The 56,765-nt window shown below is 60.6% G+C and carries 54 protein-coding genes, 1 CRISPR repeat array and 1 riboswitch (2 of these 56 running past the window's edge); of the genes, 28 read left to right on the top strand and 26 right to left on the bottom strand.

Features of this window, described 5'->3' with window-relative positions; translation table 11 throughout:
• From B0H98_RS11305 to B0H98_RS11295, 3 genes are all read right to left on the bottom strand, one after another.
• On the bottom strand, positions 1-587 hold the 5' portion of the coding sequence (locus tag B0H98_RS11305) for a GlxA family transcriptional regulator (protein ID WP_106375167.1). 388 nt of this gene lie to the left of the window's left edge; only the first 587 of its 975 coding nucleotides appear in the window; it begins with the start codon at positions 585-587; its stop codon lies off the left edge, out of view.
• Positions 588-673: 86 nt separating this feature from the next.
• Complete coding sequence (locus B0H98_RS11300) at positions 674-1,357, bottom strand: GntR family transcriptional regulator (RefSeq protein ID WP_208623608.1); 684 nt, start codon at positions 1,355-1,357, stop codon at positions 674-676.
• 188 nt (positions 1,358-1,545) lie between these two features.
• A complete protein-coding gene (locus B0H98_RS11295; RefSeq protein WP_106375166.1) occupies positions 1,546-2,154 on the bottom strand; it encodes a cyclodeaminase/cyclohydrolase family protein in 609 nt (202 codons plus the stop codon).
• A gap of 322 nt (positions 2,155-2,476) precedes the next feature.
• Between B0H98_RS11295 and B0H98_RS11290 the strand changes: the two genes are divergently transcribed.
• The 7 genes from B0H98_RS11290 (at position 2,477) to B0H98_RS11260 (ending at position 7,846) form a co-directional block, all read left to right on the top strand.
• Positions 2,477-2,929: a DUF2170 family protein gene (locus B0H98_RS11290; RefSeq protein WP_106375165.1), complete on the top strand. Its 453-nt coding sequence runs from the start codon at positions 2,477-2,479 to the stop codon at positions 2,927-2,929.
• Positions 2,930-2,951: 22 nt separating this feature from the next.
• A complete protein-coding gene (locus B0H98_RS11285) occupies positions 2,952-3,647 on the top strand; it encodes a PspA/IM30 family protein (RefSeq protein ID WP_106375164.1) in 696 nt (231 codons plus the stop codon).
• Positions 3,648-3,696: 49 nt separating this feature from the next.
• Positions 3,697-4,776, top strand: coding sequence for an ion channel (locus tag B0H98_RS11280; RefSeq protein WP_106375163.1), 1,080 nt, complete (start codon positions 3,697-3,699; stop codon positions 4,774-4,776).
• A complete protein-coding gene (locus tag B0H98_RS11275) occupies positions 4,776-5,495 on the top strand; it encodes a DUF2491 family protein (protein WP_106375162.1) in 720 nt (239 codons plus the stop codon). Before B0H98_RS11280 ends, B0H98_RS11275 begins: the two co-directional genes overlap by 1 nt.
• A 129-nt stretch (positions 5,496-5,624) precedes the next feature.
• Positions 5,625-6,035, top strand: a complete 411-nt coding sequence (locus B0H98_RS11270; protein ID WP_106375161.1) for a DUF350 domain-containing protein — start codon at positions 5,625-5,627, stop codon at positions 6,033-6,035.
• Between the two features lie 11 nt (positions 6,036-6,046).
• Positions 6,047-6,661 carry a DUF1190 domain-containing protein gene (locus B0H98_RS11265; RefSeq protein ID WP_106375160.1) on the top strand — a complete coding sequence of 205 codons (615 nt, stop codon included), beginning with the start codon at positions 6,047-6,049 and terminating at the stop codon, positions 6,659-6,661.
• 18 nt (positions 6,662-6,679) lie between these two features.
• Positions 6,680-7,846 carry a glutathionylspermidine synthase family protein gene (locus B0H98_RS11260; RefSeq protein ID WP_106375159.1) on the top strand — a complete coding sequence of 389 codons (1,167 nt, stop codon included), beginning with the start codon at positions 6,680-6,682 and terminating at the stop codon, positions 7,844-7,846.
• 16 nt (positions 7,847-7,862) lie between these two features.
• Here the strand turns inward: B0H98_RS11260 and B0H98_RS11255 are convergent, their stop codons facing one another.
• Positions 7,863-8,798 (bottom strand): hypothetical protein, encoded by a 936-nt coding sequence (locus B0H98_RS11255; RefSeq protein ID WP_106375158.1) that lies wholly within the window; start codon positions 8,796-8,798, stop codon positions 7,863-7,865.
• A 362-nt stretch (positions 8,799-9,160) separates the two neighbouring features.
• On the opposite strand from B0H98_RS11255, the gene B0H98_RS11250 reads away from it, so the two are divergent.
• From B0H98_RS11250 to B0H98_RS11215, 8 genes are read left to right on the top strand one after another with little or no spacing between them, the layout of a single operon-like run.
• On the top strand, positions 9,161-11,188 hold the full coding sequence (locus tag B0H98_RS11250; protein ID WP_106375157.1) for a methyl-accepting chemotaxis protein: 2,028 nt from the start codon (positions 9,161-9,163) through the stop codon (positions 11,186-11,188).
• 10 nt (positions 11,189-11,198) lie between these two features.
• On the top strand, positions 11,199-12,260 hold the full coding sequence (gene cheB, locus B0H98_RS11245; RefSeq protein WP_106375156.1) for a chemotaxis-specific protein-glutamate methyltransferase CheB: 1,062 nt from the start codon (positions 11,199-11,201) through the stop codon (positions 12,258-12,260).
• Positions 12,257-13,627 carry a CheR family methyltransferase gene (locus tag B0H98_RS11240; protein ID WP_106375155.1) on the top strand — a complete coding sequence of 457 codons (1,371 nt, stop codon included), beginning with the start codon at positions 12,257-12,259 and terminating at the stop codon, positions 13,625-13,627. Before cheB ends, B0H98_RS11240 begins: the two co-directional genes overlap by 4 nt.
• Entirely contained in the window at positions 13,627-15,735 is a 2,109-nt protein-coding gene (locus B0H98_RS11235) for a hybrid sensor histidine kinase/response regulator (RefSeq protein WP_106375154.1), read from the top strand. Before B0H98_RS11240 ends, B0H98_RS11235 begins: the two co-directional genes overlap by 1 nt.
• Positions 15,736-15,759: 24 nt before the next feature.
• On the top strand, positions 15,760-16,116 hold the full coding sequence (locus tag B0H98_RS11230) for a response regulator (RefSeq protein ID WP_106375153.1): 357 nt from the start codon (positions 15,760-15,762) through the stop codon (positions 16,114-16,116).
• A gap of 52 nt (positions 16,117-16,168) precedes the next feature.
• A complete protein-coding gene (locus B0H98_RS11225) occupies positions 16,169-17,851 on the top strand; it encodes a diguanylate cyclase (RefSeq protein WP_106375152.1) in 1,683 nt (560 codons plus the stop codon).
• Positions 17,838-18,368, top strand: coding sequence for a chemotaxis protein CheW (locus B0H98_RS11220; protein WP_106375151.1), 531 nt, complete (start codon positions 17,838-17,840; stop codon positions 18,366-18,368). Before B0H98_RS11225 ends, B0H98_RS11220 begins: the two co-directional genes overlap by 14 nt.
• Before the next feature lie 2 nt (positions 18,369-18,370).
• The gene (locus B0H98_RS11215; RefSeq protein ID WP_106375150.1) at positions 18,371-18,757 is read left to right on the top strand and encodes a hypothetical protein; all 387 of its coding nucleotides are present in this window, start codon (positions 18,371-18,373) and stop codon (positions 18,755-18,757) included.
• On the opposite strand, the gene B0H98_RS11210 is transcribed toward B0H98_RS11215, so the two are convergent.
• The 11 genes from B0H98_RS11210 to B0H98_RS11160 form a co-directional block, all read right to left on the bottom strand.
• Entirely contained in the window at positions 18,754-19,959 is a 1,206-nt protein-coding gene (locus tag B0H98_RS11210; protein ID WP_106375149.1) for a molybdopterin molybdotransferase MoeA, read from the bottom strand. The genes B0H98_RS11215 and B0H98_RS11210 overlap by 4 nt on opposite strands.
• Positions 19,952-20,470, bottom strand: a complete 519-nt coding sequence (gene moaB / locus B0H98_RS11205) for a molybdenum cofactor biosynthesis protein B (protein ID WP_106375148.1) — start codon at positions 20,468-20,470, stop codon at positions 19,952-19,954. The genes B0H98_RS11210 and moaB overlap by 8 nt, the downstream gene beginning before the upstream one ends.
• A gap of 4 nt (positions 20,471-20,474) precedes the next feature.
• Positions 20,475-20,801, bottom strand: a complete 327-nt coding sequence (locus tag B0H98_RS11200; RefSeq protein ID WP_106375147.1) for a DUF1244 domain-containing protein — start codon at positions 20,799-20,801, stop codon at positions 20,475-20,477.
• 88 nt (positions 20,802-20,889) lie between these two features.
• Positions 20,890-21,990 carry a formate dehydrogenase subunit gamma gene (locus B0H98_RS11195; RefSeq protein ID WP_106375146.1) on the bottom strand — a complete coding sequence of 367 codons (1,101 nt, stop codon included), beginning with the start codon at positions 21,988-21,990 and terminating at the stop codon, positions 20,890-20,892.
• An 11-nt stretch (positions 21,991-22,001) separates the two neighbouring features.
• Complete coding sequence (gene fdh3B / locus B0H98_RS11190) at positions 22,002-22,616, bottom strand: formate dehydrogenase FDH3 subunit beta (protein WP_106375145.1); 615 nt, start codon at positions 22,614-22,616, stop codon at positions 22,002-22,004.
• Between the two features lie 64 nt (positions 22,617-22,680).
• Positions 22,681-25,533, bottom strand: coding sequence for a molybdopterin-dependent oxidoreductase (locus tag B0H98_RS11185; RefSeq protein ID WP_106375144.1), 2,853 nt, complete (start codon positions 25,531-25,533; stop codon positions 22,681-22,683).
• Between the two features lie 24 nt (positions 25,534-25,557).
• Positions 25,558-25,761 carry a twin-arginine translocation signal domain-containing protein gene (locus B0H98_RS11180; RefSeq protein ID WP_106375143.1) on the bottom strand — a complete coding sequence of 68 codons (204 nt, stop codon included), beginning with the start codon at positions 25,759-25,761 and terminating at the stop codon, positions 25,558-25,560.
• Positions 25,762-25,831: 70 nt separating this feature from the next.
• A complete protein-coding gene (locus tag B0H98_RS11175) occupies positions 25,832-26,446 on the bottom strand; it encodes a TorD/DmsD family molecular chaperone (RefSeq protein ID WP_106375142.1) in 615 nt (204 codons plus the stop codon).
• 5 nt (positions 26,447-26,451) lie between these two features.
• Entirely contained in the window at positions 26,452-28,185 is a 1,734-nt protein-coding gene (locus tag B0H98_RS11170; protein ID WP_106375141.1) for a 4Fe-4S binding protein, read from the bottom strand.
• A gap of 290 nt (positions 28,186-28,475) precedes the next feature.
• Positions 28,476-29,066 carry a DUF3306 domain-containing protein gene (locus B0H98_RS11165; protein WP_244183105.1) on the bottom strand — a complete coding sequence of 197 codons (591 nt, stop codon included), beginning with the start codon at positions 29,064-29,066 and terminating at the stop codon, positions 28,476-28,478.
• Positions 29,063-29,503 (bottom strand): DUF3305 domain-containing protein, encoded by a 441-nt coding sequence (locus tag B0H98_RS11160; RefSeq protein ID WP_106375140.1) that lies wholly within the window; start codon positions 29,501-29,503, stop codon positions 29,063-29,065. Before B0H98_RS11160 ends, B0H98_RS11165 begins: the two co-directional genes overlap by 4 nt.
• Before the next feature lie 128 nt (positions 29,504-29,631).
• Here B0H98_RS11160 and B0H98_RS11155 point away from each other — a divergent pair, with 128 nt between their 5' ends.
• From B0H98_RS11155 to B0H98_RS11135, 5 genes are read left to right on the top strand one after another with little or no spacing between them, the layout of a single operon-like run.
• Positions 29,632-30,489: a formate dehydrogenase accessory sulfurtransferase FdhD gene (locus tag B0H98_RS11155; RefSeq protein WP_106375139.1), complete on the top strand. Its 858-nt coding sequence runs from the start codon at positions 29,632-29,634 to the stop codon at positions 30,487-30,489.
• On the top strand, positions 30,486-31,091 hold the full coding sequence (gene mobA / locus B0H98_RS11150; protein ID WP_106375138.1) for a molybdenum cofactor guanylyltransferase MobA: 606 nt from the start codon (positions 30,486-30,488) through the stop codon (positions 31,089-31,091). Before B0H98_RS11155 ends, mobA begins: the two co-directional genes overlap by 4 nt.
• A complete protein-coding gene (moeA, locus tag B0H98_RS11145; protein ID WP_106375137.1) occupies positions 31,088-32,335 on the top strand; it encodes a molybdopterin molybdotransferase MoeA in 1,248 nt (415 codons plus the stop codon). The genes mobA and moeA overlap by 4 nt, the downstream gene beginning before the upstream one ends.
• Complete coding sequence (gene moaA / locus B0H98_RS11140; RefSeq protein WP_106375136.1) at positions 32,332-33,324, top strand: GTP 3',8-cyclase MoaA; 993 nt, start codon at positions 32,332-32,334, stop codon at positions 33,322-33,324. Before moeA ends, moaA begins: the two co-directional genes overlap by 4 nt.
• 2 nt (positions 33,325-33,326) lie before the next feature.
• Positions 33,327-34,358, top strand: a complete 1,032-nt coding sequence (locus B0H98_RS11135) for a CobW family GTP-binding protein (protein ID WP_106375135.1) — start codon at positions 33,327-33,329, stop codon at positions 34,356-34,358.
• Here the strand turns inward: B0H98_RS11135 and B0H98_RS11130 are convergent, their stop codons facing one another.
• On the bottom strand, positions 34,359-37,463 hold the full coding sequence (locus B0H98_RS11130; RefSeq protein ID WP_106375134.1) for a bifunctional diguanylate cyclase/phosphodiesterase: 3,105 nt from the start codon (positions 37,461-37,463) through the stop codon (positions 34,359-34,361).
• 572 nt (positions 37,464-38,035) lie between these two features.
• Between B0H98_RS11130 and B0H98_RS11125 the strand changes: the two genes are divergently transcribed.
• Positions 38,036-38,926, top strand: a complete 891-nt coding sequence (locus tag B0H98_RS11125) for an ABC transporter substrate-binding protein (protein ID WP_244183101.1) — start codon at positions 38,036-38,038, stop codon at positions 38,924-38,926.
• Positions 38,927-38,986: 60 nt separating this feature from the next.
• On the opposite strand, the gene B0H98_RS11120 is transcribed toward B0H98_RS11125, so the two are convergent.
• Positions 38,987-40,675, bottom strand: coding sequence for a methyl-accepting chemotaxis protein (locus tag B0H98_RS11120; protein ID WP_106375133.1), 1,689 nt, complete (start codon positions 40,673-40,675; stop codon positions 38,987-38,989).
• Between the two features lie 412 nt (positions 40,676-41,087).
• Here B0H98_RS11120 and codB point away from each other — a divergent pair, with 412 nt between their 5' ends.
• The 4 genes from codB to B0H98_RS11100 all read left to right on the top strand — a co-directional run bounded on the left by codB (position 41,088) and on the right by B0H98_RS11100 (position 44,961).
• Positions 41,088-42,353 (top strand): cytosine permease, encoded by a 1,266-nt coding sequence (gene codB, locus B0H98_RS11115; protein WP_106375132.1) that lies wholly within the window; start codon positions 41,088-41,090, stop codon positions 42,351-42,353.
• Positions 42,354-42,378: 25 nt separating this feature from the next.
• A complete protein-coding gene (gene codA, locus B0H98_RS11110; protein ID WP_106375131.1) occupies positions 42,379-43,626 on the top strand; it encodes a cytosine deaminase in 1,248 nt (415 codons plus the stop codon).
• Positions 43,627-43,676: 50 nt separating this feature from the next.
• Entirely contained in the window at positions 43,677-44,150 is a 474-nt protein-coding gene (locus B0H98_RS11105; RefSeq protein ID WP_106375130.1) for a YbaK/EbsC family protein, read from the top strand.
• Positions 44,151-44,209: 59 nt separating this feature from the next.
• Positions 44,210-44,361, top strand: a riboswitch (FMN riboswitch).
• A 102-nt stretch (positions 44,362-44,463) separates the two neighbouring features.
• Positions 44,464-44,961 (top strand): 6,7-dimethyl-8-ribityllumazine synthase, encoded by a 498-nt coding sequence (locus tag B0H98_RS11100; protein WP_106375129.1) that lies wholly within the window; start codon positions 44,464-44,466, stop codon positions 44,959-44,961.
• A gap of 86 nt (positions 44,962-45,047) precedes the next feature.
• On the opposite strand, the gene B0H98_RS11095 is transcribed toward B0H98_RS11100, so the two are convergent.
• Together B0H98_RS11095 and B0H98_RS11090 are read right to left on the bottom strand one after the other, a co-directional pair.
• Positions 45,048-45,497 carry a rhodanese-like domain-containing protein gene (locus B0H98_RS11095; protein ID WP_106375128.1) on the bottom strand — a complete coding sequence of 150 codons (450 nt, stop codon included), beginning with the start codon at positions 45,495-45,497 and terminating at the stop codon, positions 45,048-45,050.
• A gap of 10 nt (positions 45,498-45,507) precedes the next feature.
• Positions 45,508-45,954 carry a GNAT family N-acetyltransferase gene (locus B0H98_RS11090; RefSeq protein WP_106375127.1) on the bottom strand — a complete coding sequence of 149 codons (447 nt, stop codon included), beginning with the start codon at positions 45,952-45,954 and terminating at the stop codon, positions 45,508-45,510.
• 93 nt (positions 45,955-46,047) lie between these two features.
• Here B0H98_RS11090 and pdxR point away from each other — a divergent pair, with 93 nt between their 5' ends.
• From pdxR to B0H98_RS11075, 3 genes are all read left to right on the top strand, one after another.
• Positions 46,048-47,523 carry a MocR-like pyridoxine biosynthesis transcription factor PdxR gene (gene pdxR, locus B0H98_RS11085; protein WP_106375126.1) on the top strand — a complete coding sequence of 492 codons (1,476 nt, stop codon included), beginning with the start codon at positions 46,048-46,050 and terminating at the stop codon, positions 47,521-47,523.
• Positions 47,524-47,713: 190 nt separating this feature from the next.
• Entirely contained in the window at positions 47,714-48,445 is a 732-nt protein-coding gene (gene pcsA / locus B0H98_RS11080; RefSeq protein ID WP_422822149.1) for a phosphatidylcholine synthase, read from the top strand.
• Between the two features lie 30 nt (positions 48,446-48,475).
• Entirely contained in the window at positions 48,476-49,168 is a 693-nt protein-coding gene (locus tag B0H98_RS11075; RefSeq protein ID WP_106375124.1) for a uracil-DNA glycosylase family protein, read from the top strand.
• A gap of 76 nt (positions 49,169-49,244) precedes the next feature.
• On the opposite strand, the gene B0H98_RS11070 is transcribed toward B0H98_RS11075, so the two are convergent.
• From B0H98_RS11070 to casB, 7 genes are all read right to left on the bottom strand, one after another.
• A complete protein-coding gene (locus B0H98_RS11070) occupies positions 49,245-49,781 on the bottom strand; it encodes a DUF1176 domain-containing protein (protein WP_167392674.1) in 537 nt (178 codons plus the stop codon).
• A gap of 252 nt (positions 49,782-50,033) precedes the next feature.
• Positions 50,034-52,685: a CRISPR direct-repeat array (repeat unit 29 nt; unit sequence CGGTTCATCCCCGCGCCTGCGGGGAACGG).
• A 110-nt stretch (positions 52,686-52,795) separates the two neighbouring features.
• The gene (gene cas2e / locus B0H98_RS11065; RefSeq protein ID WP_106375122.1) at positions 52,796-53,092 is read right to left on the bottom strand and encodes a type I-E CRISPR-associated endoribonuclease Cas2e; all 297 of its coding nucleotides are present in this window, start codon (positions 53,090-53,092) and stop codon (positions 52,796-52,798) included.
• A 1-nt stretch (position 53,093) separates the two neighbouring features.
• Positions 53,094-54,014: a type I-E CRISPR-associated endonuclease Cas1e gene (gene cas1e, locus B0H98_RS11060; RefSeq protein ID WP_106375121.1), complete on the bottom strand. Its 921-nt coding sequence runs from the start codon at positions 54,012-54,014 to the stop codon at positions 53,094-53,096.
• A 10-nt stretch (positions 54,015-54,024) separates the two neighbouring features.
• On the bottom strand, positions 54,025-54,627 hold the full coding sequence (cas6e, locus tag B0H98_RS11055) for a type I-E CRISPR-associated protein Cas6/Cse3/CasE (protein ID WP_106375120.1): 603 nt from the start codon (positions 54,625-54,627) through the stop codon (positions 54,025-54,027).
• Positions 54,602-55,276 carry a type I-E CRISPR-associated protein Cas5/CasD gene (gene cas5e / locus B0H98_RS11050; RefSeq protein ID WP_106375119.1) on the bottom strand — a complete coding sequence of 225 codons (675 nt, stop codon included), beginning with the start codon at positions 55,274-55,276 and terminating at the stop codon, positions 54,602-54,604. The genes cas6e and cas5e overlap by 26 nt, the downstream gene beginning before the upstream one ends.
• Positions 55,277-55,278: 2 nt before the next feature.
• Positions 55,279-56,421, bottom strand: coding sequence for a type I-E CRISPR-associated protein Cas7/Cse4/CasC (cas7e, locus tag B0H98_RS11045; protein WP_106375118.1), 1,143 nt, complete (start codon positions 56,419-56,421; stop codon positions 55,279-55,281).
• Between the two features lie 2 nt (positions 56,422-56,423).
• Positions 56,424-56,765 carry the final stretch of a type I-E CRISPR-associated protein Cse2/CasB gene (gene casB / locus B0H98_RS11040; RefSeq protein ID WP_106375117.1) on the bottom strand. The gene runs 729 nt beyond the window's last position, so the window shows 342 of its 1,071 coding nt (coding positions 730-1,071); the start codon falls outside the window, past its right edge; it ends in the stop codon at positions 56,424-56,426.

The following is a 56,765-nucleotide window of genomic DNA, read 5'->3' as shown; positions in this document are numbered from 1 at the left end:
TGCAGGAACATCACCAGCTCCCGCGCCACGCGCCCGGCCAACGCCGCGCCGTGATCCGCCTCGACCAGCGAGAGCGCCAGATCGATCCCCGCCGTGACGCCGGCGCTGGTGTAACGCCCGCCGCTTTCCAGGTAAAGGGCGTCGGGCTCGACGCTGAGCGCCGGATACTCCTCGGCAAGCTGGTGTGCGTGGCGCCAGTGGGTGGTGACGCGTTGACCGTCCAGCAGCCCGGCGGCGGCGAGCAGAAACGCCCCGGAGCAGATCGACCCTACCCGGCGCACCCTGGGCGCCAGCTGACGCAGCAGATTCAACAGCTCAGCGTCATTTCGGGCCTGAATGACCCCGCTGCCACCGGCCACCAGCAACGTATCCAGCGCCGGCAGGTCGGGCAATTCGTGGTAGGCGTGCTGGGCATGAACCGCCAGCCCGCCATTGGTCATCACCCTACCCGGGGCATCGGCGACCAGCGTCAGGCGGTAAAGCGGTACGGGGCTCAATGCATTGGCGCTGGCAAATACCTGCCATGGGCCGCTGACATCCAGCAGTTGGCAATTCGGGTAGGCCAACAGGACAATATGGCGCGTCACGCATTCTCTCCTGATCGTTATTGTGGAGAGTTTCCGCCGAGCGCTCCGCGTCGGCAAGGACCATTACCCCACCGATAAGGACATGACTAGCCTGCCTGACCCACCGGGGCCTCCATGCGGCGCACGCTGGAAACGAAATCGCTGAAACGCTCGCCCTGGATCAGCACGTGGTCGCACAGCGCCTGCTGGGCCAGGGCAGCATCGCCCTTGGCAATGGCATCGACAATGACCCGATGCTCGTTGAGCGAGTTGTGCATCCGCTGGCGCACCTGAAGTTGCAGCCGCCGGTAGGGCTTCAAGCGCTGCTTCAACTGGCGCGCTTCGCTGGCCAGAAAGGTATTGTGGCTGGCGGCGTAGATACAGTCGTGGAAGGTTTCGTTCTCGTAGTAGTACTCGTCGGTATCACCCGCCAGTGCCGCCGCTTCGCAGCGCTCGTGAGCGGCACGTAATGCCGAAAGCTCCGGCTCGCTGATGCGCCGGGCCGCCAGCCGCCCGCACATGCCCTCAAGTTCGGCCATGACCTCGAACATCTCGATCAACTGGTCGATACCCACCTTGGCAACAAAGGTGCCTTTCTTTGGCGAAACGGTGACCAGGCCGCTGGCCACCAGCTGCTGGAACGCTTCACGTACCGGCGTGCGCGAGACGTTGAACGCACGCCCCAGCTCTTCCGGGTCCAGCCGCTCCCCCGGCAGCCGGCGGCCATTGATGATGTCGTCTTCCAGGGAGTCACGAAGTTGCTGCGCGTTGGAGCGTTTTATACTTGCCATACTTTCCCCTGTTAATCACCCATGAAATATATATCGCCTACTTTGATATACATACCTGACGTTGAGCAATACGCCTTTACTGCAGGGCAAAAAAAAGAAAGCATGAAAAGTAACAGATAGATAAAGAATTGATGCCCTTATAGCCTCACTATCCCAGGTTTGAAAAGCAGCCAGCCCGTTAAACCGGCTCATATGCGAGTGAGCAACACCACCGCCTGCTCCTTGAGCGCATCGTAAGCCTCTTGAACGCGGCGCTTTTCCGCTTCGCTACCCAGCAAGTCTGTATTGGCTTCAACGTTGAGCAGTACGCTGCGCAGCGCGGCAGCAAGCAGCTCGCCGCCGGCCTGAGTGTCACTGGCAAACTGCTTCTCGCTGTGCTCACCCGCCCGCTCGCCCAGGCTCAAGGCCTTCTGGCAGAGCCGTGCCGTGGCGAGCGGTACGTCAACCGCCGTAGCGGCGGCTTGCTGAATTGCGCGGTGCCGGGATGCTTTTTTATGCTCGGTGTCTTGGGGCATCTGAAAGGCCGACATTAGCTCTTCAAATGCGGCGATATCCTTGTCGGCCAGGGGGCTGAGCTGCTCGTTCAAACGCTCGCCTTCGTCGATCAGGACGCGCCTGACCTCGCTTGTCTCATGCTGCTGGCTCAGATGCAGCCCCTTGAGAATCAATGCCACCCCCAGGGAAGCCGTCACGCTGGCCGCCGCCCCGCACCCCGGCATGGGGCGATGAGCAAGTGCGTCGCGAAAATGACTCAGCGTCTGCTCCCAGACGGGGGTGCAATCTTTAGCTTCCTGCATGTGTGTTACTCCGTGGATACGCGCGGTTAAATCGAACTCATACCCGTCTGCCGGGTCTTACTATCAGGCGCATCACGCGCCGTATACTCTCTTTTGAAAGCACTATCGCCAGTATGGCTCACTCGCAGCCACCACGCGTCATCACGACGCCCTTCGACGTAACGTGGTAGCGTAACGGGTACAGCGCTATGCCTGGGCATTGATCGCCACCCTGATTTTAAGTAAGCCATTGATTAAGATAGCAATGCCTTGTATTTCGCTAGAAGGTTACTTAGCGTTGGGCTAAAATAAACTTCATTTGCATAAGGAGCTTGCTGCTTTGATGAGTTCACACGACACGGGCGCACTGTCCGCCGCCGAGCTTTATCGTCTGGTCACCGAGGCCACCGCACAGCCAGAGGCCAGCGAGCTTGCGTGGCCCGATGCCCATTTAAGCCTGGATGAAGCCAACCAGACCTTGATCTGGGAGCTTCACGACTATGGCAACCTGACCCTGACGCTGTCCCGCAGCGATAATGAGTGGATCGCCATGACCGCGATTGCCGCGGTGGACAGCGTCAGCAATCAAACCGAACTCAACGAGGTACTGCTGCGTCAGGGCCTCGCGCTACCGCTGGCCTCCATCGGCATTGTCACCATCGACGGGCGTGATTTTTACGTCGCCTACGGCCAGCTGTTCGGCGACTCAAAACTGGCGTCCATCTGCGCTGAACTGCACGCAACGGCAAGTGCTGCCATGGAAGTCGCCGGTCTGATTCAGGAACACTTTTCTTAATCCGCTTTTCAGGAGCATTTCTATGTTAAGTAAAATCATGACGGCCTTACGCGGTAAAGCCAATGAAACCGGCCAGGCGGTCGTTGATTCCCAGGCGCTGCGCATTCTGGACCAGGAAATTCGGGATTCTGAAAACCACCTCAAGCAGTCCAAGACCGAACTGGCACGCCTGATGGGTCAGCGTCAGTTGAACAGCAACAAGGCGGATACTCTGGAAGGCAAGATCAGCGAACTCGAGCAGAGCGCTGAAGCGGCGCTGGACAAGGGCGAAGAAGCGCTTGCCGTGGAAGTCGCTGAACGCATGGTCACCATGCAGGGCGAACTTGAAGCCGAGCGCAACATCGTCAGCGAGTACGATACCAGCATCGAGAACCTGCGCGGCGCCATCCGCAATACTGAAAACCAGCTGCGCCAGCTCAAGCAGCAGGTGAGCGTGGTCAAGGCGACCGAATCCGCCCAGAAGGCGCAGTCCGCCGTTGCAGCGCGTCACTCCGGCCAGAACAGCGCCATGGGCAGCGCCATGGAGTCGCTCGAGCGTATCCGTGAACGTCAGCAGCTCAACTCAGCCCAGATGCAGGCCGCTGAGCAGATGGCTGCCGAAGAGAGCGGTTCATCTCTGGATGCGCGCCTGAAAGCCGCGGGTATCGGCGCTAATGAGCGTAAGGCCGAGGACGTACTGGCCCGTTTGAAAGCCAAGAAGAATACGCCGCAAGCGTAACTAAAATAGCGCCCGCCCAGGCGGCGGGCCTGTTCTCAAGGAGCGAGCAGTGCCTATTTTTGTGCGCCTTTTAAAGGCGCTTCAAGCCTCCACCATCAGCGTCAGCTGGACCTTTCTATTCTTGGTGGTCATTGGGCATTCGGCCCTCTCCTGGGGTTTCATGTCCTATGCCGGTGAAGAGGTGGCAAGCTCTCTCAGGCTGTGGCTGTACTTTTATGTGACCACGACCACCACTGTGGGCTATGGAGATTTCAGTCCTCAAACGCCCCTTGGCCAGTGGGCAGCCACGCTCTGGGTCATTCCCGGCGGCATCATCTTGTTTGCTGCGTTCATCGGCAAGGCCACGGCCAATATCAGCTCAACATGGAGAACGCTGGTGCAGGGTAATGCGAACTACGCAGGCCTTACCGGCCACACGCTAGTGATTGGTTGGCACGGTGAACCCACCGCCAACATCATTCGTATCCTTCAGGCAGACCCCAACCTGCCGGACGATATCGTGCTGTGCGTGGCGGCGGATATCGATAACCCGCTGCCGGGCAGTATCAAGTTCGTCAAGGGTGACAGCTTTTCAGATGCCGAGCTGTTGAACCGGGCGGGCATCAAGGGCGCCAGCCGTATCATCATCTACGACAAGGTAGATGAGCGCGTGGCGACCATCGCGCTGTCGGTATACGACCAGAAATCACCGGATTGTCACATGGTCGCGCACTGCGACAACCCCTCGACCGCCAGCATGTTGCGTCGTACGCTGCCGGGCATCGAATGCACCCAAGGGCTATCCATTGAAATGCTGGTGCGCTCGGCAACCGATGCGGGTATCAGTCGGGTGGTCAACGAGCTGCTGGCCATCGGCCAGGGCGCTACCCAGTTTCAAGCCTGTCTGCCCGCCACGCTGCCCGCTGACCAGAGCGTGCGCTATGGCGACCTGATGGCCAGGGCCAAGGCGGATAACAACGTGACCCTGCTGGGCGTCTGGCGTCCGGCAAGCGATGAGCGTCAGCTGCTGAACCCGCCTGCGGACTTTGCCGTGACTGCAGGCGACACCCTCTACTACATGGGCGATCAGCGCCTGAGCGATGGCGAGCTTGTCGCCCTGTTCCAGTCTGCTCTTGGGAGAGTTACCTGATGTTCAAGACGTTGAAAAATCTGTTGGGTGCTTCAGATGAAGCTGCGCCAGCCGAGAGTAAAGCAACCTTCAGCGCAGGCCTGCCGCTGGGCATGACGCCTGACGATTTCGAAGGGCTGCGCCTGGATGGCCGCGTGAAGATCGAGCTTGCCGAGCTGAGCGCCTTTCCCGACACCCTGTTCGGCTGGTCCAGCGAGCCCTACCATCATGTGGCGGCGGTCGGCCATGTGGACCTTGGTCAGGGATCGCACCTGGTACGCTTCTATCTGGATAACGACACCTGGCTGCAGGCCAATGTCGAAAACCAGCGCGTGATCGAATACAAGCTGTTTGATTTCTATCGCGTAACGCACCTGTCGGATGGCGAGTTTGATGCGCTGGTCAATGCAGAGGATAAAAAAGCCGGTCAGCTGGGTGCGCAGACTATTACCGTGGAAGCCACCGACACCACGGGACGTGAGTGCCAGTACCAGCGCGTATGGGGCGATGAGGCAAGCCTCTGGTCCCCCCCCGTACTGCTCGAAGAGCAGGTGATGACAACAGAAAGCGTCATGACGCGTAGTGTTACCCATCACGCCATGCTCTACGAGCGCCAGATAGAAGGCGCCGAACGGATGGAGTATGTATTGCTGAATGCCGAAAATGACGGCGAAGGTGGCTTCATGCTGGTGCAGAATCTGGGCGTGGATGTCACCTCTGTGGACATTGATGCCATTTAAACGGCATTAGCCATCTACACTGTCTATCAGACGTTTTACCCAGCGTTTCAGGCACGGCTTTACTTACCGTCGCCAGGCCGCCTTTCAACCAACGACAACGTTTATTCTCAACGAAGGAAGACCCTACACATGCAGTATCTACAAGGCCTCCCCCACTTTCTGGGCTACCTGATCGGCGCGCTCGTGCTCCTCATTGCGTTCATGTATTGCTATAGCCGAATTACGCCCCACCATGAGTGGACGCTGATTCGTGAAGGTAACGCTGCAGCCGCTACCGCCTATGCGGGCTCGATTCTAGGCTTCACCCTGCCGCTTTACAGCGCCATGGCGAACTCCGTGAGTTTTATCGATTTCATCCTGTGGGGCATCATCGCGTTTGGCGTGCAGCTGGCCACCTTCTTCGGATTGAAAATGGTGCTGAAGAACCAGGGGGAAAGCCTTTCACTGCATATTACCGAAGGCCATATGGCGTACGGTATTCTGGTCGGTAGCATATCGATTGCGGTAGGCCTGATTAACGCAGCCTCCATGACGTGGTAAGGAGTGTACCCATGGCAAATAACGATCAGACACCGCACCTTCCCCGTCGCAAGCGCAGCGCCCGCCTGTCATTGGCGATGATGGGTGCCAGCGCATTCGGCTTGACCGCCTGCGGCCAGCCGGAACAGACCACCGATGTAAGCTTCGATAGCCCGCGCAGCTACCAAAGCGTGGACGAGTGCGTGGCAGCCGATGTATACACCCAGAGCGCCTGTGAAGAAGCCTACGAGGCATCGATCAAGGAAGTCCCACGCTTCAATACACTTGAAGCCTGCGAAGCTGAACATGGCGAAGGCGCCTGCGTGGCGCCCAGCGAAGAGCAGGCTCAGGCGGCTACCGGCAGCAGTAGCGGCAGCTGGTTCATGCCTGCCATGATGGGCTATATGGTGGGTAACATGATGTCGCGCTCGAGCAGCGGCGCCGCTAGCCGTGGCGTCTACCAGGAGCCGGTATATCGTAACCGCCAGAATCAGGGCAACTGGAATACGGCCACCAACCAGGCCAGCCAGCGCGTCAGTCAGCGCCAGCAGACCATGCGTTCCTCGGCGATGCAGAACCGTCAGGCGGCCACCCAGCGAAGCGGTTTCGGCTCGCGCTCCTCTGCCCGTGGGGGCTGGGGCTCGTGATCAGCACTGGATATCTGAATGCTTAGAATCGATGTGGCCGAACGCCCCCACTGGAAAACCCTGGCTCATGAGCTGGGGTTTCATTTTCATACCATCGACGGCGAGCCCTACTGGAAAGAGAGCGCCTACTACCAGTTCACCCTTGAACAGGTAGAGCGGGATATCGAAGCGCCTACTGAAGAGCTGCATGAAATGTGCATGGAGCTTGTCGACCGAGTCTGCCACTCCAACGCGCTGATGCAGCGCCTGGCGCTGCCGGAGTTCATGTGGGACACCATCCACGACTCCTGGGTGTCCGGTCAGCCGCACCTTTACGGGCGCATGGATTTTGCCTACTCAGGGCAAGGTCCCGCCAAGCTGCTCGAACTCAACTACGACACCCCTACCTCGCTTTACGAGGCGGGCTTCTTTCAGTGGGTATGGCTCGAGCAGGCGATTGCCCAGGGCATCATCCCGCGCCACGCGGATCAATATAACTCCATTCAGGAGCGGCTGATCAACGCCATGGCGCATATCGGCGACCGGCTTGGAGATCGTACGCTGCACTTTTCCTGCATCAAGGACAATGTCGAGGAGCGCGCCACCGTTCACTACCTGCAGGATGTTGCGGTGCAGGCAGGCCTCACGGCGCCATTCGTGTTCATGGAGGATATCGGCTACCAGGACGGCCGCGACACCTTTGTCGACCTGGATCATCAGCCCATTCAGGCGCTGTTCAAGCTCTACCCCTGGGAAGAGCTTGCCGACGACGCCTTTGGTGAGAAAATTCCGCAGTTGGCGACCCACTGGTTCGAGCCACCCTGGAAAGCCATCCTTTCCAACAAGGGGATCCTTCCGCTGCTCTGGGAGCACTTCAAGGGCCATCCCAATCTGCTGCCGGCCTACTTCGAAGAGAAAAATCCCGCGCTGCTGTCCCCAGGCTGGGTGCGCAAGCCGTTCTTTTCACGCGAGGGCAGTAATATCGAGCTTTTGACCCCTGATGGCCAGCGCGAGGCGGTAGACGGCCCCTATACCGACAGCCCGTGGATTCGCCAGGCTTATCAGCCAATGCCCCGGTTCGGCGAGCACCATGCGCTGATCGGCAGTTGGGTAGTGGGTGATCGTGCCTGCGGTATTGGCGTGCGCGAAGACGTGGGGCGAATCACCAAGGACTCTTCCTGCTTCGTGCCCCACGCCATCGTCTAATGCGCGGCCTAACGTATCAGGCCGCGTTGGCGCCTTGGTCAGGTACAAACTGCCCTGGCCGTTCAAACAGCGCCTGCATGGCGCCGGCAAACGGCGCTTTGGGTGGCGGATCAAGCTCGAAGTGGCGCCCGCCCACCCAGTGAAGCGGCGCAGCCAGCGGTACCTCTCTAGGCACTCCGTTGGCGGGCAGTTGAAGCAGTACATCGTCGCTTTCGGTGGGGTGCCAGTGCATCAACAGTTCAAACGGCGCTTCATGAGATGTGCGTGCTGCCAGCATGCCGGTGCTTGGCGTGCCATAAAGCTCGACCACCTGTGCAACACCATTGGTCAGCAGCGTCTGGCAGGTCTGGGCATCCAGCGGCTCGGTACTCACGGCGGTGATATTGGCGGGAAGCGCAGGCAAGCGCTCGGCCAGCTGGCGCCAGCGGTCGCTGCTGGTCACCACCATATCGCCTGCATTCAACTCCCAGAGCGCGTTGGCGTGGTCAAACAGTGAACGCGTCTTGAAGCCAGCTTCCTGAGGCAGCAGCGCCCCCAGCATGAAGCCGGACACGGTTTGCAGCGGCAGCCAACTGACCAGGGTACGGTTGGCCATCGAGGGCGTGTCCAGCAGCGCCTTGAGCGTGTTCACCTCTTGCATCAAGGTGCCCGCCTCGTGTACCTGCGGGCGCTGAAGCTGATGACTGAAAGCTCCGGTGGAGACAGTATCGAACAGATTGAGACGACTGATCGAGGCGTTTTCACTCAGCGCATTGGCCCACTCATCCAGCGTAATGGAGGCATCGGTAAGCAGCGTACCGTCCGGCAGGTCAAAGACATGCTGAACGGCATTGATCAGTCCGCTACGCTCGGGCGTGCCCGCCGACGGCAGCATATCCGTATGGGCAGGGCAGTGGCGCGAGGCGATATCGCGCAGTACGCTTAACAATGCATTCGAGGTGAGGGGCAGCATGCTATTTCCTTAGCAAGAACATCATTTCCATTGGCGCTGAGATTACGTCCATGTACCACTTTTGTCAAAAAAATAAACGCTTGCCATAAAATCAATTTAAATTAAATTTCTATTTTATTTCATACAGTTATGGAAAATAAAAATATAAAACAAGAAGACTATTTATAATTAACTCACATTAAGTTATAAACCTGTACAAAGAAGGCACCAACCCCCTGAAAAGGTGCCAGGACAAAAACTGGACAGCACTCATAAAAATCGGTGAAATCACTTACCATAGACCGCCACCTCTCACCGCCTGGCGGTAAACTGCGGCCTTGTCTGCCTTGACGGGTACAGGTCAACCGGGAGCAACCTTGATAATGACCTCGCGCTGGAAATCCTTGCCCTTACGGTTAAGGCTTTTTATCTCTTTCGGAACGGTGCTGGCCCTGGCCATGCTGCTTGCCCTCTACCTGCAGGCACGCTCGTTCAGCCAGGCCCGTTTGAACATACTTCTCAATGAAGAGCTGCCCGCCCAGGTAGAAGGACTCGCCAGACGTATCAATCTCGACCTGAGCCCTGCCCTGGCGCTCTCTAACAGTCTGGCCAACAGCTACTTTATAGAGCAGTGGGCGCGCGACGGATTTCCCGAGGAGAGCCGCCCAGACGTGGAAGCCTACCTCGCCCGCATGATGGACCAGCTGGATACCGAGCTGCTGTTCATGGCCGCGCAGTATCAAGGTGTGGGTTACTACTTTCAGTACCGCGAGGGCGAGCTGTTACAGCGCCCACTCGAGATGCCCGGCGGCGCCGACGACTGGTATTACCAGTTCACGGATAGCGGGGCGGATTACGAGCTCAACCTCGATCACGATTCGTTTTCCACCCAGGAATCCTTTGTCTTCCTGAATTTTCGCAGTGCCGCAAATGCCGCCAACGGCCGCCCGCTGCTGGTAGCCGGTGCGGGGCTGGATCTCTCCCGCCTGGCCACCCAGATTGAAAACTTTCGCCTGGGCCAGACCGGCCGGGCGACGCTCTTGAACGCGCAGGGCGAGCCACTGCTTCGCGGCGGTGGCAACGATCTCAAGACACTAAGCAGCCAAACGCTACAGGCACTTTCTCAGGACGCCAGCACGCCACGCGTGAATGAAGCGCTGCGCGGGAACGATGTCTTTCTGGTCAGTACGCTCTGGCTGCCGGAGCTTAAGCGCTATTTGATGGTGGAAGTCGACAGGGAAGAGTACCTGAACCTGTCGCGGGAGCGGTTTGCCACTTCGACGGGGTTCGGCCTTTTAATTCTGCTGATTGGCCTGGTGCTGCTCTATCCACTCACCGGGCGACTGATTCGCCCCCTCATCCACTTTCAACATCAGCTGCAAAGTATTACTCATAGCCTGGACCTTACCCGCCGGGTGGAAACCGATGACCGCGCGGAGCTGGGTGATCTTGCCCATCAGACCAACGCGCTACTGGAGCGTCTGTCACGGGCGATTCTGGCGGTTTCCAATAACGCTCAGGCGCTGACCCGAGTCGCCGACCAGCTAGCACAGACGGCAGGGCTTTCCGGCGTTCACGGCGGCGATATCAGCCACGAAGCCAATCAGACCATGGCCGCCGCGGTAGAGGAAATGGCCTCGTCGGTGGCGGAAATCACCTCGACCATGGAAGAGCTCTCCACCTCCTCGACCCAGATTGCCGATCACTCGCAGTCGGTGGTGGACGTGGCCAACCAGACCCTCGAGCGCAGCCGTAAAGGCAGCACCGCCATGCAGCTTCTGCAAGCCAAGATGCAGGATATCCGTAGCGACAGCGAACAGAGCCTTGCGGAAATCGTCGCCCTGGGCGCCAAGTCCAAGCAGATCAACAAGGTCATGGAGCTGATCAATACCCTGGCCGCACAGACCAAGCTGATCGCCTTCAACGCTGCTCTTGAGGCCTCGAGCGCGGGTGAATCCGGCCGCCGGTTTTCCGTGGTGGCCAGCGAAATCCGCCGTCTGGCCGATAGCGTTACCGACTCAACTCAAGAGATCGAAGGCCATACCGAAGAGATCCAGAACGCCATCAATCGCCTGGTAGTGGCATCAGAAAAAGGCGCCTCCTCCATTGAGCAAGGCGTTGACGTCAGCGTCAGTACCGCCCAGGACCTGGACGCCGTGCTCAAGGCGGCAAGCCAGACCAGCAGCGCAGCGCAACAGATATCGCTTTCCACCCAGCAGCAGAAAACGGCCAGCAATCAGGTGGTGATCGCGCTGCGCGATATCGACACGGCCAGCGCACGCAACGCTCAGTCGGTACGCAGCATTACCGAGATCAGTCAGGACATGATCAACATGTCCGCCGAACTCAACTCGCTGGTTCAAGAGTTTACCCTGGCACAGCAGGACACCGAGCAGCCGCACCGCTCATGAGGAGGCCACGATGAGCGTCATCCGGGTAGTGATCGCCGACGACAGTTACGTGGTGCGTGACGTGTTGCGCACGCTGCTCACCCGGGATGGCGACATCGAGATCGTGGGCGAAGCCACTAATGGCCGTGAAGCGGTCGAGCTTGCAAGACGGCTCTCACCTCAGTTGATCACCATGGATCTCAACATGCCGGTGATGGACGGGATGAGCGCCATCGAAGAGATCATGCATACCAAAGGGGTGCCGATTCTGGTGATCAGCGACCGCTCGGATGCCCAGACGGCCTACAAGGCGCTGGAAGTGGGCGCCCTTGAGGTCATGCCCAAGCCCGCTTTTGACGATCAGGATGCCGAGCATCTGCTGGCCCGGGTGCGCCTGCTGGCCGGCGTGACGGTGATTACCCGGCTACGCCGCCGCGCGACCGCCGAGTTTCAGGCGCAGCGGCCAACGCCAAGCGCACTGCCCACAGCGCCGCCACGCGGTTTCCAGCATGTCATTGCCATCGCCTGCTCGACGGGCGGGCCGCAGGCACTGGCGCGGTTGCTGAACCGGCTGCCGGCGGCCTTTCCTGCGCCTATCGTGATTGCTCAGCACATCAGCCACGGGTTTATTGAGGGCATGGCCCAGTGGCTTGCCTCACTCTGCGCCCTGCCGGTCAGCGTTGGCCGCTCGGGTGAGCGCCTGATGCCGGGCTGTGTCTACCTGTCGCCTTCGGAAAGCGACATGTACGTCACTCTTCAGCATCGTCTTGAACTCAAGCCAAGCCCCGCGAATGCACTGTACCATCCGTGCGGCGATGTGCTGCTGAAAAGCGTGGCCGATGTGTACGGCAGCGATGCCATCGGGCTGATTCTGACCGGTATGGGGCGCGATGGGGTCAACGGTATGCGTGCCATTCACCTTGCCGGTGGCAGAACGCTTGCCCAGGACGAAGCAAGCTCGGTGATCTATGGCATGAACCAGGAGGCCGTCAACGCAGGCGTTATCCGGCACACTCTTGCGCTGGATGATCTACCCGGTCAGCTATTGCGCGACGTTCGCTGTTCTGCGGCGCTATGGCAGCCCTCTTCATGAGTACGCTTGCCCCCTTCAAGGAGCTGGTCAGAAAGCGCTGTGGGCTTCAGCTTGACGGCATGGCCGAGGCGCGCCTTAACAAGGCGCTCGATACGTTACGGGCCACGACCGGGCTTGACGATGCGGTGGCGCAGCTTGCCCGCCTGGAGCGGGATAGCGCGCTGTTCGATCACTTCATCAGCCAGCTGACCGTTAACGAAACCTACTTTTTCCGCGAACCCGACGCGCTAGACTGGCTGGTGGATACCCATCTGCCCGAACGCCTGGCGGCAAAGGGCGCGCCGCTCTCCATCTTGAGTGCCGGCTGCTCATCCGGCGAAGAGCCCTATAGCCTCGCCATGGCGCTATTTGAACGCTACGGCGAGCGCGCCACCCGGCTATTTACGCTGGCCGGCGGCGATGTGGATCAGCAGATTCTGGGCAAGGCACGCCAAGGTATCTACGGCGGCATGGCGTTTCGCGCCCTGCATCCGGCGCTGAAGCTGCGCTACTTCGAGAGCCACCGTCACCTCTACAAGATCAGCGATACGCTGCGCCGCTGGGTAACGTTTCACCCGTTTAACCTGTTACAGCCTGCAGCCAACGCGCTGCACGGTCCGTTTGACGTCATTCTCTTTCGTAACGTATCGATCTATTTTGACGAACCGACAAGGCGGCGCATCCAGCAGTATCTGCATCGGCTGTTGGCTCCCCAGGGCATCATGCTATGCGGGGTAGCGGAAACGCTGGGTAATGATCTGGGCGTGTTCACACTTGCCCAAAGCAAGGACGTGTTTTACTTCCGGCCTGACAAGCTACCGGCAGCGCCATCCCTGGCACCTGCATGGGTAGCGGATACACGTGTACCTGCACTGCCTGACGCGCCTTCGGCTCCCCCGGCCGTTACGCTCCAGGCGCCGCCTCCTGAACCGCCGGTGCCCGATGAATCGTCGTCCTCGTTTACCCAGGAGCTTCAGCGTGCCCATCGGCTGCTTGACCAAAACGCGTTTCAGCAGGCCGCCGAGCTGCTCGAAGCGCTGCTGATCAGACAGCCCTGGTCGGTGGATGTGCTGTTGCTGTCGGGGCTGGTGGCGCGCTGGCAGCAGGCGCCGGAGCAGGCTTACGGGTTCTTCAAGCGGGCGATCTATACCGCACCTGACTGCTGGCCGGCGCACTTCTACAAGGCCGAGCTTTTCCGCCAGGGTGAGCTTGCCGATGACCCGGTTCAATGCCGTCACGGCTATAGCGCGGTTATCCGTTTATTGGATGAGGCACCGACCGCCAGCGGCGGTCTGCAAACCATCACTTCGCCGCTGCCGCCGGGGGATGCGCGCTTTCTGGCAAACCGTCACCTCGACGCACTACTTGCCACGCAGGGAGCGAGCTGATGGCGCTGGATATTCGACGCTTTATACAGCGCTTCATCGAAGAAGCCACGGACCACCTGCCCCGCCTGCGCCAGGGCGTCAGTGCGCTTGAGTCGGGGCAGCGCGACCCGGAACTGATCAACGAGCTGTTTCGCTCGGCGCATACGCTCAAAGGCTCTTCACGAATGCTCAAGCTTGTGCCGATTACCGCGCTTTCCCACAGTACCGAAGAGTTGTTGAGCGCCCTGCGTGAAGGCACCCAGGTGCCTGATGATTCGATTACCAGCCTGCTCAATCAGGCCATTGACGCCCTTGCCGACCAGGTAAACCGGCTGGCCCAGGACACCTCCCCCGATGCGCTGCCCGAGGCCGATGCGGCACTATGTCAGGCGCTGGAAGCCGCGGCGCTGACCCAGCCGCCAGTAGCGGACAACCCGCCCCCACCTCAAACGTTGATCGCGCCACCTTCCGAGACCGTACCGAACGTCCCTTCAGGCGCGACGGCGGATCTGCATTTGAGCGATACCGTGCGCGTTCGCCTTGACCGCCTGGACGATGTCATTCGCCTGATGGGAGAAGTGCTTTCCGGCCATCACCATCTGCACACGCTGGCGGCTCAGGCGGCCGCCTTGAGCCATACGCTTTCGCCAGCACAGCAGGCGCCCTTCAATGCGTTCAGCCGTGAACTGAAAGATAGCGTTCTGGCTCACGACACCCTGATGAGCGATCTTCACGACCGCGCTCTGCAAATGCGCATGCTGCCTTTGAGCGTGGTGTTTGACCCGCTTTCACAAATGGCCCGCGAGCTTGGCCGCTCACTTGGCAAGCAGGTCGACTGCCGGGTACGCGGCAGCGAAATCGAGCTTGACCGGCAGATGATCGACCGACTCTCCGAGCCGCTGATTCACCTTTTGCGCAATGCTCTGGATCACGGCATCGAGGCACCTGACGAACGTCAAACCGCCGGCAAGCCGCCGCGCGGCCAGTTGACCCTGGAAGCCTGGCAGGATGGCGGCTGGGTCGTGGTGGAAATGCGCGACGACGGTGCCGGCATTTCGCTTGCGGCGGTACGCCAAAAAGCACTCGCCAAGCAGCTGATCAGCGAAGAAGCGCTCGCCGCGTTAAGTGAGCAGGAAACCCTGGAGCTGATTTTTCTGCCCGGTTTTTCCACCAAGAGCATGATTACCGACTTTTCCGGGCGCGGTGTGGGGATGGATGTCGTCAAGCGCACCATCGTGGATGAGCTAAGCGGTGACCTGCAGCTGAGCAGCGAACCCGGCAAGGGCTCACGCTTTACCCTGAGGCTTCCCCTGTCGCTTGCGATGATGCGCGTGCTGCTGGTGAGCGTCGGTGGCATTACGCTGGGCGTCACCGCACCGTTCGTGGCAGAGCTGGTCAAACGCGCCCCGGATACCTTTATCGATGCCGCCGGGCAGACCACGCTGATTCTGCGCAATGAGTTTGTTCCGGTGATCGAACTTGCTGACCTGCTGGAGCTTCCCAGAACGCCTGCCAATGATGATGAAACGCTGCTGCTGGTGGTTCACCAGCGCCAGCAGAAGCTTGCCCTGAAGGTCGATGCGTTGGTGGATGAGCGCGACATGGTCATCAAGGCCCTACCGGTGCATTTACGCCACCTGCCGCTGGTTTCCGGCATGGTGTCGATGGGGCGCAATGCGCTGGTGAGCCTGCTGCACGTGCCGGCGCTGATCGAACGCAGCCGCCGCGTGACCCAGCGTTTACCCGAGGCAGCATCGCAGAAGACCCACCACATTCTGGTGGTCGATGATTCCTTGAACACCCGGGAAATCGAAAAGGACGTGCTCGAGGCGTGGGGATACCAGGTTACCCTGGCGGAAAATGGCCGCGACGGCCTGACCAAGGCGTTAGCCGAACCGTTTGATGCGGTACTCACCGATATTGAAATGCCGGTCATGGATGGCTTTGCACTTACCGCCCGACTACGTGAAAATGAGGGTTATTATCATAAGCCGATCATCATCATCACTTCGCGGGAAAAAGAGGCCGACCGCCGGCGCGGTATCGAAGTAGGCGCGGATGCCTACATCGTCAAAGGCAGCTTTGATCAAAACAATCTGGTAGAAACGCTCAAGGCCCTGCTGGGCTAGCGTACTGCATTTAACGAGGCACCCATGCGTATACTGGTCGTAGATGACGACTCGCTGGCGGGCGAAATTACCGCCGCCTATCTTGAAGCACTGGGCCACGAGCCGGTAATAGCCCTTGACGCCATGGAAGCTGCCAGCCAGCTGGATACGCTCAGTGACATTGCCCTGATCGTCAGCGACATGCACATGCCGTTGATCAATGGCCTGGCGCTTCTGGAAATGCTTCGCGAGCAGGGTATTACACTGCCCTTTATCCTGCTGACCGGCGATGAGCCGCCGACTAACGCGACACAGCAGCCAGGACTTACGGCCTGCCTGCAAAAGAGTGCTGACCTGGACGTCACATTAGCTCACGCCATTGAACAGGCATTTAAAGCGTAAGCCATGCCATTTGATATGCTTACAACGTTTGTCCAACTGTCCAGGTAGCCTGATGTCCGTACCGGCCCAATCGCTGCACGAAAAGCTTAACCAGCTGCGCCAGCGATTTATCACCCAGCTCCCCATACGCTTGGAGCAGACTGCCGAACAGTGGCAGGCAAGCCGTGCTTCGGGCGAGGCCGAGGCACGCCTGGCGCCGGATCTCCACCGGTTCTTCCATAGCCTGAAGGGGACCGGACGCTCGCTGGGCTTCGAACGCCTGGCGCTACTTGCCGAACAGGCCGAGGATGCGCTGACCGATGCGTGCCCGCGGGCCGACCTTGATGATTTCATGGTCGCGCTGCTGCGCCAGTTGAACGATGAGCTGGCCTACCTGCAGACCGATCAAGGCCAGCAGAAATCCCTGGCCGCGCTCAATAGCGTCGAATTTACTCAGCACCCTGAACAGGTGCGAAGCAGACGCCAACGGCTTATCTATCTGTGCGATGACGAGCCTGAGCATGTCAGCCCGTTGATGCATCATCTGCGCTGTTTCGGTCACGATGTGGTGCACTTCGCCGATACTGATACATTTTTCAATGCGGTCCTGACTCGCCGCCCCGATGCCGTGATCATGGACGTGCAGTTCCCCCATGGGCAGACCGCAGGCACTGAAACGCTGACCAGTCTGAACCGGCTGACCGGCCAGGAACTCCCCTCCATTGTGCTCTCGGGGCATGGCGACTTTCACTCGCGCCTGAGCGCAGTGCGCGCTGGCTGCAACGGCTATTTCACCAAGCCGGTGAAGCCGCTGGACCTGATGCTCGCCATCGATGAGTTGACTGCGCCGGTGGATGACGAGCCGCTTCGCGTGTTGATCGTCGATGACGAGTACGAGGTCGCCGAGTATCACGCCCTGATGCTTGAAGAGGCGGGCATGATCGTGCATCAGGTTCACCATCCAAACGATGCGCTGAGCGCGCTTGAGCGCTTCAGCCCGGACCTTCTGCTGGTGGATGTCTACATGCCGGTCTGCTCCGGCACCGAGCTTGCCAATATCATTCGCCAACAGCCGGAGCATGTGGGCCTGCCGATCATCTACCTTTCCAGCGAAACCGACAGCCAGAAACAGATATCGGCCATGGCCGCGGGGGTCGAGGCGTTCATCACCAAGCCGGTGGTGCCTGACGAGCTTGTCTCGGCGGTACGCCTGCGCGCCGAGCGTCTGCGCCTTCTGCGCTCGCTGATGACCCGCGACAGCATGACCGGTCTTTATAATCACAGCACCACGACGGATCTGATCAACAAGGCGCTCGCCCAGGCGCACCGCAGCGATGGCCGACACGCCATGGCGATGATCGATATCGACCATTTCAAGACAGTCAACGACACCTACGGCCATCTGGCCGGTGATCAGGTCATCATTACCCTTTCCCGGCTGCTTAAAACCCGTCTGCGCCTTTCGGATACCATTGGCCGGTATGGGGGCGAGGAGTTTGTCGTCCTGCTCAGAGATGTCAGCGCCGAGCAGGCAGCCAAACTGATCGATGGCCTGCGCCAGGACTTCGAGCTTGTGGATTTTCACGCCGGTGACCTGAGTTTTCGCTGCACCTTCAGCGCCGGTATCAGTGACTTTCCCAACTACCCCACCACCCAATCGCTGCGCCTTGCCGCTGACCAGGCGCTCTACCGTGCCAAGCATCAAGGCCGCAATCGGGTAGTCAGCAGTACGGAGGCGGACAATGACGGTGAGTGATCACGGCGCGCTTACTCTCGACCAGGCGCTGAACGAGTACGATGCCGCGACCGGCGTGGTGGACGTGGAGGAGCCCAGCCAGCAGCTGGTGCTGTTTCGCCTGGCAGGCCAGCGGTTTGCGCTGCCGGGAAGCGCTGTCAAGGAGATCATCAGCCATGACCAGCCGGTCTATTTCGTGCCCGGCCTGCCGGCATCCACCGAAGGCGTGCTGCACCTGCGTGGGCATATCGAATCGGTCATTCTGCCCCACGCCCTGCTGGGGCTCGCGCCCCCCACGGCGCCTGCGTCGGGGATGATACTGCTGGTGGCGGCGGCGGGAATACGCAGCGGTGTGCGTATCGAGCAGCTGGATGATGTGTGCGATGTGCCGCATAGCCTGCTCAAGGCGCCGCCTGAAACGCTTTCCGAGTCGCTGCGCCCTTTCGTCAGCGCGCTGTGGCAACCAGAAGAAGGGGCGGCCGCCGCACTGCTTGAGCCGGAAGCACTGTTTGATGCCTACCAGCAGGGGCTTGGGTAGAGATGCAAACCGCTGGCGTGCCCATGGTGCTGTTTGCCGCCGGGGCCTATCGCCTGGCCCTTGAGGCACGTTTTGTGACCGGCATGGCCGATACGCCCACGGCCCACCGCCGCGTCGAGGCATCTGCGCTGCTGTTTCAAGCGCCCTGCTCTGCACCGCCGGTTTACTGGCTGACCCTGAGCGACGCGCAGGGTGTCTGGCAGCTCGGCGTACATCAGCCAGTTACCCTGCGTTCGCTGGCAGCCAGCGAGCTCTACCCGCTTCCGCCGCTGCTCCTGGCCCGCCGCATTCACCCAGCGCTGTGCGGAATCGCCTTCGAGCCGCCAGAATCACGCCTGCTGCTGGATGCCAGCAAGCTCTGGATGCACACACATCAGGGCCCAGCCTAGCCAGTAAGCCACAGGCAGCGGAGCGTATCGCCCTTCTCCACCGTATGGTTCGGGGGAATGACCGCCAGCGCGTGGGCCTCGATGCACGAAGAGAGCACCGCGGAGTTCTGGTCGGCAAAAGCGCTTGCGGTAATACCCGTGGGCGTGAACTCCAGCGCCACGCGCATATAGTGCTGGCGCGGCCCGGTCGAGGTGGCGAAATCCGCCGAGGCTGACAGCGCCGGAAGCGCCGCGAGCGCCGGGCAGGCCAGCAGCGCGCTCATCAGCGGACGCAAAAACAGCCACGCGCCTACAAACCCGGATACCGGGTTGCCCGGTAGCCCGACAAAGCGCGCCTGGCGGCCATCGGCACGCGGCAGCCGGCCCAGGGCCAGGGGTTTGCCGGGGCGAATGGCGAGTTTCCACATATCCAGCTGGCCAAGCGCTTCGAGTGCTGCCTTGACGTGATCCTCCTCCCCTACGCTTACACCACCGGTACTCACGACGACATCCGCCTCGTTGGCCGCCTGTTCAAGCAGCGCCCGCGTCTGGTCGGCGTTGTCTGGCACGCTGATCACGCGAACCACCTCGGCACCGAAGTTCTCCAGCAGCCGCTTGAGCATCGGGCGGTTGGAGTTGTAGAGCTGGCCCGGTTTTAACGGTGTTCCAGGCTCGATGATTTCATCGCCGGTGGAAAGCAGCGCCACGCGTGGCCGGCGGCGCACGCTGACCCGGGTAATCCCTTGCCCGGCCAGATGGCCAAGGGCGGCGGCTTCCAGGCGCTGCCCGGCCGCCAGCAGGCGCTCCCCCTTACCTACATCGCGGCCCATCAGCCGGACGTTGTCGCCCTGAGGAATATCCGCGGGCAGCATTGCGGTGTCGCCTTCAAGCGTCACGCGCTCCTGCATCACCACGCAGTCAGCCCCCGGAGGAATCTCCCCACCGGTAAAGATGCGCGCACAGGTGCCTGCCTCAAGAGGCGCGGCGGGGCTACCGGCGGCAATCCTCTGGCTGACCGGCAGGCGCTTGCCCGCATCCACAGCGCGCAGGGCGTAACCGTCCATGGCGCTGTTATCGAAGGGTGGCACGTCAAGCGTTGCCAGCACGTCTTCGGCCAGCACACGGCCGGGCGCGTGTTCCAAATCCACCTGCTCGGCCTCGAGCGGGCCGACGTCTGCCAGCAGCGCCTCAAGCGCCGTTTCGATCGGCTGCAGCTCAGCCATGCTGACCTCGTCCGGGAATCACCAGGTTGGCGAAGTTGCACGGCTTGTGGCGGCTATCCAGCTGCTCGGCCAGAATGCCGTCCCAGCCGGTGCGGCAGGCGCCGGTGGAGCCTGGCAGGCAGAATACCACCGTGGCATTGGCAAGCCCGCCCAGACAGCGGCTCTGAATGGTGGAGCTGCCGATCTCGTCGCCGCTCAGGCGGCGAAAGTGTTCGCCAAACCCTTCGATGTGCTTGTCCAGCAGGACAGATACCGCTTCGGGAGTGGAGTCCCGCCCGGTAAAGCCGGTACCGCCGGTGGTAATCACCACTTGCACGGCCGGGTCGGCGATCCAGCCGGCCACTACCGCGCGGATGCGGTAAACGTCATCCGGCACGATGCGCTTTTCGGCAAGCGTATGGCCAGCATCCGTCAGCCGCTCGACAAGAGTCTGGCCGCTGCGGTCGGTCTCTGCGGTTCGGGTATCCGAGACGGTGAGGACCGCTATGTTCAGGGGCTCCATGGGTTCCATGCGCCTACTCCTGGCTCTGTTTCTTGGCCTGACGCGCCTCGAGGGCGGCCAGCTGCTCCGGGATGGCCTTAGCCTGGTGGTTGGCTTTCCACTCGCTGTAGGGCATGCCGTAGACGTACTCACGGGCGGCTTCCAGCTCCAGCGACTCGCCACGCTCTTCGGCGGCGCTGACCATCCACTTGGAAAGACAGTTACGACAGAAGTCTGCCAGAATCATCAGGTCGATGTTCTGTACGTCCTTGTTGTCGTCCAGATGGCGCAGCAGGCGGCGAAAGGCGGCGGCTTCGAGCTCGGTACGGGTCGTCTGATCCAGTTCGTTAAATGCTGACATTGGCGTTGCTTCCATAAAAAAATGAGGTAGGGACAGCATAACAAAAGACACCGCCAAATGGCGGTGTCTCGGGGTGCTCAGGTGCTTCTCAGCTGGTTCGCGTGGCCGATGGCCCGGCGCCTGTACCAGATGACTTGCGCGCGGCAACCTCTTCTTCGGGAATCGTCTGATCCTTGACCTCTTCGTACCACAGATTGTGGTGCTCCTTGGCCCAGGTTTCATCAACGTAGCCCGTGGTCATGGCTTCAAGCGCGCCTTCGGTGCCGAGCGTACCGATATAGATATGACCCAGAGAAACGGCGGTGATGCCCAATGCGCCGACGGCATGAATGACGTTGGCCCACTGCATGGTGTCGCGGCTTTGGTCAAAATTGGGAAAATCGAGCACGAAGCCGCTGGCCACGACCATAAGACCCACGCTTGCCAGCAGCCAGTACCAGCCCTTCTCGCCGCCGTTGGCAAAGCCTGCATCCACGTGTTTCTTGCCAATCATGCCGCCGCCTTTCTTGAGCCATACCCAGTCGTGCCACTTGGGAATGTTCTCCTTGATCAGGCTTACCAGCATGATCACCAGGAGCACACCGAAGATGGGGCCCAGATAGTTGTGCAGCACCTTGGAGGCGGCAATCATCCATGCCCAGACGGCGTCGCCAAACAGGGTACGGAACACGAACTTGCCAAACAGCAGGTTCAGACCGGTCAGCGCCAGGGTCAGAAACAGCGTGGCCACGGTCCAGTGAAGCGCGCGCATCATCAGCGACCAGCGCAGTATCAAACGCCCGGTGCGCGGCGCTTCAAGCTCCTTGCGCCCTACGATCAGATAGAACAGCGTAATCAGCGCGGCGGTGCCGCCGATGGCGATCAGGCCAAACGGTGAGACCCAGCGGTTACGAATGTGCCGCCAGGTTTCGCCGCTTGAATTGATCAGGCTGTAGTTGCTGTCGTGACGTGAATCACGGTAGTTGGGGCCGGTTTCGCCACTGCGCACCTGGCGCCACTGATCGGCGGTGATACCCGGTGCGGCGGTGGTCATTTCACGGTCCGGGTCTGCCTGAGCAACGGCCACCGGGGTGACGGCAAGGCTCAGCGCCAGCACAAGTGCCATCACGACAAACCGCCAGATGCCAAGGGCAAGCCCCTTACCTGAGCGCGGCACCCCAGCGGGCGCCTGTGCAGTCAACAGGTTCATGACACGCCTCCTTACCCTTTCTGGGCAGCATCGTAGGCTAGGTTGTCGGTACTGGCCTGCGGATTGTTGGACCAGGCGCCGTCTTTATGACCGCGCTGAACGACCCGCTGACGGAAGATGTCGGCCACGTCCTGGGCATCACCGGCCAGCAGTGCCTTGGTGGAGCACATTTCAGCGCACAGCGGCAGTTTGCCTTCGGCAATCCGGTTGGCGCCGTATTTTTCGTACTCTTCTTCCTTGCTCTCGGCAGGGCCGCCGGCGCAGAAGGTGCACTTGTCCATCTTGCCGCGTTCGCCAAAGGCGCTGGTCTGCGGGAACTGCGGCGCGCCGAACGGGCAGGCGTAGAGGCAGTAGCCGCAGCCGATGCACAGGTCTTTATCGTGCAGCACGATGCCGTCATCGGTCTTGTGGAAGCAGTCGGTCGGGCACACCGCCATGCAAGGCGCGTCATCGCAGTGCATGCAGGCGACCGAGATGGACATTTCGCTGGCTTCGCCGTCGTTCAGGGTCACGACGCGGCGCCGCTGAATGCCCCAAGGCACTTCGTTGGCATTTTTACAGGCGGTGACGCAGCCGTTGCACTCGATGCAGCGCTCGGCGTCACACATGAATTTCATTTGAGCCATGATGTTCTCCTCTTGCCAGGGCAGGCTGCTGCCTGCCCTGGCCAAATATCTGGTTGACCGGGACCTACGCGCGCTCGATGCGGCAAATGGTGCACTTGGTCTCTTGCATCAGCGTGACCGGGTCGTAGCCGTAGGTGGTCGCGGTGTTGGCCGATTCACCAATGACGTAGGGATCAGAGCCCGCCGGATAACGGTCGCGCAGGCTTTCGCCCTGGAACATGCCGCCAAAGTGGAACGGCATGAAGGCAACCTTGCGATCCACCCGCGGCGTTACCAGCGCTTTCACCTTCACGCGGCCGCCTTCGGCACCTTCCACCCACACCTGATCGCCGTCTTTCACGCCCAGGTCATTGGCATCCGCCGGGTTGATCTCGACGAACATCTCCTGCTGAAGCTCGGCCAGCCACGACATGGAGCGGGTCTCTTCGCCGCCGCCTTCGTACTCGACCAGACGGCCCGAGGTCAGGATGATCGGGTAATCGGCGCTGTTGTCGCGCTCCTGGATCGACTTGTAGAGCGTCGGCAGGCGCATGATGGAGTCGAAGTCATCCCAGGTCGGGAAGCGCTCGACCAGATCACGCCGCGTGGTGTAAAGCGGCTCGCGGTGCTTGGGCACTTCATCGGGGAAGGTCCAGACCACTGCACGCGCCTTGGCGTTACCGTAAGGCGCACAGCCGTGGGCAATGGCGACCCGCTGAATACCGCCGGAGAAATCGGTCTTCCAGTTCTTGCCTTCCGCGGCCTGCTTCTCTTCGGCGGTCAGGTCGTCCCACCAGCCCAGATCCTTGAGCAGCTGGTCGGTGAACTCGGGGTAGCCGTCGTCGATATCGCTTTCGACAGGGGCGGAACCCTCGGCGAGCAGGTTGACGCCGTCACGCTCGATACCAAAGCGCGCCCGGAAACCCATGCCGCCTTCCATTACCGGAATGCTAGTGTCGTAGAGGTTGGGCGAGCCTGGGTGCCTGAACTCCGGCGTTCCCCAGCACGGCCACGGCAGGCCATAGTAGTCGCCATCGGCGGGGCCGCCTTCAGCGCGCAGGTTCTCGAAGCTGAACGTGTGCCAGTTCTTCTGGTGCTCTTTAAGGCGCTCCGGGCTCTGCCCGGTGTAGCCGACGGTCCACATGCCGCGGTTGATCTCGCGCAGCACGTCCTCGATCACCGGGCGGTTGCCTTCCATCGCGTAGTTCTTCACGAACTGCTCGCCAAAGCCCAGCTTGCTCGCGAACAGGTACATGATTTCATGATCAGGCTTGGATTCGAACAGCGGCTCGATCACCTGATCGCGCCACTGAATGGAACGGTTGGTGGCCGTTACACTACCGGTGGTTTCGAACTGGGTCGCGGCGGGCAGCAGATACACGCCGTCGGTGCGGTCGTGCATAACCGAGGCAACGGTGGGATAAGGATCAACGATGACCATCATCTCGAGTTTCTGCATGGCCTTTTGCATTTCGGTACCGCGGGTTTGCGAGTTGACCGCATGCCCCCAGTAGAACATGGCCTTCAACGCGGTACGCTGGGAGATGTTTTCATCTTCTTCCAGCACCCCATCCACCCAGCGCGATACCGTGATACCGCTGGTATACATGGGCTGACCGTCGGCGTATTCGGTATCGTCGAAACGCCCCTGCAGCCACGCATAGTCCACGTCCCAGACATCGGCCCAGTGCTGCCATGCGCCTTCGGCAAGGCCGTAGTAGCCCGGCAGCGAGTCGCAGCCAAGCCCCAGATCCGTTGCACCCTGAACGTTGTCATGACCACGCAGAATGTTGGCGCCGCCACCGGATTTGCCGATATTGCCCAGCGCCAGCTCCAGAATGCAGTAGGCCCGTGTGTTGTTGTTGCCGGTAGTGTGCTGAGTACCCCCCATGCACCACACCACGCAGCCTGGGCGGTTGTCGGCAAGGCGCTTGGCCACATCGAACATTTCCGCTTCGGGTACGCCGGTCACTTCTTCGACAACGCTGGGCGGGAACTGGGCGACTTCCTTGCGCACTTCGTCCATGCCGTAGACACGCTGGCTGATGTATTCGCTGTCTTCCCAGCCGTTTTCGAAGATGTGCCACAAAAGGCCCCAGATGTAGGCAACGTCGGTGCCGGGACGCAGGCGAACATACTTGTTGGCTTTCGCGGCGGTACGGGTGAAGCGCGGGTCGGCGACGATGATGTCGCAGTTGTTGCGCTCCTTGGCGATCAGGAAGTGCTGCATCGCCACCGGGTGCGCTTCGCTGGGGTTGGAGCCGATAAACAGCATCGACTTGCAGTTGTGCATATCGTTGAGCGAGTTGGTCATCGCCCCATAACCCCAGGTATTGGCCACACCAGCCACCGTGGTGGAGTGGCAGATACGCGCCTGGTGGTCGGTGTTGTTGGTGCCCCACATGGAGGAGAGCTTGCGCATCAGATACGCCTGCTCGTTGCTGAACTTGGCCGAGCCCAGCCAGTAGACGCTGTCAGGGCCGTAGCTTTCGCGAAGCTCTAAAAGCTTGTCACCAATTTCGTTGACCGCTTCTTCCCAGCCCATGCGCTGCCATTCACCCGCGACCAGCTTCATCGGGTATTTCAGGCGGCGGGTGGAGTGGCCGTGTTCGCGCAGCGATGCGCCCTTGGCGCAGTGCGAGCCACGGTTGATGGGGTGGTCGAAGGCAGGCTCCTGCTTGGTCCAGATACCTTCCTGGACTTCGGCATAAACGCCGCAGCCTACCGAGCAGTGCGAGCAGATGGTGCGCTTGGTTTCAACCGGCGAATCCAGCACCGGCGTTTTTTCCGCGGACTCTGCACGCTGCATCATGGGCGCGCCGATAAAGCCGGCGGCGGCCACACCGCCAACCGTAGCACCGCTGCGTTTCATGAACTGACGACGCGAGATTCCAAGTCCTGGGGCCTTGGGCGTATCAGATTTGCGAGTAAGGCGCATGGCTATTCTCCTGGCGTTTAGCCGTCAGTCACGCAGCGAGGCGTAGTAAGCCCGAATATGGTCGGTTTCGTGGTAGTTCTTGGTCTGTGGAGCAGGCTCTGCCGACTTGGGCGTATCCGCCTGGGTTAGCGTGGCGTGGCCAATCGCCGCCCCCGCGCCTGCGACAGCGGCGCCAAGACCCACTGTTTTCATGAACCGACGGCGCTCGGGATTGTGAGACGTTTGCATGGGGGAATCCTCTTTCCTGCTTGTGTTATTCGGCCCAATGGCCCTGTTCCTGGCTTGCTGCCATCGCCCCTCAGGGCGTCATGATACGCACGGGACGGTAGGCGGCCTGCGCCTCCACACTCGCCCGCTCACTCTCTATAAACGCACTGCCCAACTGGCCGGTGGCGGCGTAAAAGGCGCTTTCAAGCTTGCCCATATCCGCAAAGCAGCGGCCTGCCCAGGGGGCGATATGCTGCTGAAAGAAATTGATCTGCTCATCGCGCTGGGCGGTGACCAGCATGGCCATGACTTCACACACGGCGGCCAGATGATCTTCAGGTTCGTGAACCGCGTCACGTCGCTCGAAGCCCAGCAGGCGCAGATCCCGGCGCAGCGCTACCAGCGCGCTATCCATCAGCTCGCCGTTCAGATAAAAGGAGGCGTAGGGCACGATATCGCCCTGAATGACGCCGACCAGATGGTTGAAATGCGCCCGGGAAAGCGCCTCTGGCGTACTGATGCGCGCTGCCTGAATCAGCGCCGCCCAGCATTCGGCAAGTCGGCTTCCGTCGGCGTCGCTTTCGAGTGCTGACAGCCACTCGAGCAGCTCGGCATCCGGGGGTTGGCGAATCAGGCTGGCCAGCAGCTGGTAGATATCCGCGCGGATGGCATCCGTTTCGCTTAGCGAGCCCTTTGCATCATTCATAGCCATTACACCTTGAGTTGCGCATTGGGGTCACGGGCCATGGTCAGCCAGACATCCTTCACCCGGCAGTCCTCGCACATTTCCAGACGCGCCAGCGCCTCACCGGCAAAGTAGGGGTGATTGGCGAGCTTCTGCTTCATCATGGCTACGGTGCTGACGGTGGCAAACGGCTTCGCGCAGCGGATGCACTCAAACGGCGCTTCTTCATGACAGACATGACGCTCAAAACGCTCGGGCGCGGCCAGAAAACCAGGCACCAGCGTGATGGCATCTTCCGGGCAGGCCTGCTCGCAAAGACCGCACTGCACGCAGTCTGCTTCACGAAAGCTGAGCGACGGCGAGTCGCTGCCGGCCGCCAGGGCAGGCGTCGGACAACTGCTGACGCAGGCAAGGCACAGCGTGCAGGCGTCGCTATCCACGTCAAGGCCACCGTAGGCGGCACGCTCGGTCACGGTGTGACGCTGGCCGCTGGGCTGGCCCAGGGCGGCCAGGCGCTCGAGCACGCGATTAAGCCGGGTACGCTTGTCCGGCTCGTTCAAGGCAAGTGAAGTATCGGTCAGCGGCATCAGACGCGGCAGGGCATCCCGGGCCGCCTGCTCACCGGGGGCTATCAGTTGAACGCGCTCGGGGGCGTGGCCCAGTGCTTCCAGCAAGCGCTGCGCCTGGACCAATTGATCGTTCAGAAACGCGCTTAGCCGAGGCGGCGCCGCTTCATGCAGTTGAATTCTTACTTCAGCCGCGCCGCTTGCCAGCGCCGTCAGCCACTGGTCGTGGCCCGCGGCGCCCAGCTCCTCCAGAGGCGCATCCAGCACGTGACCTGCCGTTATCACCCCCGCACGCTTTTCAGCGTCCAGGGTGTCATGGGTCACGAAGCGCATTACCGGCTGCGTACCGCCCGCATCGCGGTAGGCGGCGAGCCAGGTAGCCAGCGTATCCTGCTGACGGCGGGTTTCCGGCAAGCGGAATTCGATGGCGCCAGTCGGGCAGGCGCTGGTACAGCTGCCTACGCCCTGGCACAGGAACGGGTCAATCTCGATTCTGGATTCGATACGCCCCTGATGGCTGGTAATCGCATCGGCAGGACACACGTCCAGGCAGCGCGTACAGCCAATATTGCCACTCGAGGAGTGGGCGCAGAGGTCGCTATTTACCTGAAAGTAGCGCGGCTTGTCGAACTCGCCAACCAGCTCGACGGCGCTTTCCAGCACGCTCTCAAGCGGCTCACCGGCCGCTGATGGCTGCGCGCTCCACTTCAGATAGCCCGGCGGCGGCAATTCCCAGCGGCAAACGTTGCAGGCAGCCCCTTCCCCCGTCATGTCCAGCACCACATCGAACACATCGCGGGAAACCAGCGCACGGGCCAGATTAAGGCTCTCGCCTTCAACGCCTTGAAGATTGACCGCGAAGTTACCCAGGTGCCCATCGATAGTGAGCTGCTGGCACTGTTCAGGGGCCAAGGCATAGTGCGCGGCGGGCTCATTGCCACCGGCCAGGGGCGAAAGCGACGCCTCGGCATCGGTGGAAATCAGGGTGATAGAAGCCAGCCCGCGCCCTTGAAGAGCCCGCGCAGCATCGTGAATAGCGCGCGCGCTACCCAGCAGCAGGAGATGCCCGCGGCTGTGGTAGGTCACGTTTGCCGGCGTCAGATTGGCAGGCCACGAGATACGCTGGCGCACAGCTTCTCGGGCGGCGGCATTACGCTGGTCGTCGACGGACGCCAGGGATATTTTTTGATTCATGCATTCTCACGGTCAAGAGGTCATGCTAGTTATCATCTAGTGCGCTATTTTTTAGTTTTCGGCTTCCATGCCTTTTTCTTTAACGTAGGGCGATAATACGCCCCGTGCCACTTCCCGTATGTCCGATTAGCCAACGCTTTGGCACTTATTAGCGCCTATTGCGTCGTGTCGACATCAGGTTCAGGGCTATTTTTCAGGGCTCTTCGGCCCCTGCTTTTTTAAATGCTGTGCTGCTCCGTTCGCCAGTCAAAGGAGGAGTACAGCGTTGTGGCCCACTCGGCGAGCGCTTTTCAGTCAGCTCTGTCGGTGCCACTGTGACCGACGGGATTATGCCCAACAGTACTAAGTTTATCAGCACTTTCTCTGGAATCGGCCCTTTCTATAGCGTTCGTTGGCTGAGTGCAAGTATTTGCGTCATCGCCAGCCCCCTCACTGGGCGCCTCTGACGGTTCGCGTGTTGCGTCATGCTCAGACGAATCCAGCGCCTCTTCTGCCTTGTGCGTCCAGCGACGCAGCTTGTCCGCAAGCCCCTCGGCCATGGGCTTGAGCTGCTGGCGATAATCCGCGTCATAGTCGTCCAGGCCATCTCTGACATTATAGTTGCCGGTCGCCCACAGCCGCTTCAGCGCCCGACGGCGCAGCGCCGCACTGACCCCTGACACCATGAAGATGCTGAAGTCGCTTCCGGCCGGCAGAAGATCAGGGTCGGGCAGGCTGTCATCCAGGCTGCCCGGTGCCGGTACGTCAGGCTCAACGGCTCCTTCGTCCTGAACCGGGGTTTCGACGCTTCGCGCCGAGGCTTCATCAACTTCCGGCACTGGGGCGGGCTCGCTACTCTCCCCCCCACGCTTGAGCTGCGACCAGCGCTCCCACCGACTCACTGGGGCGGCTCCTGGCTGGGCGTAGGCTGGGCGCGCCCGGCGCCTTTGCGCTTTTTCTTGCGGCCCTGCACCGGCGCTTCGCCATGGCGCGCCAGATAGTTCTCTATCCATACCTGAATGGCCACCGGCATGGGGGTTTCAAACACCTGCTGCTCGCCGTCAAGCCAGCCTGCCGCCACGTCCTGACTTGCGGAGATCGCATCGGGCTTGGGTGTCTGACCGGTAAAACCGGCGCGCACGAACAGCCGCGGCGAGGTAGACCCCAGATTGAAGCGGTAGGCGGCGCGCTCGGTCATGGTAAGCTGAAGGCCCAGCACGTGATCTCCCTGCTCGCCCGGCGTCAGTTGAGCAATCCGCCACTGAGTCAGCGTAAAGCCTTTCATCTGCTTTGGCTCAGCGGCCAGCGTCACGCTGAGCGTGCGTAAATTATCATGCATGGAGTGAACACCTTGAACGGGTAGACAAGTAAGCCTCTTGGACGCCATCATCGTCAACATAGCGTGTTTTACTCTACCATTGCTTATTCATCCACCGGCGCTTGACCAGTGACCAGCGAGGATTGCGGATGACCGCCCTTCAGTTAAGCCGTGCCCGCTTACCGGCCACTACCACCATTGACATCATGGACGCCTATGGCGACCTGCGCCAGCAAGCCATCGCCGCCGAACGCGCCCTGACGGTCTATCTCAACAAGCGTGAAATCGTCACGCTCATGACCCTGGGCGACGACCCGGAAGCGTTGGTGGTCGGCTACTTGCGCAACCAGGGCCTGCTCCACTCGGCCGACGATCTGATCGCCGTGCAGGTGGATTGGGAGGTCGAGGCCGCTGTGGTGGCAACCCGGCGCCTGCCCGACGACCTTGAAGCCCGCCTGGGCCACCGGACCGTCACCACCGGCTGTGGCCAGGGCACCGTGTTTGGCAACCTGCTTGAGCAGACGGCATTGGCTGCCCTGCCCGCCACAACGCTTGCTCAATCTGACCTCTATCAACTGCTGACCAATCTGAACGCGTATAATGATACCTATAAAAGCGCGGGGGCTGTACACGGCTGCGCGCTGTGCCATCAGACCGAGGTGCTCGATTTTGTGGAAGACGTAGGCCGCCATAACGCCGTGGATACCCTGGCCGGGCGCCAGTGGCTGGCCCAGGCGGCAAGCGGTAATGCGGATATTTTCTATACCACCGGGCGCCTGACATCTGAAATGGTGCTGAAAGTGGCGCAGATGGGCATCAGCGTGCTGGTATCGCGCTCCGGCGTGACCCAGAAAGGCGTCGAGCTTGCCGAGCGTTTCGGGGTCATGCTGATCGCCCGGGCCAAGGGCAAGCAGTTCCAGGCCATCAACGCCGGCACCCGCTTGACGCTCGATAGCCCTCCACCCCGGCCGCCAGCGGCCAGAACTTCCAGGGAGGCAGGTGTATGATTCCCGCTCAGTCAATTACCGGCCTGGTGCTCGCCGGCGGCGAAGGCCGCCGCATGGGCGGGCGCGACAAGGGCCTTGAACCCTTTGCCGGGCTGCCGCTGGTGGCCCACGTCATGCAGCGCTTCGAAGGCGAGGTAAGCGAGCTTCTGATCAATGCCAACCGCAATCTGGATGGTTACGCCCTGCTGGGTGCGCGCGTGATCAGCGATGCCGAAGAGGGTTTCAAAGGCCCGTTAATGGGTATCTATAGCGGCCTGCGTGCGGCCAGCACGCCCTGGCTACTGGTCGCCCCCTGCGACTCCCCTGCCCTGCCCCGGGATTTGGTGGCGCGCATGGTGGCAGGCATTGGCGAGCATGACATTGGCGTTGCCCATGACGGCGAACGCCTTCACCCGGTGGTGGCCCTGCTGCGCACGACGCTTGCCGACGACCTGGCCCGCGCCCTGGCCGAAGGCGAGCGCAAGATCGACCGCTGGTACGCGCGCCACGCCTGGTGCCAGATCGATATGTCCGACTGCCCCGAGGCCTTTGCCAATCTGAACACCGAAGAAGAGAAGCACCGCCTTGAGCAGACGCTTACGGCCGCCAAGGAGACGCCATGACGCTTTCCTGTTTTGAGCTGGGCGAAACCATGCTCAGCGTCAGTGAAGCCATGACGGCCCTGATGACGCTGGTGACACGCACCACGGGTAGTGAAAGCGTGCCGCTGGGAAAAGCCTACGGCCGGCGCTTGGCCGCGGACGTCACCGCGCCGATCAACGTGCCCCAGCAGACCAATGCGGCCATGGACGGTGTAGCGCTGGCCTGGCCGGATACGCGGGATACCCGCTGGCCGGTGGCAGGTGAAGCTTTCGCTGGCCAGGCGTTTTCCGGGCCGGTTCCCGCCGGGCAGTGCGTACGTATCACCACCGGCGCCCCGCTGCCGGAAGGCACCGACACCGTGATCATGCGCGAGCAGCTCGACGAGCAGCCTGACCATGTCACGATCAACGCACCGGATCGGATAAAGCGCGGCCAGCATATTCGCCAGGCGGGGGAAGATATTCGCGCGGGCAGCGTGGCCCTTGCCGCCGGCACCCGGCTGGACGCTGCGGCCATGGGCCTGATCGCATCATTGGGCTACGCCGAGGTAAACGTTACCGCCCGCCCCAGGGTCGCGATCTTCTCCACCGGTAACGAAGTGACCGCCCCGGGAGTAGCGCTGCCGCCCAGCGCCATTTACGACACCAACCGGTTCACCCTGACAGGCCTTTTGATCGAACAGGGCGCCGAGGTGGTCGATATCGGTATTCTGCCGGACGACCCCAACGCCATTCAGCAGGCGCTTGAAGACGCCGCGCAAAAAAGCGACCTGGTGATTACCAGCGGCGGCGTCTCCGTCGGTCAGGCCGACTTCACCCGCCAGGCGCTACAGGCGATGGGGCAGCTCGCCTTCTGGCGCGTGGCGCTGCGCCCCGGCCGGCCCATGGCCTGCGGCCTGATTGGCGAGCAGCAGACACCCTTTGTTGGCCTGCCCGGCAATCCGGTGGCCGTCATGGTAACCTTCAGCCAATTTGTCGTGCCGCTTTTACGCGCCCTGGAAGGTCAGACGCCTTCACTGCCCAGCCGCCTGACGGCGATTGCCGACACCGCGCTCAAGAGCCGCCTGGCACGCACCGACTTTCTGCGCGGCGTGTACCACTGTGACGCGCAGGGCGTGCTGCATGTACGCGACACCGGCGCCCAGGGCTCCGGCATTCTAACCTCGATGGTGGCTGCCAACTGCCTGATTGAGCTCGGCGACGACCAGCCAGGCGCTCAACCCGGCGAGGCGGTCTGCATCCAACCACTAGCGAGATGGCCATGACCGAACAGCTAATTGATGATTTTGGCCGACGCGTAAGCTACGTGCGTATCTCGGTGACCGACCGCTGTGACTTTCGCTGTGTGTACTGCATGAGCGAGGAGATGACGTTTCTGCCCCGCGCGCAGGTGCTCACTCTGGAAGAGATCGGCCAGATTGCTCGCGCCTTTACGGAGATGGGTGTCGAGAAAATTCGCCTCACCGGGGGCGAGCCGCTGGTTCGCGGCGGTATCGAGCAGCTGGTCGACGAGATTGGCGCCCTGCCGGGGTTGAACGACTTCACCATGACCACCAACGGGGCGAGCCTGCGCAAGCACGCAAGGCGGCTTTACGAAGGCGGCTTGCGCCGGCTCAACATCAGCCTGGATTCGCTCGACCCGGCACGCTTCAAGCAGCTTACCCGCACCGGCGACCTGGCCAAGGTGATCGATGGTATCCACGCCGCCAAGGAAGCAGGCTTCCAGCGCATCAAGCTCAACGCGGTGATCCTGAAAGGCCGCAACGACGATGAAGTGCTGGACCTGGTCGACTTTGCGCGCCACGAAGGGCTGGATATCAGCTTTATCGAAGAGATGCCGCTTGGCGATGTGTCGGACCATTCGCGCGCCGAGACCTTCTACTCAAGCGATGACGTGCAGGCACTGATCGAGCAGCGCTACCCCTTGATACCGACCACGGAAACTACCCCCGGCCCGTCGCGCTATTTCAAGATGGCCGACAGCGATAGCCGGGTAGGTTTCATATCGCCCCATAGCCATAATTTCTGCGATACCTGCAACCGCGTGCGGGTGACCGTCGAGGGCCGCCTGCTGCTCTGCCTGGGTAACGAGCACTCGGTTGACCTGCGTGCCGTGCTGCGCCGCTACCCAGGCGACATGCAGCGGCTCAAGCAGGCCATCGTCGACGCTCTGCCGATCAAGCCGGAGCGCCATCACTTCACCACCGACGGCGACGTGCAGGTCGTGCGCTTCATGAACATGACGGGGGGCTAGGGGTGACGGCGGCAGCAAAAGTGCCGGTGCATATCATCACCGGGTTTCTGGGTAGTGGCAAGACGACGCTTATTCACAGCCTGATCGAGCAGAAGCCTGTGGATGAAAAGTGGGCTGTACTGGTCAACGAGTTCGGCCAGATCGGGATTGATCAGGCCATGTTCGAAAGCCGCGACGACGTGGTAATCAAGGACTTGCCCGGCGGCTGCCTGTGCTGCCAGCTGGCTTTCGTGCTTCAGGCCGCACTGGTCAATCTGCTCGCGCGCAGCAAGCCGGATCGCGTGATCATCGAGCCTTCAGGCCTTGGCCACCCGGCCGGGCTTCTGGATCTGCTGCGCGGCGAGGCATTTGCCGAGGTGGTGGAAGTACGCGACATTATTGCCACGCTGGACCCACGGCGTCTGGACGACGAGCGCGCCCGTACCCACGACACCTTTCAGGACCAGCTGGCCATTGCCGATGCCGTGGCGTTGACCATGCTCGACCACTCGACACCAGCACAGCGCCAGGCCGCCCAACAGTTTGCCGAGACGCTGTGGCCGCCACGCAAATGGATCGAGCCGGTTGCCAATGGTGAACTGCCGCTCGAGCGCCTGACGGGCAGCGGCCACAGCCACGCGCGGGAGCTTGCCATGCCCTCTGAGCACCGCGCGTTAAGTGCCCCGCCCAGCCTTGAAGGCAGTTTTTTCGACTTCCCACCGGCCAAAGGGGCGGTACAGCAGGAAACCGGCGCCGCACTTGGCTACACGAGCTTCGGCCTGCGCTGGCACCCAGACGAGCGCTTTGACCTGGACCGGTTGGCCCACTACCTGGGCGAACTGCCCAGCAGTGCGCGCCTCAAGGGGGTCTTTCATACCTCCAGCGGCTGGCAGCGAATCAACCGCGCCGATGGGGCGCTTGATATCGAAAGCAGCGCCTGGCGCCAGGACTCGCGCCTGGAAGTCATTATTCCCGATACCCTGGCCACCAGCGTGCCGGATGCATCTGCACTGGCCGCTCAGTTGAAGCAAAAGACGCTGCTACCTGGCGATTAGTCAGGCGTCAGGCGCCCGAAACGGCGCTTCGAATACCTCAAGGGGCACCGGGCGCCCGAACAGATATCCCTGATAGGCGTGGCAGCCGTGCTCCAGAAGCCACGCCTGCTGCGCCTGGGTTTCCACCCCTTCGGCGATGACGTCCAGGCTCAGGCTTTCCGCCAGCACGATGGTACTCTCGACGATCGCCGCGTTGGCGCTGCTGCCCAGCACCTGTTGCACAAAGGACTGGTCGATCTTGAGCTGGTCCAACGGCAGCTGCGCCAGGTAGGCAAGTGATGAGTAGCCGGTCCCGAAGTCGTCCAGCGAAAACCGTACGCCCAGCGCCTTCAGGCTCAGCATCTTGTCGCGTGCGTTATCACGTGCCTCGACGAACAGCGACTCGGTCACTTCAAGCTTCAGGCGTTCAAGCGGTGCCTGGGTACGCGCGAACACTGCTTCCACGCGGGCCAGAAAGTCCGCATCGTGAAACTGCAGCGGGCTGATGTTGACCGATAGGGTCAGGTGGCAAAACGCCGGCTGCTGTGCCCAGCGGGCCAGCTGATAGCAGGCGTTTTCCAGCACCCATTCGCCTACCTCACTGATCAGCCCGGTACTTTCCAGCAAGGGGATGAACTCCCCAGGCGACACCAGCCCACGCTCAGGGTGCTGCCAGCGTAGCAGCGCTTCAGCCCCCGTGACCTGGCCGCTGATATCCACCTGGGGTTGGTAATAAAGCTGCCACTGTTCAAGCGCCAGGGCCCGGCGCAGATCACGCTCCAGATGAATCGAGGTCAGCAGGGCCGCCTGCATGGCCGGATCAAAAAAGCACAGCGTGTCCCGCCCTTTCGCCTTGGCCTCGAAAAGCGCCATATCGGCCTGCTGCAGGTATTCATCCTGCTCCACTCGGTTATCGTTCAACAGGGTAATACCCACGCTTGCGCTGATGCTGATCGAGTGATTGATCAGCGCGCTGGTACGCCGGATCACCGCCATCAACTTGTGGGCAATCCGCTCGGCCAGCTGCGCGGCCTTGACCGGGTCAGTGTTGAGCGACGGCACCAGCACGGCAAACTCGTCGCCTCCCAGCCGCGCCAGGGTGTCGCTTTCACGCAGCTGCTGGCCCAGCTGGCTGGCCACCCCTTTGAGCAGCCGGTCCCCGATCGGGTGGCCATAGACATCGTTGATCTGCTTGAAGTGGTCGATATCGATAAACAGAAGCGCCCCGTAGCTGCGATGACGGATAACATCCTTCAACGCCATTTCCAGGCGGTCCATGAACAGGCGGCGGTTGGCAACTCCCGTTACCGAATCGTAGAACGCCAGTTGATGGATCTCCTGCTCGGCCGCCTTGCGCTCGCTGATATCGATCACGGTCGCCACGTAGTGGGTCAACTGGTTATCGTCATTGGTAATCGAACTGATCGCTACCCACTCGGGAAACACGTCGCCATTCTTGCGCTGGTTCCAGACTTCGCCTTCCCAGCGCCCATGCTTTTTAACGCTGCGCCAGAGCTGGCGGTAGAACCCGGGGCCGTGATGCCCCGAGCTGAACATGTGAGGGTCGCGGCCAACTACCTCGGCTTCGGTGTAGCCGGTAATCTGGGTAAACATCGGGTTAGCCTTGAGTATCTTCCCCCGGGCATCGGCGATAATGATACCCAAGTGGGCCTGAAACGCGGCCGCGGCGATACTCAACTCCAGCTCGCTACGCTTGGCCTCGGTAATATCGCGCGCCACCAGCAGCGTGCCTGAAAAGCTGCCATCGCTATTGACCAGCGGGCTTGCTACCGTCTGAAAGACAAGCTCCCCGCTTTTGACCACTAGCGAGTATTCAAGGGTTACCGCCTGGCGATACCACCTGACCTTTTCGAAAACGGCGTCAAAGCGCTTGGTCAGATCGGAGGGAAGCATGTCAGCATAGTGCTTGCCCAGCAGGTTCTCTTCGCTTTCAAGCATCAACCCCTGCTCAAGCGCATGCACGTAGGTCAGCCGATTGTGGGTATCGAAGACAAGAATCATGTCCTGAATGGAGTGGATCAGCGCCTTTAGGTAGGACTCTCTTTCCTGCGCCTTGGCTTGTGCTTGTTCACGCTCTTCAAGCCGCTGCTGAAGCAAAAGTTCGAGTTTCAACCGGTTCACGTAGTGGCGTACGCTCCAAAAGCCCAGCAGGACAATGATCAGCAGGATCCCCAGCAGAATGGCCGAGTGCTGGCGCCACTCTGCCAGCACTATCTCCATATCCATTCCCACCACGACCCACAGCGGATAGTTCTCGACGCGCTGGATCCAGAAAAGCCGGTCATGGTGATCCAGAGAAGAGGCCTGCACACCCGTCCACGTGCCCTGGCCCTTATCCAGAAGTCCCTCGGTGACAGGTCCAACCAGCTGAGCGCCAATTCGCGTACGTTCACCTAACTGAGGATTGCGAGCAACCAGTTTGTGCATCGGGTCAACAAGGGCGATGCTTTCGCCATTTTGAATCTGCATCTGACTTAGGGTATCGACAAAAATCTGGGGGTTGACCCGCGCCAGCGCTACACCAATGAAATTATCTTCAGCGTCAGTCAAACGTAGGCCATGGTGAAAAAAATAGCCTTGCTCCGTTGCCGACCAGGCAAGCGGAGCAACTACCTCTACCTGTTGATTGCGGCGAAGAGCATCAAAATAATCCGTACTACTTAAATCATTACCGCGGTAGCGATTATTGTCGCTGCTGGCCAGTACGATACCTTCATCATTCAGCAAGCCGATTGCCTGAATTGACGGCGCATAGCGGTGGCGGTCGTTCAGGGTAGCAGTCATATTGGCTGCTGCATTTTCATCAGGCATACCTTCTATGTCGATAAGTTCCGCTATGTTTGAAAGCGCCTGATTACTTTGGGAAAAAACGCTTTTTACCCACTCGCTGATTACACTGGCACGTGCTGCGCTATGCGCCTCAGCAGCGCCTATTTCCTGTGCGTGCTGCTCATGGAGAAACCAGCCGAACAGGCTACACAGCAGTAAGGATGCAAGGATATAGAGGGCATAGGCATTACGGCGCTGGCGGCGAAAGGAGGAATACGCGAGTTTTTCACGCTCAATATTCTCATCATACTTAACCATTACATTGACAATAGGCATAGCGCGCTAACCTTGACCAAAGAGTAAAAAGAACGCAGCAGATAAAATGCCGTTCTGAAGCACAATGAAAAAGCGGCGCTGTTAGGCGAACGCCCAAGAAAACGGCAAACTTTACATTATTTAAAAAACGTATTTGCTATGCATAGTATTGATATTTTATTCTTAATTATCAAAATCTTACCTAATAAAAAGCAACACTTTCATTTTATAGTCAACACTTATTACTTTTCAAAATTCGCCTTACCATACGCTCTTTTAAACCAGCAATAATTCTATAAAACCAACCTCAAGTAAACCCAAAAGCTGGCTTATTCATTAGACGCTGTACAGGCATTAGAAAGTTAATTCTTTAAATACCAAAAAAGCAGTAAAAGACCGGTTTAATGATGAAGCAGCTGGCTGCTCAACTATCTGCCCAGAAGAGACAGCACGATAGGCGCAATCACCATCACCAGTTCAAAATCCACGTCATGCAACGTGCTGTTCCCTAAGCACTTGGCGACAGTAGGAATCTAATCTGAGAATATGAGAAGATATCTCATATAAAACATTTTCTCATGAATGGAGTCGCTATGAAAAACGCCGCTATGACCGCCAGAGTACTCACCACAAAAGTACTGGCCACCTCTCTACTGCTGGGCGCCGCTAGCGCTACTGCTTACGGCGCTGAGCGCGTGGCAACGTTTGACCTGGGTAGTCTGGATACGCTGGACGCTTTAGGCTTGAGCGACCAGGTCGTCGGTGTACCGAAATCGAGCTTGCCAGAATATCTGGAGCAGTACGGTGCCGACGACATTACTGATATTGGTGGCCTGCGCTCGCCAGATATCGAGGCGCTGGCCAACAGCAAGCCGCACCTGATTCTGTTTACCGGCCGCCAGGGCGAGTGGCAAAGAGAGATGGAAGTGATCGCCCCGGCCCTGAACACCGGCGTACAGGGCGATGACTACCTGGCAACATTTGATGATAACGTCCGCCAGCTTGCCAGCCGCCTGCACGCAGAAGCGCGTGCCGAAGAGGCGCTTGAAACGCTGCACGGCGAGATCGAAGCTCAGCGTGATGCACTAAGCGACGCGCCGCGCACGCTGGTGGTGACGCATAACGACGGCAACCTCACCCTCAATCAGCACCCCGTGGTTCACGATGTGCTGGGCGTGAAGGCGCTCGACATGCCGGACAGCGTGACCTCGGAAACCCGCGGCAGCCGCACCTTTACCCCGCTTTCCTTTGAGGCAATTGGCGAAATCGACCCGGCTGTTGTGCTGGTCGTTGATCGCAGCGCGGCCATTGGCAACGAGCCTGCCGACCTGGAAGCCCTTGAACACGACCTGACAGACGCCGGCGCCTCTGATGTACGCCTGGTCAGCCTGACGCCCGCGCTCTGGTACCTTTCCGGCGGTGGCCTGCAAAGCCTGGCCATGCAGGTTGAAGAAGTCACCGCCGCGCTGAGTTCATCGAACTAAGCAAGCTCATACCCTCAAGCAGGTTCATGACACTCGGCGCGCCGGGTAACCGTGGGAGGCCTAGAACGCCTCCCACTCTTCTTCCGCGTTACGGGTTACCACCTGGCTACGTGGGGCAGGCCGTACCAGTGCTTGCCTTGGCTGCGGTGACGGCTGCGGGCGGGGTGGGCTCAAGGGTGCGTGCGGCGTACGGCTCTCGCCTTCTGCCAGGCGGAAGGCCGCGACTACGCTTTCAAGCCGTGCCGCCTGCTCTTCAAGCGAGCTTGCCGCCGAGGATGCCTGTTGCACCAGTGAGGCATTCTGCTGGGTTACCTCGTCCATCTGGGCGACCGCCTGATTGACCTGCTCGATACCCGAACTCTGTTCCTGGGACGCTGCGGATATTTCATCCATGATATCGGTGACGCGGCGCACCGAGGAAACCACCTCACGCATCGTGGCGCCAGCGCTTTCCACCAGCGTGGACCCTTCCTTCACCTGCAAGGATGAAGCATCGATCAATGCCTTGATCTCCTTCGCTGCATCGGCACTGCGGCTTGCCAGGTTACGCACTTCGCTTGCCACTACCGCAAACCCACGCCCCTGCTCGCCCGCGCGCGCCGCTTCTACCGATGCATTGAGGGCCAGGATATTGGTCTGAAAGGCGATGGAATCGATAACGCTGATAATGTCCGTCACTTTCTGGGAGCTTGCCGAGATGCCGTGCATGGTGGAGATCACTTGCTCCACTACCTCGCCACCGCTGGTAGCCGTGCTCGAGGCCTCATTGGCCAGCTGACTTGCCTGGCGAGCATTATCGGCATTCTGCCTGACCGTGGCCGTCAGTTGCTCCATGCTGGCCGCCGTTTCCTGCAGCGAAGCCGCCTGCTGCTCAGTACGCGAGGATAGATCCGCGTTGCCGCTGGCTATTTCACGAGCACCGATATGGATAGAGCCGCTGCTATCACGCACTTGCGATACCGTGCTGGCCAGATTGCCCTGCATATGCTGCATGGCACTGAACAGCTTGCCGATCTCGTTACGCCCCCGGGCCGGTACCTTGCCGGAAAGATCATTGCTGGCGATACGTTCAAAGTGCCCCACTGCTTCATTCAACGGCTTCACGATGGAGCCCACCATCGTAATACGCACGAACAGCACGACTAGCGCCGCGATCAACAGCATTATCAAGTCGATGTACCCGATAAACTGCATATCACTTTCGTAGTCAGCCACCATCAGCGCGTTCTGTTCCGCCAGATAGTCGTTGTAGACGCTGACGGCATCGATCAGTTGCTGGTTCAGGTCGCTGGTTATCGCCCGCGCTGCCGTGAACTGCGCTTCGTTTCCTGCACGCAGCGAATCGGCAAGCGGTACGAGTCCCTGCTGTATCAGCTGCTCAAAACTTGTCATTACCGCTTCCGCAAGTGCTGAGGGCGGATTGGTCGCTTCAAAATCCGTCAGGTACTCCATGGCCGTCTGCTGACTGGTACGCGCCTGCTTCAGATACTCATCTGCCGCTCGGGCATCGCCACTTGTAGCCGCGTTGAAGCTATTGACGTAAAACAGCTGGGTATAGGCAATTGAGCGCTGACTGCGGCTGAGGTCTCGGGTGCGCTCTGCGGAAAGCGTCAGTTCACCAAGCGATTCTTTTCCTTCTTCACCTGCACGATGGCCAAGAAACGCAATGATGATGATCAGAAGGGAAAAGATGGCCAGCACCAACGTCAGGCTGGTTTTTACTGACATATTACTCAGTAGTCGATTCATTACACAGGATGCCTTTTAACGAGGTTTATCTCTATTGGCTTCTTTAATCGACTGGGTAAGGGGATTAAAGCAATCTGCCAGGGAGGAGCAGATTCACCAATATATTCAAGAGGGTGGGAAACTATCTATCGGCTTGAAAACAAGCCACTTTAATTAAACATTAAAAATAATTTCCATATCCGTTAGGCAACTAAAAAGGCGAATGACGAGCCCACGCTTTTCATTGATTAAAAAAAGTCAAAACGTTCATTAAAAGCTAATGATTAATAATCTTTTATAAACATTATTTAATAATTATTAATCATAAGCTCATGGAAATGGCCGTCGATCTGAGGCACATCATGCTCACCGAGGCGTTACCTGGCACGCGGGTTGCTTATACGTTGGAATAACCTTATTTCCGGAGCCTGCCATGCGCCATTCTGACTATCCGCTCAGTGAAGTCCCCCCGAGCGCTCGTAAGGGGTTGCTCTCCACGTCGGTCGTTCTGCTCGGTTTCACATTCTTCACCGCCACCATGTGGGCAGGTGGATCGCTCGGACAAGCGTTTCCGATTGGCCAGCTGCTGTGGATCATTCTGCTTGGTAACCTGTTGTTGGGAGCCTACGCAGCCGCGCTTGGCTACATTGCCTGTAAAAGTGGCTTGAACGCAGTGCTGATGGGGCGTTTCTGTTTTGGCGAAAAAGGCAGCAGGCTTTCCGATTTTATCCTGGGATTCACCCAGATTGGCTGGTATGCCTGGGGAACGGCGACGATTGCAGTGGTGCTGGTACGCACCACGGGGATGCAAGCGTGGATGGAAATCCCCTTGATGGTGCTTTTTGGCTTTGGTTTCTGTATCACCGCCATGATTGGCTACCGCGGCATGGACTGGCTTTCACGCTTTGCCGTTCCCGCCATGATGCTGTTTATCTTGATCAGCCTGTTTACCGGCCTGGTGGATATACGCGGCTTCCACGGTCTCAGCCAGCAGTCGCCCACCCAGGGCATGAGCGTAGCCGCCGCCATCACGGTCATTATCGGCACCTTTATCAGCGGCGGCACCCAGGCCACCAACTGGAGCCGCTTTGCCAAGAGCCCGCGCATTGCGGTGCTGGCCACCCTCTCAGCCTTTCTTGTCGGCAATGGCTTGATGGTACTGACCGGCGCGCTTGGCGCCATGATTTACCAGCAGGCGGATATCGTGGATGTCCTGATCGCTCAGGGCTTTGTGTCGATGGCCGTACTGATGCTGTTTCTGAATATCTGGACTACCCAGGACAACACCATCTACAACTTCGCGGTAGCGGGCTGCAACCTGCTGCGCACCGACAAGCGCCGCACGGTCACGGTCGCCGGGGCCGCCATTGGTACCGTGCTGGCGGTGGGTGGCATGTACAACCTGCTGATCCCGTTTCTGGTTCTGCTGGGCACCTTCATTCCCCCCATGGGTGGCGTCATCATGGCGGACTTCTGGCTGAAACATAAAGGCCGCTACCCCGCCCTTTCAAGCGCACGGCTGCCGGATTTCAACCGCCGTGGCCTTGCTGCTTACGGCATCGGCGCGGGTGCTGCCTATCTCTCGCCGATCCTTCCCCCCGTGGTGGGTGTGTTGATGGCCGCCGCCAGCTACGCCGCTCTGCTGCGCTTTCATCATGCAACGCTCACCGATAATCAGCCCGCTACGGCCAGACAATAAGAGACACTAAAGAGAGGCACTAAAGATGCACATCGTTAACGCACGCCTTCGCCAACGCTCTGAACTCTACCGCCTTGAAACAGATAATGGCGTGTTCAGCGCAATTACCGCTCAAGATGCGCCGATCAAGGCCACCGAAGGCCAGCTGGATGCCGGGGGCAAGCTGCTCTGCGCCCCCTTTATCGAGCCACATATTCACCTGGATGCTGCGCTGACCGCTGGCGAGCCCGCCTGGAACGAGAGCGGCACGCTCTTCGAAGGCATCGAGCGCTGGGGTGAGCGCAAACCCATGCTGTCTGAAGCGGACATTCGTGCTCGCGTGCTCAAAACACTCAACCTGCTGATCGGCAATGGCGTACAGTTCGTGCGTACCCATGCCGATACCAGCGACCCAAGCCTGGTCGGGCTGAAAACCCTTTGTGCCCTGCGCGACGAGCTGAAAGACAAGATCGACATTCAGGTGGTGGCCTTTCCTCAGGATGGATTGCTCTCCTACCCCGGCGGCGACCGGCTGATGGAAGAAGCCCTGGAGATCGGCGCTGATGTGGTCGGCGGTATTCCGCACTTCGAATACACGCGGGAGCTGGGTGTGGCCTCCATGAAACGCGTCATCGAGCTTGCCATGAAGTACGACAGGCTGGTGGACGTTCACTGCGATGAAATCGATGACCCCAACTCGCGCTTTCTGGAAGTGCTCGCCTGTGAGGCACTGTTCAACGACCTGGGCAGCCGCGTGACCGCCAGCCATACCGTGGCCATGCACTCCTACGACAATGCCTACTGCTCCAAGCTATTTCTGCTGCTCAAGCGCTCCGGCATCAACTTCATCTCCTGTCCCACCGAAAGCATTCATCTGCAGGGCCGCTTTGATACCTATCCCAAGCGGCGCGGCGTCACCCGCGTCAAGGAACTGAACGAAGCGGGCATCAACGTCTGCTTTGCCGAGGACTCCATTTTCGACCCCTGGTATTCGCTGGGTAACGGCAAGCTGCTGCGGACACTCGATTTTGGCCTGCATATCTGCCAGATGATGGGCTACAAGGACTTCAGCCAGGCGCTCAGCCTGATTACCGATAACAGTGCGCGCACGCTGAATATCGAAGACCGCTACGGGATCGAAGTCGGCAAGCCCGCAAGCTTCAACCTGCTGGAGGGCGAAGACGACTACAGCGTACTGCGCAATCAAGGCGACGTACTGCTGTCGGTCAGGCATGGCAAGACCATCATGCAGCGCGAGCCGGCGCGAATTATCACGCCACCCTGGATTGGCTGAGATCAAAAAAGCGCGTTACCTTGAAACGACAGCTATCCAAGGAGCCGCTTATGAGTTTACTGACCGCACGCAGTTTTCTGGCCGAGCACGCCCCGGACCTCAAGATCATCGAGCTCGACGAGAGCACGGCGACCGTAGCGCTTGCCGCCGATGCACACGGCGTGGAGCCCGGCCAGATTGCCAAGACGCTGGCGTTCAAGATCGGTGAAATGCCCCTGCTGGTGGTCACCAGTGGCAGCGTGCGAATCGACAACGCCAAGATCCGCGACGTCTTCGGCGGCAAGGCCAAGATGCTCGATGCCGAAACGGTCATGGAGCTGACCAGCCACCCGGTGGGCGGCGTTTGCCCCTTCGGGCTTGCCGCCGAGCTTCCCGTGTACTGCGATATATCGCTCAAGCGCCATGACGAAGTGCTGCCAGCCGCGGGCTCGCCCGAAAGCGCCGTGCGTATCTGCCCCATGCGCCTTGCCGAGCTGGTCGGGGCGCAATGGGTCGATGTCTGCTCCCCCGATGACGCGCCCTAGCTGCGCGCTGGCAATTTGCGTAAGATAGCCGGGCCGCAAGGGCGTTCATGCCTTTGCGGTCAAGTTCTCAGGGCGGGGTGAAAGTCCCCACCGGCGGTGATGGCGCAAGGCGCCCAAGCCCGCGAGCGCTCAGGCAGATAGCCGCCTGAGGTCAGCAGATTCGGTGTGACTCCGAAGCCGACGGTGATAGTCCGGATGAAAGAGAACGGCACTTTGGAAAGGTAGTACGCAAGCGGCCGGGCCGCCTCTTGCGGCTGCCTGAAAGCGGTGTCGCATGCCCTGATTCTGGTACACCTTTTCCTAGAGAATGACCATGAATCAGACGTTTCCGTTAGCATTTTCAAGCCACACCACTTCCCAGCGCATCGCCTTCATTCAGGGCCACTGGCATGACGATATCGTCGGCCAGGCGTACCACTCCTTCGTCGAGGAAGTGAAGAAGAACGGCCTCAGCGCCGATCAGGTCGAGGTATTCACGGTTCCCGGCGCCTACGAGATTCCCCTGCAAGCCAAGGTGCTGGCCGAAAGCGGCCGCTTCGGCGCCATCGTCGGCGCGGGCTTTGTGGTGGATGGCGGCATCTACCGCCACGATTTCGTCGCCCACGCGGTGATCGACGGCATGATGCGGGTCCAGCTCGACACCCAGGTGCCGGTGATTTCGGTCGTGCTCACCCCGCACCATTTTCACGAGCACGCCACCCATCACAGTTTCTACTTCGAGCACTTTGTCACCAAGGGCCGGGAAGCGGCGAACGCCTGCTTGAACACCATGGAAAACCTGCACCGCGCCCGCAAGCTGGGCAACGCCTGAAAATGCTCGGGCCCGGCAAATGCCGGGCCCGACAAGACGCTACTCAGCCCTACAAGAGCTCAGCCACACAAGCCCGTGCCCAGCCACTAACAACCGCAGTCATCAAGCGGTGCTTTAAACAGCGTACCGCGCGACTCGCCCGCCGCTAACGGATGTTCATCCCGGCGCCAGAAATCCAGCCCGCCCAGCAGCTCTTTCACCTTGAAGCCAGCACTTGAGAGCTTCCACGCGCCTTTGGTCGAGCCGTTGCAGCCGATACCGTCGCAGTAGGTGATATACACCTTGGCGGGATCGAGTGCCGCAAGCCGCTCGGGCGTCATCTCACGATGCGGCAGGCTCAGCGCGCCGGGGATATGCCCCGCGCAGTAGTGCTCGAAACTGCGGGTGTCGATCACCACAATCGCGTCGATGCCGTTTGCCAGATCCTGCGCCAGGTCCCAGGCGTCCGTGTGGCAGCAAAGCTTGGCGTGCATTGCTTGCGCCATCTCGTTTGGCGCGGCGGGCGGAAAGGCCAGCACGCTTGATTGCTCGCTCATGTCTATCTCCCTAAACGTTCAGTAGGTAGCTGTAAAACTCGTTGTTACGCTGCCAGCCCAAGGATTCATACAGCGCTTGGGCACGCGCGTTGCTGACCTGGGTCATCAATACCAGCCGCGGTACGCCGTGATCTTGGGCAAGCGTCGCGGCGGCCTCCATCAGCGCACGCCCACTTCCCTGCCCGCGGCTTTGCGGCAGGACGTACAGATCGTTAAGCGTCCAGCGCGCATTCAGCCCCACGGTGGAAAGGCCGGGGTAGAGCTGCACGAAGCCGTCCACCTCGCCGCGGGCATTCTCGCTGACCAGAATGAACGCATCGCCCAGGCCGAAGCGCTGGCTCAGAAAGCGGCGCGCGCCTTCCGGATCGCTCGGCTGCTGATAAAACTGACGGTACTCATCCAGCAGGTGGGTCAAGACATCAAGGTCATCGAGTACGGCGGCGCGGACATGGCTCATGGTGTGCTCCTTGAAAGGTAGGGATGCGCGCAGTCTGCCGCTATAGTGGTACGCATAGAAGAGCCACTTGATCGAATCTTGGAGGAACCAGTCATGCGCCGTGCCGCTACCAGTGAATGGCTTATCGATGCGCTGGCTCTGCGGGTGAGTACGCAACACGACCTGACGCTTGCCCAGCAGCTCTACACCACGCTGCGCGCCTGGATTCAGGGCGGGAAGCTCGACGCCGGGCACTCCTTGCCCTCCTCAAGGCATCTTGCTCAGGCACTGGGGATCAGCCGCAACACCGTGCTCGCCGCCATGGACCGCCTGCTTGCCGAAGGGCTGGTGGTGTCCCGGCGCGGCGCCGGGCTTTACGTGGCGAAACTGCCGCTACTCTCGCTGCCCACGGCGGCATCCCATGTCGAGGCATTCGAGTACTCCACACGCGGCCAGGCGCTGATCGACCGCTGCGCGACGCTGAGCCAGCACTATCACGCCTTCGCCCCCGGTATTCCAGCGCTGGATCTGTTTCCCCACGCTCAGTGGCAGCGCCTTTTAAGGCGCCACTTTCATCAGGCGGATACGGGCTGGCTCTCCTACCAGACGCTGGGCGGCCTGCCGGCCCTGCGCGAGGCGCTGTGCGATTACCTGACGCTTTCACGCGCGGTGCGCTGCCGCCCGGAGCAGATCGTCATTACCCAGGGCGCCCAGCAGGCGTTTGAACTGATCGTGCAGCTTCTGACCGACAGCGGCGAAAACGTGTGGATGGAAGAGCCCGGCTACGGCGGGGCGCAAACCGCGTTTCTGGCCGCCGGGCTTTGCATCACGCCGGTGTCGGTGGACGAAGACGGCATGAACCCGGCACTTGCCCCCGCGCCCGCTGCACCGCCGCGGCTGATCTACGTCACGCCCTCGCATCAATACCCAAGCGGGGTCACCATGCCGGTGCCCCGGCGGCTGGCGCTTCTCGAACACGCTGCCCGGCACGGCGCCTGGATCATCGAAGACGACTACGACAGCGAGTTCCGCTACGACATCCCGCCGGTGCCCTCGCTTCAAGGGCTTGCCGAGCGGGCGGCGGTGATCTACGTCGGCACCTTCAGCAAGGTGCTCTATCCGGGGCTGCGGCTTGGTTATCTGGTGCTTCCCGAGGCGCTGGCGGATACCTTCCGCCTGGCCCATGCCAGGCTTCACCGGGAAGGCAACTACCCGACCCAGTCGGCACTGGCCGAGTTCATCGCCAAGGGGCATTTCTCGCGCCATATCGCCCGCATGCGCGGGCGCTACCGCCAACGCCAGGCCTGCCTGCGACGCGCCCTGGCGCCTGCCGTTGCTCAGGGGCTCAAGCTCTCCTCCGGCCATGCCGGCATGCACCTGGTGGCCGAGCTGGAAAGCCCGGCGCAGGAGCGCCAGTTGATCAAGCGGGCGAACGCGGCAGGCATCACGCTCTCGCCCCTGTCGCGCTACTACCTGGGCCAGCCGACGCGTTCAGGCTTGGTGCTGGGCTACGCCGGCGCCACCGAAGAGGAGCTGCTGAGCGCCGGGCACTGGCTTGGCCAGGCCTGGATAAACCTGCAAGACGCGTGAGCAAACGCTGACATGGCCGCCGCTGGCTGCTTATTTATTGTGAGCTAGCGCATTCCGCCAAGAGCCACCATGCTATAACTAGATTGCCTGCCTGCATATTCCCAAGGGTCGCCCTATAGTAACCTAGCCCGCGGCACGCTTATTCATACATCCAACAGCAAAAGAACACGACGTTCTCAATGGGGTTACTGTGGCTCAACCACTCTCTTCACACGCCGATAACCACGCATCGCGATGCAAGGCCAAGGCCTGGAGCGTGCATGTGCTAACCGCCAGCGGCGTGCTGCTGGGTACGATGGCGCTGCTCGCCCTGATCGACAACAACCCGGTGGCCTGCCTGCTATGGCTGGGTGCAGCGATGATGGTGGACGGCTTTGATGGCACCCTGGCGCGCAAGTACGAGGTCAAGACCATCCTGCCCCACTTCGACGGCTCGACCCTGGACATGGTGATCGACTACCTGACCTGGGCGTTCATTCCGGCGCTGTTCATCTACTACTTCATCGAACTGCCCGCCAACGTCGAGCTGCTGGCGGTCTTCACCATTCTGCTCTCGTCGATGTTCTGCTTTTGCAACGTGGACATGAAAAGCCAGGATAACTACTTCGTCGGTTTTCCCGCCGCCTGGAACATTGCCGCGGCCTATTTCTACATTCTCGACTTGCCGCCCTGGTTGACCGTTGCTGCAATCCTCTTTCTCGCCGTTCTTACCGTTACCAAGATGAAGTTTCTGCACCCTTTCCGGGTGCGCAAGTTCATGCCGCTCAATATCGCCATTACGCTACTCTGGTGCGTCTGCGCCACGGTCTTGATTCTTTCAAGCCCGGCATACACCACCTGGGCACTGGCGGGGCTTGCCCTCACTTCCTTCTATTTCGTGGGCATGTGCGTCTGGCGTACCGCCCAGGAGTGGTTCGATTAACCCAGTCTGATCGTTAAAAAAGGAACAGGGATGTCTTTGACGCAACCGCAGCAAAAGCGCTTCAAGGCGCTTGCCGCCGAGATCGAAGGAATCGATGTCGATGTCTACGAGCGCTTCGAGCGCGACCCGCTCGAGCCGATCATCGGCCTTGGCAAACCGAACCTGCGCGTCGGCTTTTTCGGGCGCGACCCGGGCCGCGAAGAGGTCCGCTTCCAGGAGCCCTTCATCGGCGCCGGCGGGCAGCTGGTGAGAAAAGCGCTATACGAGCGCCTGTACGGCGAGAAGATGCCGGACTTCGAGGCCTCACGCGCCGTGGGCGAGCACTTTTTCTGGATCAACACCGTGCCCTACAAGCCTGTGGGCAACAAGGCATGGTCGATGAAGGTAAAGCGCCACTTTCATGACCTGATGAACGAAGTGCTGATCTCTTGCTGGGAGGGGGAGAGCCTGATCACGCTGGGGCGCGAGGCCTTTCTGTGGTTCGGCATCGGCCGCTCGAAGGAAGAGCGCGACCGGCTGGAGGCGTTCTGGAAAAGCGACGAGCGCTTTGAAAGCAGCATTGAGGTAACGCTCGAGGATGAGCGGGGCGAGGCGCGTACCTTCAGGCTCTACCCGCTCCCGCACCCTTCCCCACTCAACCAGACCTGGTACGCCCGCTTTCCCGAACTTCTGAAAAATCGCCTGGAGCAGTTGGACGTGCACCTGGACAACCTCGCTATCTAAAACACGAGCGCTTGCTTTCACTTATGAAAGCGAGCGCTGAGAAAGGTCTTGCCCGCGCTACAGCCGCTATCCAGGGCTACTCGGCCTCGAACACCACCGGGAACTCGCCGGCGTCGTCGTCACACGACTCCGAGGCGCGATACTCGGTCAGCCGGAAATTGCCGTTTTCCCACTGCCAGGTGCGCGCTCCTCCGCAGCCACCGGCGCCCCGGTCCTTGTACTGATCGGTCAGCACGCCGGTTTCAGGGTCGAACTCAGGATTGAAAAGCGACTCGGTGCCGGTCCAGCTCTTGTCACGCCACAGGGCGAACAGCAGCTTGCGCGGTTCGGCATCATCGGGCTGATAAATTGCCTCATAAGAGGTCTGATAGGCACCAGCGTTGCACGGCACAAGCCACAAATCGCCGCCCATGTCATCGTCGATCGCATAACGCTGGGGCGCAATACCCAGCGATTCATCGATGGGCGCGCAGGTGCCACTCATCTGCGCGGCGACCGCCTCCGGCAGTGTTGACTGCTCGTCGGCCGTCTGTTCCGTGTTGGCATACGCGGCAAACCCTATCGACAACCCCATGGCGGCGGCCGTCAGCCAACCCAGTGAACGTAACATCATGACCACCTCCTTCGTGCGGTTTGCGCGGCGAGTTTTCATTGCTCGCCGCGGCTTGAAAATGCGTGCTTGAAAGCGCTCCTCATTGATACCCCGATTTCGCCTGGGCAGCCATCCCCAGGCTGTATCTTGCACCGTCGTTTCTCATTTCACACGCGTTCAGGTAACCGCGTGTTCACGCAGCTACGTGACCAACTCTGCGTCCAAGGCGCCTGTGGGGAACGGTCATCACGCCTTGGGCGGTGCTGTTGGGCATCGCTCATCCCCACGCCTGCGGGGAACGGCTCGGTATGATCGCGCTCGTCGACTGCAACAACGGTTCATCCCCGCGCCTGCGGGGAACGGGCTTCTGAAGTGCCAACAGCATTGATTAGTGGCGGTTCATCCCCGCGCCTGCGGGGAACGGTGAAACCACCGACGAAGCCTACAACCATGCGACGGTTCATCCCCGCGCCTGCGGGGAACGGTGGATGTCGGTCAGCGTGTCGACGTGCTTGAGCGGTTCATCCCCGCGCCTGCGGGGAACGGGCGGTACTACTGCAGCCAGCCGATGTTGACGTCGGTTCATCCCCGCGCCTGCGGGGAACGGAGCATGGGTGCCTCCCATGTGACAGGCTTTTCCGGTTCATCCCCGCGCCTGCGGGGAACGGGCGTCGGTGGTCTGCCATTCGGCGCCCCATTCCGGTTCATCCCCGCGCCTGCGGGGAACGGAATCTGAACTCATTACCGACTCTACAGCCTGGCGGTTCATCCCCGCGCCTGCGGGGAACGGTTGCGCGGCAGTAGATTGAGCAATCAAACCGGCGGTTCATCCCCGCGCCTGCGGGGAACGGGTCCCAGCCCTCAGGGGCGCGAACCGTAAGCACGGTTCATCCCCGCGCCTGCGGGGAACGGCGGCATGGCCTCCAGCAGCACGCGCACGCGGTCGGTTCATCCCCGCGCCTGCGGGGAACGGTTGTCGCCGCGGCCAACGGCCACCACCTCAAGCGGTTCATCCCCGCGCCTGCGGGGAACGGCCGCCAAGAAAGCCGTTTCCGGAAAGAGTACGCGGTTCATCCCCGCGCCTGCGGGGAACGGCTGTGCATCAGCGGCGACATGGGCTGCTACGTCGGTTCATCCCCGCGCCTGCGGGGAACGGTGATTACCGGCCCTTCACCGCGATTCAGTCAGCGGTTCATCCCCGCGCCTGCGGGGAACGGATGACCAAACCCTATAGCAGAGTAGGAAATTACGGTTCATCCCCGCGCCTGCGGGGAACGGCTCCTCAAGCTCGGCAATGCGGGCCAGCAGGCCGGTTCATCCCCGCGCCTGCGGGGAACGGCGACGCAAGGGCCATAAAGCTGTCACCAAAAGCGGTTCATCCCCGCGCCTGCGGGGAACGGAGTCGTCTAATGACGCTATGGACACCCCCGCCCGGTTCATCCCCGCGCCTGCGGGGAACGGTGCAGCTCATTGAAAGCGGCCTGGGTGGGGCGCGGTTCATCCCCGCGCCTGCGGGGAACGGGACCAGCGCGCACCGTTTAGGGCTCGCCGCCGACGGTTCATCCCCGCGCCTGCGGGGAACGGGATCTCGGCCTTGCGCTCCATCGACTGGGTGGCGGTTCATCCCCGCGCCTGCGGGGAACGGGGCGAGGTCGCCGCCGGGGGATAGCACCATGACGGTTCATCCCCGCGCCTGCGGGGAACGGCTGGCATTTCAGGATGGAAAACTGCGCGCTGACGGTTCATCCCCGCGCCTGCGGGGAACGGATCCCTCTCCCTCCGGCCTACCGGCCTGCGCGCGGTTCATCCCCGCGCCTGCGGGGAACGGGATCGAGGTCCTCGAATGATCAAACTCCAATCCGGTTCATCCCCGCGCCTGCGGGGAACGGGGTATTCAAGGGCTGGCGCTCAAACGCCAGCCCGGTTCATCCCCGCGCCTGCGGGGAACGGATATCCGGCTGTAAGAACTACACGGTCGTACTCGGTTCATCCCCGCGCCTGCGGGGAACGGATATCAAAGTGCGTTCAAAACCGTTCAAAACCCGGTTCATCCCCGCGCCTGCGGGGAACGGACCTCGACGTGAACGGCGCGATCATCGAAAAGCGGTTCATCCCCGCGCCTGCGGGGAACGGGGCATTTCAGCGGGTCGCGGCATCGTTTCCTGCGGTTCATCCCCGCGCCTGCGGGGAACGGGTGGACATTCCCAAGCAGCTCAGCGAGGGCAACGGTTCATCCCCGCGCCTGCGGGGAACGGACCTGGTACACCTGCCGCGCATATGCATCTGACGGTTCATCCCCGCGCCTGCGGGGAACGGGGTTCAGCTGGCTGTGTGCTGAACGCCGGTATCGGTTCATCCCCGCGCCTGCGGGGAACGGGCGCTGTTACCCTAATGCGGTTTAGTCCGTAACGGTTCATCCCCGCGCCTGCGGGGAACGGGCAAGCCAAGCGGCGTGATTAGCATCAGTCGCGGTTCATCCCCGCGCCTGCGGGGAACGGATGGCGGGTTCGCTTTATGTGCCGGTGCCGCGCGGTTCATCCCCGCGCCTGCGGGGAACGGATGCACTACTCGCTAATCAAGCCGCGATCGAGCGGTTCATCCCCGCGCCTGCGGGGAACGGCGTATAGGAGCTAGACTAACGCCTGCCGTACGCGGTTCATCCCCGCGCCTGCGGGGAACGGGCGGACGCTCGTACAACGTCAGCGCGACGGGGCGGTTCATCCCCGCGCCTGCGGGGAACGGAGTCTTGAATGCGGGGGGGGCCCGAAACATCCCGGTTCATCCCCGCGCCTGCGGGGAACGGGATCAGCAGGCCTATGCCAAAGCCGATCATTGCGGTTCATCCCCGCGCCTGCGGGGAACGGCATGCGAACATCTCACGCGAGACCAGCGACCACGGTTCATCCCCGCGCCTGCGGGGAACGGTCTAATTGTAGTCACTTGTTTTCAAAAAGAAAAATCGCCAGCGGAAAATCCACCGGCGATTTTGATCATTTTTTGAACAGCTCTATATTATTAAAGAGCATCAAAAACAGCTACTTATCCATGGGCGGCAAAAAACGCACCAAGCGTAGTCCGTCATGGTCAATGGGCACGCGGCGGTTATCGCCGAAGGTCTGGAACTCGAAGCCGGATTCGTGATTGCTGGCCCAGGCCATGGCGACGTTGCCGCCCTCCTCGGCCAATACCTCGATCTGCTCCCAGATCATTTCGCGGATACGCTTACTGACGTCTCCCACATAGACACCGGCGCGAATCTCCAGTAGCCAGACGGCGAGCCGCCCACGCAAGCGCGGCGGTACAGCTTCGGTGACGACGACGAGCATGGCCATGTTAATGACTCCTGTGGCCGCTATCGCCTATCGATGCTGGCTCGGGGATGGCCGGCGGCACGGCATCGGCCGGGGGTGGTGGCGGTTCGATCTCGCCTGCCGCCAGCACTTCTTCGATCATGGGGATGATGCGCTGGAGCAGCCGGGTCTGCTTGAAGGCGTCGCGGCAGGCAATGCGCACCTCGCGCTCCGGCATCGGCGGGTTTTTCGCGGCGATGCGAAACGCTGCCGGGACCACGGTTTCGAATTTGACGATATCGGCGATGTCGTAGACGAAGCTCAGCGGTTTGCCGGTGTGCAGAAAGCCGATGGCCGGGGCGTAACCCGCGGCCAGAATCGCGGCTTCGGTGATCCCGTAGAGGCAGGCGGTGGCGGCCGAGAGACACTGGTTGGCCACGTCCGAGGCGTCCCACTGCTTCGGATCATAGCGCCGCCCCTGCCATTTCAGGCCGTACTGTTTGGCAAGCATCTGGTAAGTCTTGCGTACGCGCGCGCCTTCGATGCCGCGTAGCTGTTCGACGCTGCGCCGGGAAGGCGGCTCTTCGCCAAAGCGCAGCTCGAACATCTTGCGTACCACCTTGAGCCGCAAGCTTTCGTCCAGCGCCAGCTGGGCCTGGTAGAGCAGCTTGTCGGAGCGCGCTCCGCCCGGCTGCCCCGCGCTGTAGAGCCGCACCCCGGCATCGCCCACCCAGATCAACAACGTACCTACCACTGAGGCCAGCTTGACCGCGGCATGCGAGACTCGCGTGCCCGGTTCCAGCAGCAAGCACGCCACCGAGCCCACGGGAATGTGCATGCGCTCGCCGTTAACCTCGTCGACGACCACGAACGCACCGTCGCGCACGTCGATCTGCCCCATGCCGACGAAGATCATCGACATGCGATCCTTGAGGGGAATGGGCTTGAGGGGGATGAAACTCATGGCATTTTCATCATCGTGGGGAAATACTTAGCAGGCCGAGCCCGAAAGCCTTACCGGGGCCGACCCCCTGTTCGATCGCATTTTTCAGCAGAGCGGCGTCAAGAGCGGACAGTACGCCTTCAAACCACGCCTGTCGTAAACGAATGTCGCCCTTTCGAACATCGAGCATTTCTGTGGCCATCACCAGCGCTGTTTCTACGTTAAAGCCGGCCCTAGCGGCTTGGCGATCCAACCACTGACACTGCAGCGCTTCACTGGCGAGCCCGATTCTTTTTCCAGCTTGCGTCACCGTGGGATTGGCAAACAGCCTGAATCGATATCTCCCTCCCGCTGTCAGAATTCGATCGACGTCGACATTTTTGGACTCTACCGGCGCTTTCAGATAGCCGGACGTCTCGAAGACCGACCAGTCAGGCTGAACAGGCGACTGAACGACAATGATGGGGCCCCGTCGCTCCGAATCGGGTTCCAATCGCCATAAAAAGCGTGGTGGCTTGTCCTCAGGGTTGCTTACGAAGGCTCGTACCAATGATCGATGCATTTCATACGCATCGGCCAGATCCCGCCTGACGCTCGCATTACGGCGATCAAGCGTGAGTCGAGTGAGATGCATCACCACCCCCTGGCGTCAGTTGCAGTGTCTTGACGAAACGAGGTCCAAAGCGGCGCTCGGAAAATGGAGCGATCGGTTGATCGACCCGAATGGTGCCTTCATCGGCATCTTCGAGGACAACGCGTCGCTGCTCTGCATCTTGGCGCGTGCCGTGGTCGGTGAGTAGCGCGGCCGATCCCAGCACATCTAAAAGACGACCCTCGTGCAGACCGTCCTGCATGAATACCGGACGAGACGGTATAAAACTCTTGCGGCCCAGCGACAATGGCCAGTACGGCGTCCGCAGGGCCTCGTGAATATGCGCCAGCAGCTCGCGCTCACCTTCGAGCGCGACGAGAAAAACGGCGTCCGACAGGTAGTAGCGCTGACTGACAACGGTTCGGTTGGCGTCAACCTTGCCGGATGAGGCGATTACACCCGTAGCGGTTTGATAATCGCGCATCGGAATACCTTCGCGATCGACACGAACCCCCATGCGCAAGGTTGCAAGATCGTCGATTGGCGCTGTCCGATCGCGGCCAAGTGCGGCGCACACCAAGCCGAGCACACCTGACTTGGAGGGTTCGAGCTGCGTATCGCGTTCGTCGAATCGGCTGGTCGTCCCCCAGGATTGCATGGGGCCCGCCAGGCACATCAGCAATGTCGCCACGGCTATGCCTCCAGCGCGTCGTCTGCAAATTCACGCACACGCTGGGCAAGCTGGCTCAGGTTGGCTTGCGCTTCGCCACGGCCCTGTTCTGGCCATTTCCCGGTGAGATCCAGATAGAGCCACTGATCCTGACCGTCGCTGTAAACGGCAGATAGCTTCTCATCGGCCTTGTGCAAGCGTTCAACCGATTGTTCGGTCAACGATGCACGCAGGTCGGCGACTACCGGCTTCTCGAAGGCGTTGGCCAGGCTCATGGGCGCCACGTGGCGAAGGCTCACACCAATGAAGTCCGGCGCGTTATGGGCCGCGAATGAGCTCTGCTTGCCGCTGGGCATGGCACGCACGAACGCAGTCGCGAACGCTTCAACAGCCGACAGGGCAAGCTCTCGATCCTGCTGAAGATTCTGAAATAGCTTGTGAATATCGAGCACGGCGTAGCGATACAAGGTCGCCGAGTTGAACTCGACCTGACCGATCATGTCTGCGCCAGTGTTGTCATCCGGCGCACGATCATCGACCGCCGTGTAATAGTCAAATTCGCGCTCGACGCGATGGGTGCTGATGGCGTGAGCCACCTGGCACGCCGCATCCTGATTCACGGACGGCAGATCGGCGAGCATGCGTCCGAACAGAGCGATGTCAACCGCCTTGCCACCGTCAAGCAACGCTTTGGCCTTTTTCGTGACTTCCGGGGGGGCTGAGGCCTTGCGTTGTTTCTTGTTGGCCGCCGCATCGACATCGGCCAGCTCATCCCAGTGCTGATCGACCAGCTCGGCGAACCCGGCGATTTCCTTCTCACCGAGAAACAGCAGATATTCGGTCTTGTCCTTATCTTTTTTGGACAAACTCAGGCCGGCCGCCGCCAGCGCGCTTTCAATCTTTCCAGCCGCTTCTTCGGGATCGCGGTTGGTCAGACGCTCCATGAGCAGCCGCTTGAGCCGCTTGGTACGAATACCACGATGAGCTTCGTCAATGAGATCGTACTGCGCTGCCGCCAATCGGGTAGCCCGCTTGAAGCATTGACTGCTCACCCGCGCACGACGATGGCCGCCGAAGATCGCGTCCTTGGGCGCGCCGGTATCGTCGCGGTTGAGATTGGACGGCGCGAAGTTCTGGATGATGTGAAATTCGAGGAATGCACGCATGCTCAAGTCACCTGCTCTTGTGTTGTTTCGGATTGGGGGTCGTGTTCGTCGCTACGCGCGGCCCAGTAGAAATCCCGTGCCCAGCGCTGGCGGCATCGATCGAGGCGTTCCACATTCGGCGTGCGCGCCAGCCAGACCTCCATATCCTTGATTAAAAGGGCGGGGTCGTAGCCGATCTGGGTATCACGAATCAAAGCCACCGCCTGACGCAGATGATCAGCAATGGTGTCACCCGAGGCGCCCAGCACCGTGATGAAACGACGCTCGACACTTTCTGCCTTGTTTTTTTCCTGCGCAGCCAACCTGAGTGCAGCAGCCAGAGTACGATCTGGTTCGTATTTCGA

Origin of the sequence: Vreelandella songnenensis (assembly GCF_003002925.1) — a bacterium.
Taxonomy (GTDB): domain Bacteria; phylum Pseudomonadota; class Gammaproteobacteria; order Pseudomonadales; family Halomonadaceae; genus Vreelandella; species Vreelandella songnenensis.
The sequence above is the reverse complement of the archived record's forward strand: the minus strand, read 5'-3'. Positions and strand labels throughout refer to the sequence as shown.

Bases quoted from the DNA above. Each gene is read 5' to 3' on its own strand.
- moaA (WP_106375136.1), top strand. From the start codon at position 32,332: ATGACCGAACAGCTAATTGATGATTTTGGCCGACGCGTAAGCTACGTG.
- B0H98_RS11090 (WP_106375127.1), bottom strand. From the start codon at position 45,954: ATGAGCCATGTCCGCGCCGCCGTACTCGATGACCTTGATGTCTTGACC.
- B0H98_RS11120 (WP_106375133.1), bottom strand. From the start codon at position 40,675: ATGAATCGACTACTGAGTAATATGTCAGTAAAAACCAGCCTGACGTTG.
- cas6e (WP_106375120.1), bottom strand. From the start codon at position 54,627: ATGCATCTCACTCGACTCACGCTTGATCGCCGTAATGCGAGCGTCAGG.
- B0H98_RS11240 (WP_106375155.1), top strand. From the start codon at position 12,257: ATGAGTACGCTTGCCCCCTTCAAGGAGCTGGTCAGAAAGCGCTGTGGG.
- B0H98_RS11300 (WP_208623608.1), bottom strand. From the start codon at position 1,357: ATGGCAAGTATAAAACGCTCCAACGCGCAGCAACTTCGTGACTCCCTG.
- B0H98_RS11105 (WP_106375130.1), top strand. From the start codon at position 43,677: ATGAGTTTACTGACCGCACGCAGTTTTCTGGCCGAGCACGCCCCGGAC.
- B0H98_RS11125 (WP_244183101.1), top strand. From the start codon at position 38,036: ATGAAAAACGCCGCTATGACCGCCAGAGTACTCACCACAAAAGTACTG.
- B0H98_RS11235 (WP_106375154.1), top strand. From the start codon at position 13,627: ATGGCGCTGGATATTCGACGCTTTATACAGCGCTTCATCGAAGAAGCC.
- cas2e (WP_106375122.1), bottom strand. From the start codon at position 53,092: ATGGCCATGCTCGTCGTCGTCACCGAAGCTGTACCGCCGCGCTTGCGT.
- B0H98_RS11290 (WP_106375165.1), top strand. From the start codon at position 2,477: ATGAGTTCACACGACACGGGCGCACTGTCCGCCGCCGAGCTTTATCGT.
- B0H98_RS11100 (WP_106375129.1), top strand. From the start codon at position 44,464: ATGAATCAGACGTTTCCGTTAGCATTTTCAAGCCACACCACTTCCCAG.
- B0H98_RS11070 (WP_167392674.1), bottom strand. From the start codon at position 49,781: ATGATGTTACGTTCACTGGGTTGGCTGACGGCCGCCGCCATGGGGTTG.
- B0H98_RS11200 (WP_106375147.1), bottom strand. From the start codon at position 20,801: ATGTCAGCATTTAACGAACTGGATCAGACGACCCGTACCGAGCTCGAA.
- B0H98_RS11250 (WP_106375157.1), top strand. From the start codon at position 9,161: ATGACCTCGCGCTGGAAATCCTTGCCCTTACGGTTAAGGCTTTTTATC.
- cas7e (WP_106375118.1), bottom strand. From the start codon at position 56,421: ATGCGTGCATTCCTCGAATTTCACATCATCCAGAACTTCGCGCCGTCC.
- B0H98_RS11185 (WP_106375144.1), bottom strand. From the start codon at position 25,533: ATGCGCCTTACTCGCAAATCTGATACGCCCAAGGCCCCAGGACTTGGA.
- B0H98_RS11260 (WP_106375159.1), top strand. From the start codon at position 6,680: ATGCTTAGAATCGATGTGGCCGAACGCCCCCACTGGAAAACCCTGGCT.
- B0H98_RS11175 (WP_106375142.1), bottom strand. From the start codon at position 26,446: ATGAATGATGCAAAGGGCTCGCTAAGCGAAACGGATGCCATCCGCGCG.
- mobA (WP_106375138.1), top strand. From the start codon at position 30,486: ATGATTCCCGCTCAGTCAATTACCGGCCTGGTGCTCGCCGGCGGCGAA.
- B0H98_RS11270 (WP_106375161.1), top strand. From the start codon at position 5,625: ATGCAGTATCTACAAGGCCTCCCCCACTTTCTGGGCTACCTGATCGGC.
- B0H98_RS11195 (WP_106375146.1), bottom strand. From the start codon at position 21,990: ATGAACCTGTTGACTGCACAGGCGCCCGCTGGGGTGCCGCGCTCAGGT.
- B0H98_RS11130 (WP_106375134.1), bottom strand. From the start codon at position 37,463: ATGCCTATTGTCAATGTAATGGTTAAGTATGATGAGAATATTGAGCGT.
- fdh3B (WP_106375145.1), bottom strand. From the start codon at position 22,616: ATGGCTCAAATGAAATTCATGTGTGACGCCGAGCGCTGCATCGAGTGC.
- B0H98_RS11075 (WP_106375124.1), top strand. From the start codon at position 48,476: ATGTCTTTGACGCAACCGCAGCAAAAGCGCTTCAAGGCGCTTGCCGCC.
- B0H98_RS11095 (WP_106375128.1), bottom strand. From the start codon at position 45,497: ATGAGCGAGCAATCAAGCGTGCTGGCCTTTCCGCCCGCCGCGCCAAAC.
- B0H98_RS11225 (WP_106375152.1), top strand. From the start codon at position 16,169: ATGTCCGTACCGGCCCAATCGCTGCACGAAAAGCTTAACCAGCTGCGC.
- B0H98_RS11230 (WP_106375153.1), top strand. From the start codon at position 15,760: ATGCGTATACTGGTCGTAGATGACGACTCGCTGGCGGGCGAAATTACC.
- codB (WP_106375132.1), top strand. From the start codon at position 41,088: ATGCGCCATTCTGACTATCCGCTCAGTGAAGTCCCCCCGAGCGCTCGT.
- moaB (WP_106375148.1), bottom strand. From the start codon at position 20,470: ATGGAACCCATGGAGCCCCTGAACATAGCGGTCCTCACCGTCTCGGAT.
- codA (WP_106375131.1), top strand. From the start codon at position 42,379: ATGCACATCGTTAACGCACGCCTTCGCCAACGCTCTGAACTCTACCGC.
- cheB (WP_106375156.1), top strand. From the start codon at position 11,199: ATGAGCGTCATCCGGGTAGTGATCGCCGACGACAGTTACGTGGTGCGT.
- B0H98_RS11255 (WP_106375158.1), bottom strand. From the start codon at position 8,798: ATGCTGCCCCTCACCTCGAATGCATTGTTAAGCGTACTGCGCGATATC.
- B0H98_RS11295 (WP_106375166.1), bottom strand. From the start codon at position 2,154: ATGCAGGAAGCTAAAGATTGCACCCCCGTCTGGGAGCAGACGCTGAGT.
- B0H98_RS11160 (WP_106375140.1), bottom strand. From the start codon at position 29,503: ATGCATGATAATTTACGCACGCTCAGCGTGACGCTGGCCGCTGAGCCA.
- B0H98_RS11285 (WP_106375164.1), top strand. From the start codon at position 2,952: ATGTTAAGTAAAATCATGACGGCCTTACGCGGTAAAGCCAATGAAACC.
- cas1e (WP_106375121.1), bottom strand. From the start codon at position 54,014: ATGAGTTTCATCCCCCTCAAGCCCATTCCCCTCAAGGATCGCATGTCG.
- B0H98_RS11180 (WP_106375143.1), bottom strand. From the start codon at position 25,761: ATGCAAACGTCTCACAATCCCGAGCGCCGTCGGTTCATGAAAACAGTG.
- moeA (WP_106375137.1), top strand. From the start codon at position 31,088: ATGACGCTTTCCTGTTTTGAGCTGGGCGAAACCATGCTCAGCGTCAGT.
- B0H98_RS11215 (WP_106375150.1), top strand. From the start codon at position 18,371: ATGCAAACCGCTGGCGTGCCCATGGTGCTGTTTGCCGCCGGGGCCTAT.
- B0H98_RS11170 (WP_106375141.1), bottom strand. From the start codon at position 28,185: ATGAATCAAAAAATATCCCTGGCGTCCGTCGACGACCAGCGTAATGCC.
- pdxR (WP_106375126.1), top strand. From the start codon at position 46,048: ATGCGCCGTGCCGCTACCAGTGAATGGCTTATCGATGCGCTGGCTCTG.
- B0H98_RS11155 (WP_106375139.1), top strand. From the start codon at position 29,632: ATGACCGCCCTTCAGTTAAGCCGTGCCCGCTTACCGGCCACTACCACC.
- B0H98_RS11275 (WP_106375162.1), top strand. From the start codon at position 4,776: ATGTTCAAGACGTTGAAAAATCTGTTGGGTGCTTCAGATGAAGCTGCG.
- B0H98_RS11220 (WP_106375151.1), top strand. From the start codon at position 17,838: ATGACGGTGAGTGATCACGGCGCGCTTACTCTCGACCAGGCGCTGAAC.
- B0H98_RS11265 (WP_106375160.1), top strand. From the start codon at position 6,047: ATGGCAAATAACGATCAGACACCGCACCTTCCCCGTCGCAAGCGCAGC.
- B0H98_RS11210 (WP_106375149.1), bottom strand. From the start codon at position 19,959: ATGGCTGAGCTGCAGCCGATCGAAACGGCGCTTGAGGCGCTGCTGGCA.